Raw genomic sequence first — 57,671 nt, 5'->3', positions numbered from 1 at the left:
AGTAGCGCAAATTTGGTGTCAGTCTAGCGTTAGTTAGCTGAACGATTTAGTGCAAGTGCCTGCATTTGCCACCACCCCAAAAAATTAGGTTTATGATGAAAAAAATAACATTAATTACCTTATTCACCAGTGTATTGAGCAGTGGTTTTGCTAATGCAAAAAACAGTGATATTGAGCACTTAAATGCGGCCTCAGCAAGTTTACCTTTTTCGCAAATTGTAAGGGTCGATAATACCTTGTATATGTCGGGTCAAATTGGGCTTACAAGCAGTGGTAAACTAGCACAAGGTGGTTTTGCAGCAGAGACTAAGCAAACGCTCGAAAATATAAAAAGTACTCTAGAGCAGCATAATTACAGTATGAAAAACATAGTAAAGTGTACGGTTATGCTAACCGACATAAATGACTTTAAAATGTTTAATAAAATATATGCTGAATACTTTACCCCGCCATATCCTGCGCGCAGTGCGTTTGCAGTAAAAGCGTTAGCACTAAATTCAGTTGTAGAGGTTGAATGTATTGGCGCTGTTTAAGCTAAATATATAAAAAGTACTAAACTATAATTAGTTATAAAAGTGGGCAAATGATTACACCGCCCACTTTTAATTAACGCTTACGCTTTGTTGCGCATAGTAATATTACGCCCGCCTAAATAACCAAACACCGCACATAGCGCGCTCGCACCTGCGCAAAACCATAAAGTAGATGCCCAGTTACCAAAATAACTGTGCAGCGCACCTGCAATAATAGGCCCAGTAGCGGCAAGTAAATAACCAATACACTGCGCCATACCAGAAAGTGCCGCAGCTTGATGTGAGTCGTGAGTGCGTAAACTAATAAACGACAAGCCCAATATAAAGCATGCACCCGAGCAAAACCCCATAGTGATTGACCACACAGACGCATAGTCTGGCATATACAACAGTCCAATCGACGACAGGCTTGCCAACACTCCTAAAACAAAGGTGAGTACGCGCTGATCTTTTAGTTTTGCTAATAAGGGAATTAAGATAATACCGGGTAAAGCCGAAGCTACCTGAAATGAGCCTTGCAGTGCACCCGCTTGTTGTGCGCTGTGGCCACTGTCTATTAAAATGCTTGGTAACCAGCCAATAATTATATAAGTAAATAACGAGTTACAGCCAAGTAGCAAGGTAATTTGCCACGCAAGGGCTTGGCGCCACACTTTAACGTCACCGGTGTTTTCAACCAGATCTTTAGTCGGTTTGGTGCGTAGCTTTAATTGCGGTAGCCAAATAAATAAACTTATTAAAGTAATTAACGCGTAACTGGCTAAAGCAATTTGCCAGCCCATTTGTTTATATTCGGCAAGGGGAATAATTAACGCTGAGTAACTACCGCCAAAAATACCCATAGCAAGCACATACGCCGAGGTCATTACAGCCACTTTGTGTGCAAAGTCGCGCTTAATTAAACTCGGTAACAGCACATTACCTATCGCAATGCCGACCCCAATGACAGCGGTGCCTAAATAAAGTACCGGCACAGAATCTATCATGCGCGATGCTAAGCCTAAGCCAATTAAAATAAGGGCAATAAAAAGCGACACTTCTAAGCCTTGCCTTTTAGCTAAACTAGTGGCTAATGGGCTTGCTAAAGCAAATGCAATTAACGGTAAGGTGGTAAGCATACCGGCTTGTGATGCGCTTAAATTAAAACTAAGAATTATTTGGTCCAGCACGGGGGCTAAACCAGTCACTGGCGCACGTAAGTTACTGGCAATAAGTAAAATTCCCAGTACTAATAATGCGTAAGATAAGCGAGATTGAGATTGTTGAGTTAACAAGGTAAACGTCCTAGCAGGTTGGTTATTTAGCAAGAAGCAATAGAGACTAGTATAAAGGCTAAGTCACCACTATAATTTAGTAAAAGAGACATTAAATAACTAAAAACAGACAAAATGCAGCTTCCCCAAGATTGGAATGAAATAAAAAACTTTGAAATCGTGCCGCAGCCGGTTATTGCTAAAATAGAATATGCCCAGCTTAGCCGTGAAATTCCGCTGCATACTCATCCAAAAGGGCAGTTAATTTTAGCCCTGCACGGTTATGTTACCTGTGAAGTGGCAACAAAAATGTGGATGGTGCCTACTCATAGCGCCATTTGGATCCCGGCAAATGTAGAGCACAGTAATAGAGCATCTGATAATGCGCATTTATGCCATTTATTTATTGATGCAAACTTACAAGGTATGCCAAGTACAGCCTGTACATTAACCATTAGCCCATTAATAAAAGAGTTAATGCTTAGTTTGGCAAGTAATCAGCAAAACTATAGCTTAACGGGTAAAACCGCACGGCTTGCACAGGTATTATTTGATCAGCTGGTGGATATGCCAATTCAACCTTTAGACTTTGTACTATCAAAAAACAGTGTTATTAAAAACATGAGCAATCAACTTATTAGCCAGCCTTATAGCCGTAAAACATTGCCACAATGGGCACAGCAATTTGCTTTTACTGAACGTACTTTAGCGCGGTTAATAAAAAAAGAAACCGGTATGACCTTTGGTAAATGGCGCACTCAATTGCATATTATAATTGCACTGCAGGCGTTATCTAATCAGCAAAGTGTGCAGCAGGTATCGGAGCTATTAGGTTATGAGTCGGTGAGTGCGTTTATTACTATGTTTAAAAAAGTAATGAAAAAATCGCCCATGCGTTACATGAGCGATCTGGATGTTTACCAGCTATAAGTTGCTGAGATCATGGCGTTACGTGGCCGCCCTGGAAAGTAGCGGTCGCCGGTAAAGCTAGTGTAATCGGCGCGCTCGGCATAAGCGGTATCGGTTAAGTTAATAATACGCGCTGCAAGCGCTAAGTTATTTGTTATTTGCCACTGCGCTCGTAAACTTAAAATGTCATGCCCGTCATAACTGTGTAAGTTTTCAGAATCGGTATAGTAACGACCAACATGATGCCATTGCAGTGCCACATTGGCGTTATTAAACGCCTGCCAGGTTAAATCTAAATTGGCAATTTTACGCGGGGCGGTATCAACATCATTATCTTTAATATTGATATTATTGAGTATTTGCTCATTAGTATAACTATGCTTGGCATAACTGGCGGCAAAGTTAACTGACCAAGTTGAGGTGAGAGCATGCTCAAGTTCAAGTTCAATCCCGCGGTGGCGCGAGCTGCCATTATTCACGGTAAAAAAGTCGCTGTCGCGGTAAATAGTATGGTGCTTACTCATAGCATAAACCGATAAATTATAACGACTATTTTGATAAACGCCTTTTAAGCCAAACTCAGCATTATTAGCTATTTCGGCACTTAAATTAGTGGTGTTTTGCTGGCGTTGTAACTGATATAACTCGGCGGCTTGTGGCGCTCGGTAGCCACGCGAAAAGTTAGCATAAAGCAGGTTATTAACAGTGTACTGATAGCTAACCCCAAGTTTTGGCGATAAGTTACTAAAATTATTTTTTGTACTTGCAGGGCGGCTATATCGGCAACCACCAAATCCGCACTCTGTACCGTCTTCTTTCGTGCGCCCCGCTAACATGTTATTAGTGTAGTCGTATTGCATGTGCTCATAACGAGCGCCAAGAGTCACTAACCAATCGTTTAGTTGCAGATCAACACTTACAAAAGGTGCATATAAGGTGGCATTTACGTCGTAATCGTAATGCTTACCTTGGGGGACTGTAGCAACTAAAAATGCCGAGCCTTGAGTTGACTTGTTTTGACTTTGTAAAAAGTCGGCGCGGGTGTATTCGCCATCTAGGCCAAAGTTAAGCTTAATATTATCCTCTAGCTGATGTTGATAAAGCGACTGCAGCCCCACACCGGTTTGACTGTTGTACTCTAGTGGCGTACCAGGTAAAAAATGCTTAAAAAAGTCCATACTTTGGTTACGAAAATACACCGTTGTTGAGAGTGTATCGTCATTTATTTGCCAAGTGGCGTTACTCCATACTCGTAACGAACGTGCTTTTCTAAACGCATCCGGATCAAAGTTTTGTTGTGCTATGCTCTCGTCTTTATAGCTTTTAAGGCCAGTAATAAAGCCTGCGGTTTGTTGATCTAAATGGGTATAAGTAAGCCCAGAAGTAAGCGCTAAATCGCTATTATTATACCGGTGACGTAAGTTTACCTTTTGTTGTTTTACGCTTTCATCATCGCGATAGCCGCTGTCGTCAGTAATGCTGGCGTTAATACCTAACCCACTGCTGCCCATATCGTGGCCAGCACGTAATTTATAGCGGTTATAGCCAAACGAGCCATAATCTAGTCCGATTAAGCCGCCATCTTGCGTTGTATCTGGGGTGATCACGTTAATAACCCCATGCACCGCATTTGAGCCATACAGGGCAGAACCAGGGCCTTTAAGTACCTCTATACGCTGCGCCATTTCGCTATGTGCTTCAAACAACTCGTTTATATTACAAAACCCAGCTGCTCTTAGTGCAATACCATCCTCAAGTGTGAGTAAACCACCACAGGCACCTGCGCCGGATAAAACAGGTGAGCGCAGCGCGGGTAAATATTCTTGGCCATTACCACGTTGTATATTTGCGCCAGCGACTCTTTGCATGGCTTCTTCAATATGCGTAGGAGCAATGGCATTTAATTGTGCTTCATTGAGCACGCTAATAATTACGGGTAACTGTGTACTAAGCGCCTCAACACGCGACGCAGTGGTTGTTATGCGCTCAATTGGCTGAGCATCATTTTGCTTGGCAATGGCTATAAGTGGTAGCTGAGAGAGTAACAGCAAAGGGGGGAAGTAATGGCGTTTCATATATTCCTACACATTGATTATATGGCAATAGTGCTATGGTAAGCGTTAGGCAAACGTATTGAAATAACTTGCGTTAAACGGTATTGCGTAAACGATAAAGCCGATAAGTAATTGATAAAATAAAGCACATAACAGCCGGTACTACTAAAGTTGCTACAGAAAACAATTCAAATAGCATAAACCCAATTACACCACCGCATAAAAAACCTAGGGTGATCAGTAAAAACACCATGAATTTTCGGCCATCTACAGCATCGCCTTTTAATGCGCGGCCCATCATTAAACCAAGGTCGGTAAAAATACCGGTTAAATGTGTAGTACGTACTACTGCGCCACTGTAATTGGTTGCCAGCGCATTTTGTAAACCACAAGCGGCAGATGCCAGCACTATGCCATAAACAAAGGAGCTATAAAGTAAGTAGGCACTGGCTAGTAGTAATAACCCTTCAATAAACAATAAAGTATCGTAATGTCGGCCTAACTTTAACGAACCACCGTTGAGTAAAAACCCCGACAACGCAGAGCCAAGCATAAAGCTAATTATGATACTAAACAGTAATAATGCCGCACTGCCATCACTCATTAATTTAATGCCAAATAAAGTAACAGAGCCCGACAAATGAGAAATAGCCTGATGTTCAAATCCTAATAAACCCACGGCGTTCACAATGCCGGCAATAAATGCCAGTGTAAATGCGCCATATTCAACCCAGCGTGGCAGCTTTGTAAACATAGTTAACTTCTCTATACTTGGTTATAGATATATTTAATATCATACACTTAAACTTTCTTCTTCTAAAATAATGATAAAAAATAACCGTAATTAAATATATCTCTATTTTATATGGCTTAAGTTAAATTGATCGTGCAATTTTAGTGCTTCGTATTAGTTATTTTTTAAAGAGAAAATAACTATGTTTAACGCCCAGCAGCAATCGCGCATTATAGAAATGGCATGGGAGGATAGAACCCCGTTTGAAGCAATAGAGCAACTTTATGGCTTAAACTATTCGCAGTTGGTGGTTTTTATGCGCCAAAATATTGCCAGCGGTAGCTTTAAAGTATGGCGAAAACGCCACGCTGGGCGCAAAACCAAACATTTAAAGCTGCGTGATCCCGCCATTATGCGCAGCCATTGTAAAACGCAATATAAGCAGCGTTAAGATTAATTTATACAGAGTTTCATATAATGTTCAGGCTAACTTGTTAATCTTGCGTTATTAACTAAAGCAGAGATTAACTATGTATAAAACCATTTATAGCGCATTAATTATTTTAATATTGAGCTCATTTAACGCACAAGCAAAGCACGACAAAGATGATTATTATGATAAGCACCATAATAAACATAGTAAATACGAGCATGGCTCAAACAAGCAGTACAATAAAAAACACCATAATAAAAAACACTATTCAAATAAGCATGAGTGGAAAAAACACCATAAAAAATATGATCGCCACGATAACTACTTATCTAAATAAGAAGCTAAAAAACTTATTCGTCAAGGGTGGACACCACCGGGTTGGCATAAAAGTTACCACAGAGGTGATATTTTAGAGCGTGATATTTATAAGCGTGCCAAAGTAATAGACAGATACCGAGATAAAGGTACTGTACGCATAGAGGTAGATCGTACTATTATTCATATGGTACACGACACGCGCGAAATACTGTCTATTTTGAGTCGATAAGCAACCAACAGGAATTTAAATGTTTATTACGCTGGCAATAATAACAAGTTTTTTATTATTTATAACGCTATTACCTATGGCGTATAGCCAGCATTACCTGGTGCGTGGTTGCGACTTTATTCGCTTACAAGTGTTTTATATTGCAAGCTTTATAGCATGTGTTGCTGGGTACTTTGCATTTAATAACGCCACAGACTTTTTGTATATTGTTGCAGGCGCTGTATTAATTCTGTTTTTACAGGGAAAGTGGATATACCCATATACTTGGTTGGCAAAAAAAGAAGTGCAAAGCGCCTCAAAACACATTGCGCACAGTGTAAGAATTATGTCGGCAAATGTACTTATGTCGAACCATAACAGTGAGCAATTAATTAGCTTGGTTGATCAGCATCAACCCGACCTGCTTATTACCCTTGAAAGTGACAGCTGGTGGCAAAATAAGTTATCAGTACTTAAAAAAGACTATCCATATTACATAGAGTGCCCTAAAGACAACCGTTACGGCATGCACCTATACAGTAAATTTAAAATATTTGACGCACAAATATGCCAGCTAATAGAAGACGACATACCGTCAATTCATATTTTATTTGCAAGTGCACAAGGGGTTAAAATGCAAGCGCACTTTATTCACCCAGCGCCACCAAGCCCCACCGAAGAAGACTCATCGCGGCCGCGCGACTCAGAACTAATTATGGTAGCAAAAGCACTTAAAAACCCAACACGGCCAACCATAGTTGCCGGCGACTTAAACGACGTAGCTTGGTCGCGCAGTACCCGTTTGTTTATGCAAATTAGTGGCTTACTAGACCCCCGTAAAGGCCGTGGCTTTTACAATACTTTTCATGCAAGTTACTTTTTTATGCGCTGGCCGCTGGATCATTTATTTCACAGCGAAGGGTTTAAAGTAAAGCGTATTAAACGATTAGCTAAATACGGTTCTGATCACTTCGCGCTATTAACCGAGCTAACCTTTGAAAATGCCGACCAACAATCGCTAGAAACTAAATCGGCGCAGCACAAGCAAGAAGAGATTCAACAACTCGCTATGAGCAAAGCAGATAAACGCAAAGTGCCAGTGTTTGAAAAGAGTTAAGCTTTCAGTAATTAATTTATAAAGAGCTTAGGTGCTGCGTTTTAGCACGTGATAAAAATGATGAGTAAAAGTGCGATATAAAATCGTAATAACAAAAATTGATGTTAGATAAATTGAATACAAAAACACCGCGCTGAATTAGCGCGGTGTTTTATTTTACTTTCTAGTAACGAGTGTTTAGTACTCGTACTTTATAGTAAGTTTATGAGCTGTGGATCATGATGCTTTTAACGTTCACAAATTCGCGCATGCCAAAGCCGCCGTGCTCTCGACCGTAGCCACTTTCTTTAACTCCACCAAATGGTAAGTTTGGTTGCGCTAAACCGTAGCCGTTTATGTTGATCATGCCGGTGTCGAAGTGCTTTTTAGCCAGCTCAATGGCTTTTTTCTCGTCTTTTGAGAAAATGCCGCCACCTAAACCATAGCGAGACGAGTTAGCAATTTTCATTGCATCGTTGTTGTCTTTCGCTTTTATAAGCGAGGCAACAGGGCCAAATAATTCGTCGTCGTACGCTGGCATGCCTGGCGCTAAATTATCAAGTAGCGTAGGAGGGTAGTAAAAGCCGGTTTGCTCTGGTATTTCACCACCGGTGACTATGTTTGCTCCTGCTTTAACCGATTGCATTACTTGCTCGTGAATACCGTCGCGTAAATCTTTACGTGCCATTGGGCCTAAATCAGTGCCGTCGGCCATTGGGTCGCCCATTTTCATGGCTTCAAACTGCTGTTTTACTCTCGCTTTAAAGTCATCATACAGAGATTCAACCACTACAAAACGTTTTGCCGAAACACACGTTTCGCCGTTGTTGACCATACGTCCTGCTACACAAGTTTTTACGGCAAGTTCTAAATCGGCGTCATCAAGTACTAAAAAGGCGTCGTTACTGCCAAGCTCTAGTACGGTTTTTTTAACGTATTTACCCGCTTGCTCGGCCACTTTTTTACCTGTGCTATCGCTACCGGTAAAGGTAACGCCGCTAATCGCTTTATGCGCTATGAGTGCTCTGGCTGTTTTGCCATCAATAAGTAGGTTACTAAAGCAGTGCTCAGGAAATCCGGCTTGTTTAAACAAGGTTTCAATTTTTTCGGCCATACCAAATACATTACTGGCATGCTTTAACACTGTGGTGTTACCGGCCATAATATTAGCGGCGCTGTAACGAATTACCTGGTAAAGCGGAAAGTTCCAAGGCTGAATGCCAAGTAGTACACCCGTAGGCTGATAGCTAACAATTGCGCGACCGCCGTCCATGTCACGTTCTTCATCAGCAAGAATTTTAGGGCCGTGCTCGGCACTGTAACGACAAATGCCTGCGCACAGTTCAACTTCTTGCAAACCTTGGGCGTATACTTTACCCATTTCTTCGGTCATAAGCTTGGCGATGGCATCTTTTTGCTCTTCGAATAATGAAGCTAATTTGTTTAAGTGTTTTGCACGTTCGGTCACTGACACTAAGCGCCACTGTAAATAGGTTTGATGAGATTTTTCGATTACCTGCTCAGCTTGCTGTTGCGACAGCAGCGTATAGGTATTAATGATTTGCTCAGTTGTTGGATTGATCGTATTAACTGTGTTGCTCATTGTAATCTCCTCTATGTTTGTCTGTACTGAGAAGTGCAAAGGTAATGCCAGTTAAAGTTCTATTCGAGTTTATTTATAAGTTTATGTTATTAATAAATTTAATGTTTTTTATAATATGAATTTAATATTCTTATAGTTTATTTATCTGTTATATTTTGTAAACAATGCAAGTAGCTGCAAAATTTACAAGAAAATTAAAGTAATTTACGTGTTTTTAGGCTTAGCTTTTTATTATTAGCTTGCTAGTTAGAGCCAGTAAACCCTCATCAAAAAATGGTTAATATAAATGAATGAAATTTCAATCTTGCCGCTAGGCGATAGCTATCAAGAACTTGCTGCAAATTTAAAACTGCAACTTGCAGCGCAATACCCAATTAAGCATATAGCGCGCGATACCGTATTGTTACAACAAGGGCAAAAGCAGCGTTATGGCTATTTAATTCTTGATGGGGTGTTAGGTGCAATACATGATGATGCACAGGGCGGGCAAAGGTGTAAGGAGTTTTACTTTAAAGATGAGTTTGCGCTACTTTATGGAAACTGGCTAACGAATACCGAAGCGTTTTATCAACTAAAAGTAATTAATAGGGTAAGCGTTATTAGCGTCCCATTGAATATATTTAATCAACCCGAATGGCAAATAATTAAGCAACAACTTATTGCGCAGCAGCTTATATTTAAAGAGGCCAAAGAAGCATTTTTATTGCTTAATACACCCGAGCAACGCTACCGTTATTTATTAGCCGAAAAGCCCCATTGGTTGGCGCAGCTAAGTTTAACTCAAGTGGCTATGTATATTGGTATTTCGGCAATTTCATTATCAAGAATTCGTAAACGACTTAACTTAAGTTAAGAGTAATAACGTTAAAGCTAGTTAGACTTGCTGTTTTAAGGAGTCACTATGTTTTTAATTGCTCAGTCGTTAGTTGCTATAGCAACATTACTTGACCTTGCTTCGTTTCAGTTTAAGTCACGTTCGTTAATTTTAACCTGCTTATTTATGTCGGTATTACTGACTGCAGTGCACTTTTTTATGTTGGGGCACAATAGTGCAGGTTGCTTAATGTTAATTGCTGCCTTTAGGTATTTTTACTGCATTTATGCACGTAAAACGTGGGCAATGTATGCTTTTATGCTGCTGTGTTGCGTGGCTGTTTATTTTACTTGGCAAGATTGGTTTAGCGCACTTGCACTTATTGCGACATTAATTCAAACGTTTGCATCGTTTCAAAAGCACGACTTATATATGCGTTTATGTATGGTTGTAGGTACTTTATTTTGGATAAGCCATAACGTTTTTGCAGGCTCTCCGGTCGCTATTGTTATGGAAAGCTTATTTTTAAGCAGTAATTTAGTTGGCTTGTATCGTTTTTATAGCACAAAAAAAATACCTTGTTGAGCTTTACTCAGGTGTAAGTAAAGCTAATTACAGGCTATAACTGTTTAGCTATTTCTTTGAGTAAATAGGTTTCGCGAATAATCGACAGCCCTTGTTTATCGCTGGTGGCAAGTGTTCGCTCGTTATGGGCAATTGCTTCATTTATATCTACCCACTTGGCAATCATGCCATTTTGTTGCTCGTAGTGTTCAAGCTGTGCTTGGCCTAACTTTTGGTCAATATTACATACATAGCAATAAGATTTTATATGAATAATGTCAAAGTCGTCTTTGTACCAAGGGCGGTATTCTTCATACAGGCCGAACTCTTTCTTTATTATTATATTTTGTGCGCCGGTTTCCTCTTGCAACTCTCGTATTAACCCTTGCTCTATACTTTCGTGCTCATCAACACCACCACCAGGTAAACTAAAGTCATCATATCTTTTTGTATACATTAATAAAATATGCTGTTTATGCATGGCAATAGCGCGGGCGGTAATACGTGTGAATTGACTGCCTTGCTCAATATTAATACTTGGATGAATGAGGGTTTTTAATTGGCGCATTTGCTCTCCTGTAATAAAGTTAAATTATATCAGTTATTTATTTTAGGTTTTTGTTAAATAGTATATAAAGTGAGTGTTTTTTAAGTTTAAGTACATCAAGTATGCTTAAAATACTCTTTTATGAAAATTTAACTAAATAGTTAAAGCTTTGTAATTTAAGCGACAAATAGCGCGTCTTTCTTTTAGTGCTAAGGCCAAGTAGAATAATAAAAAAGCATAGGGATTAATCATGTTAAATATACTATTAGTGGACGATGACGTTGAGTTTAGTGACGTAGTTTGTCATATAGTCGAATTCCTCGGCCATAATATAAGCACTGCAACCAGTTTAAAAGAAGCCCATCAGTGGCTAGAAAACAATAGCTTTGATCACATACTGCTCGACTTTATGCTACCCGATGGTAGCGGCTTGCACCTACTCGATCATTTAAAAATGATAGGCCATTCACCTAAAATAACCCTAATATCTGGGCACCCTTCGGTAAAGGGAATTTTAGCCGATATGTGCGAGCCAAATGTTGCGCATTTATTAAAGCCATTACAGCGTGAAGATCTTGAGCGGGTATTAAATGGCCCGAAAAAAACAATTAAAAAAACAAAATCATCAGCTATAACCCGCCATTTTGGTACGCTAATAGGCGAGTCTACAGCAATGCATAAGCTGTACACCATGATAGAGCGAGTATCTAAAACCCACGCCAACGTAATGCTTATGGGCGAAAGTGGGGCGGGTAAAGAAGTGGTTGCTCAGGCAATTCATAATGCCAGCGAATGTGAAGGACCGCTGGTGGCAAGTAACTGTGGTGGTTTTTCAAAAGAGTTAATTAGTAGTGAGCTGTTTGGCCATGAAAAAGGCGCATTTACCGGTGCCATTGCACGTAAAGAAGGCGTGTTTGAACAAGCAAATGACGGCACGTTATTTTTAGACGAAGTAACCGAAATGCCAATTGGTATGCAACCAAACTTACTGCGCGTGCTAGAAACAAAAAAAGTAACACGTGTTGGCGGAAACCGCGAAATACCTACAAATTGCCGAGTTATTTCCGCGACTAACCGCTCACTTACCGATTTAGCGCAAAATAATATTATTCGTGAAGATATTTACTTTAGATTGGCAGTGTTTCCTATTGATATACCGGCACTGCGCGATCGTAAAGAAGACATTCCACTATTAGCAAACGCCTTTTTAGAGCAATTAAATGATGAAAATGGCACCGCATTTAACTGGAATAACGAACAGTTAAAAGAGCTACAAAGTTATGACTGGCCTGGTAACGTGCGCGAACTGCGCCATGCAATACATCGTGCGTTTATTATGAGCGATCCACAAACCAGTGATATTACCTTACCCGATAACTTAGAGTCGCCATTTTCAAAAGTGAATAGCCAAGTTAACGACAAGCAAGTGTCGGCAGGACAAACTATTGAAGAAGTAGAAAAAGAACTTATTCATGCCACGCTCGATAAGGTACAAGGTAATAAAACACTGGCTGCACAAATGCTGGGTATTAGTACTAAAACACTTTATAACCGCCTTAATGCTTATGGTGGCATTGGCGAATATAAATAAAATTTGAGGAAAACAATGAGCAATGACAGTAAAAAACCTCTGAATGAGTTAGTACACGATGCGAGAGCGCCACTTAATCGAATTTCGATGAATGCGGAGCTGATAAAGCTGGTGCTAGAAAACGATATGCCTAAAGAGAAAGCACTCGATGCGCTAAATAAAATTATTGCTAACTGTCAGCAGTGCAGCGAAAGCTTACAAACAATTACAGACTCGCAATAATTTATCTCTTTGAATTAGGATGCTAAATGAGTACGCAAAAAGAACCAAGTAAAGCTAATGTCATTTGGGCAACATTTATTGTTGTGGTGTTATCTATTATTATTGGTAATGCATTTTTGGCAGTAAATACCATACGAGGATTAAGCCAAACGCAAAATAGTTTAGACAATACCAGTATGCTCACTAGCGCTATCGAAAAGTTACATTTGTCAGTTGTGCAGGCCGAGTCGGGTCAGCGAGGTTATTTACTTACAGAAAAAAGTGATTATTTAGTTCCTTATTATGATGCACTTGAGCAGCTTGAGTCACAAACTGAGCATGTAAAATCGTTAAGTTCAGAAATTAATGGCCAGGCAGAGCGCATTGCACTGTTATTGTCGTTAGTGGATCAAAAGGAAATTGAATTAAAAAAGACCGTTAACTTAGCGCAAAATAATAAAGAGCGCAGTGCGCTGTATTTAGTTAACACAGATAAAGGACGAGAGCTGTATAAACAAATTCGCTTAGCGGTAAACGAAATTCAAGACCGAGAAATGTTGTTTAAAGTTAGCCATTTTTCTAAGTTAGCAAAAATAAAAAATGAAGCTAAAATTACTTTTGTCATTACTGCAGTCACTAGTGGCTTGCTAATTATAGGCATGTTTGTACTTACACGGTTAAATTTAAGAAATGCTGCGCAGTATCGTGCAGAGCTTGAAAAACAAAACGAAACCTTAGCCAACAAAGTAACAGAGCGAACTCAAGAGCTAACGCTTTATTCAGATGAGTTGAGCCGCAGTAACCGCGAGCTAGAAGAGTTTGCCTTTGTAGCAAGCCATGACTTGCAAGAGCCGTTGCGTAAAATTCAAGCATTTAGCGATCGTCTCGAAACTATGTTTAAAGACGAGTTAGGTGAAAAAGGCATGGATTATATAGCGCGCATGAAAAATGCAGCGCAGCGTATGTCTAATTTAATTAATGACTTATTAGAATTTTCGCGTATTACCACCCGTGGCAAAAATTTTGTTGATACCGATTTAAATAGTGTATTAAATGATATTTTAAGTGATTTAGAAATTGCTATTAAAGAGTCTAATGCGCAGATTAATGTGGGCGATATGCCAATAATTCAGGCCGACCCAAGCCAGATGCAACAGTTGTTTTTAAACTTAATTTCAAACGCGGTTAAATTTAGGCATCCAGAACAACAACCGATTATTAATATTGAACATATAAAAACGAGTGAGTTTAGTGAAGGGCATAATACCGAGGTTTGGTGGCAAATAATTACCGTTAAAGACAACGGTATTGGTTTTTCGCCAGATTATGCAGATAAAATATTTGTTCCATTTCAGCGTTTACATGGTCGCTCGCAATATAAAGGCACCGGCATAGGTTTATCTGTTTGTCGGCGTATAGTAGAGCGTCATGGCGGTACTATAACAGCACAAAGTAACATGGGTGAGGGTGCAAGCTTCATTATAAAACTACCTGTGGAAAGCGAACTTTTCACATTGCAAGGAGAGGCTTAAATGCCACTTACGAAAGTAAAACCAATCACTATTTTAATGGCTGATGATGATGAAGATGATCGTTTATTAACTCAAGATGCCCTCACCGAAAGCCGTGTACTTAACGAGTTGCATTTTGTTGAAGATGGTGTGGAGCTATTAGAGTACTTGGAGCGAAAAGGTAAATTTGAGCAAAAAGATACATCACCCAGACCAGGTTTAATTTTATTAGACTTAAATATGCCACGTATGGATGGCCGCGAGGCATTGCAAGCTATTAAAGCAAACCCATGCTTAAAGGGTATACCTGTTGTTATTTTAACTACCTCAAAGCAAGAAGAAGATATGGTTAAAGGCTACGACTTAGGTGCTGCGTCGTATATAACTAAGCCAGTTACCTTTGATGGTTTAGTTGAACTAATGAAAGCACTCGGTAAGTACTGGGTTGAGTTTGTAGAGTTACCAAATACTTATAATGATTAAAAACAGCCACTAAAACGGGAGATTGCATGTCTATTAAGGCAACCAAGCTGCTACTTGTTGAAGATGATGAAGATGATTATATTCTTACTAGCGATTATCTTGAGCAGCTCAGTTCCCATACATTTGAGATTGAGTGGGTTAGCGACCCTAAACAAGCAGTTAAAGTACTTAGTGAGAATAAGCATGACATTTGTCTGCTAGATTATCGCTTAGGTGCCTCAGATGGTTTAAGTGTATTAAAACAAGCAATAAAAAACGGCTTTAGTGGCCCAATAATTATGTTAACAGGGCAATCTAATGAGGCGTTAGATTCGGCTGCACTTGATGCCGGCGCTGTAGACTATTTAGTTAAAAGTGAAATGACCACTAGCCGCTTTGCGCGCGCAATACGTTATGCTTTAGCCCGTCGCGATGTTGAAGATGAGCGACTTGAACGATTAAAAGCCGAAGCCGAAAACCGCTCGAAAGATCGCTTTTTAGCGCACTTAAGCCACGAACTACGTACCCCGCTGTCGTCGGTTTTAGGTTACACCGAATTATTAATGCAAAGCGACTTTAGTAAACAAGCCGAAAACGAGCTAGGTGTAATTTATCGCAATGGTAAACACTTATTAAGCTTACTTAATGACGTCCTCGATTTATCAAAAATAGCGGCCGATAAGCTTGAACTTAATTGCAGTGATGTAAATCTTGATAGCTTAATGGCTGACGTATTTACTTTAATGCGAGTGTCGGCGCTTGATAAGGGCTTGTCATTACGCTTTGAATCGCTGCAGCCCTTGCCTTTAATCGTTAATATTGACGCAACTCGCCTTCGACAAATACTTATAAACATTATCAACAATGCTATTAAATTTACCGAGCAAGGCGAAATAACTCTTTGTGCTTGGACTGAGTTTGTTAGCGACCGTGAAATGCTATTTTTTAGTATTGAAGACTCGGGCATGGGCATTGCCCCCGAAAAACAAGCGCTTATATTTAAACCGTTTGAACAAATAGCCGATGTTGAGTCGCGTGCAGTGGGCGGTGCAGGTTTAGGACTTGCTATTTGTACTGAGTTACTTAACAGAATGCAGGGCTCAATAGCCTTAGATTCAGCAATAGGCAAAGGCTCTAAATTTATTATTTCGCTCTATCCGGGCAATATTAAAAATGTAGAGCGTAGCTTATTAAGGCTCGACTTAACCCCTAATATGCAGCAAAAAAATGCACCATGTAAAGTTAATGGTAGGGTATTAGTGGTTGATGATTTACGTGATTTACGCGTTTTAGTTGGCCACATGATCACTTCTGCAGGAGCAAAAGTAGATTATGCTGAGCACGGTAAGCAAGCACTTGAAAAAGTACGTAATGCCCAGCAACAAGGAATAGACTACGACGCTATTTTTATGGATATACATATGCCAATTATGGGCGGAAAAGAAGCCACCATAGAGCTTAGAAAAATTGGCTTTGAAGGCGCAATTATTGCCTTAACGGCAGCAACTATGAAAGGCATACATAATGAGTTATCGGCATTAGGGTTTAATAATGTGATAGCAAAACCAGTCGATTCCAACTTACTGTATCAGTGCTTACAAGATACGCTTAGTAAAAATAATAAAATAGCAGATGTATTAATTCCCCCCGAAGTTACCCATAGTAATACCCGCTTTTTATTAGTAGAAGACGACGCCGATGCGGCGCAAATAACGCAACTTTTACTAGAAAGCTTAGGGGTTGAAACACACATAGCAAGCAGTTATGAGCATTGTTTAGCCATACTTAAAACAGATGCTAACTATGATAAAGTGCTACTAGATATGAACCTGCCCGACGGCAGTGGTTTAGATTTAGCAAACCATATAAAACAACATTATCCAAAATTAAAGCGCGTTATTGTTAGTGGTATGGAGCCTGATCCAGTGAAAATAAAGCAGCTTGAAATTGAGCAAGTGCTGCTTAAACCAATTAATTTAGCTTTGCTAGAAACACTTATTTAACCAACAATATAGAGTTGATTTATGCAGTTAGTAACATTGGGTTGTGAGCAAGTATTACCCTCAAAAGTGGTGTGTGTAGGGCGTAATTACACCGCACATATTGCAGAGTTAAATAATGAACTGCCAGAGCAAATGGTGTTATTTAATAAGCCTAATAGTGCAATTGGTACTAAATTGCTAGCAAAGCATAATAAGGATGTTTTACATTACGAAACCGAGCTTTGCTTTGTGGTAAAAAATAGTCGTTTAGTTGGCGTTGGCTTGGGGCTTGATTTAACCAAACGCGAAGTGCAGGCTAAGTTAAAAAACAAAGGCTTGCCGTGGGAGCGAGCAAAAGCGTTTGACGGCTCTGTGCTATTAACGCCGTTTGTTGAGCTTAACGAGGACATGCAACATTTTAGCTTTGAGCTCAAAATAAACGATCAACCAATACAACAAGGCAATAGCGATTTTATGTTACATAAACCAGCGCAAATTTTAGCTGAAATTAGTGACTTTATGTACTTAGAAGATGGCGACGTGATAATGACCGGCACACCTGCAGGGGTTGGTGAAGTAACGGCGGGCAGTATATTTAGTGTCACGCTGTACGCCAATGGGCAACGTATATTGGCGTATAAATGGCAGGCCGAGTAATAATGCAAAGTTAAAAGTGCACCTATGGAGTAGGTGCACTTAGCTTGCGGTTTTTACTTTTAACTTGGTCTTTTTAATTAATGCGCATTAGCTTAATAAGGCATAGGGTATTGTCTAAAAATACGATTAATAGCGCCGAGAATTTCATCGCTTAAAGTAAGGTTAAACGCGCCTATATTTTCTTTTAATTGCGCCATAGACGTGGCACCAATAATAGTAGAAGTTACGCCATCTACTTTATTACACCAAGCTAGGGCAAGTTCTGCTGGGGTTAAATTATGGGCGTGAGCAAGTTCTACGTATTGCTTTATTGCTTGTTGTGCGTTTGGCGTATCGCGGAAAATACCGTTACGTTGCATAAAGGTCCAACGCGTTCCTTCAGGGCGTGCGCCGTTTAAATATTTACCGGTTAATGAACCCGCAGCTAATGGTGACCAAGGTAAATAAGCAATATCTTCGTGTACACATTGTTCTATTAAGTAAGGCCAATCTTTGGCGTGTACTAGGCTAAATTCGTTTTGAATCGACACCATGCGCGGTAAATTATGCTCTTTAGCTAAGTTTAAAAACTGGTTAACACCCCAAGGTGTATCGTCTGAAAGGCCACAGTGTTTTATTTTTCCGGCTTTTACGCAGTCGTTTAAACCTTCTAATATATCGAGCATATCGGCAGTTTGTTGCTGCGTATCTACCTCGGTAAATTTAAGCATACCTGGCCATTGTTTGGCAAAATGTGGCGTGGCGCGGTTGGGCCAGTGTAGTTGGTATAAATCAATGTAATCGGTTTGCAAGCGTTTAAGCGAATCATCAACCGCGGCAATGACTGTTTGGCGGGTAATATTGCTACCTTCACGTATCCACTCTAAACCGTTTCCGGCAATTTTAGTGGCAAGTACTATGTCGCTACGTTTATCTTGATTGCGCGCTAACCAGTTGCCAATAATTTGCTCTGTTTTGCCGTAGGTGTCGGGAGATGGCGGCACAGCGTACATTTCGGCGGTATCAATAAAGTTAACACCTTGCTCAAGCGCATAAGCTATTTGCTGATCTGCATCGCTTTGCGTGTTTTGTAACCCCCACGTCATACTACCTAAGCAGACCCTTGAGACGTTTACACCACTGCTACCTAGTGGGTTGTATTGCATATAAGCTCCTTATTTACTGGCTTAGTTTTGGGTATATTGCTGTATAGCAGATAAAAGCGGCTCAGTGATTGGCGACTTTTTACCAGTTTGAAAGTCAAACATTACGACTTGCGAAGTGCCCGTAGTGGTAATGGCATTTTGCGCGTGGCTAAACACGTTGTAGTTCATCATAAAGCGATCTGTTTTAATATCGCTAATGGTGACACCTACAGTGAGAGTATCGGGAAAAGTAACCGGGCGTTTATAGCGAATGGTGTTTTCGCTGATCACAGGGCCAATACCTTTGCTGCTAATAGTTTCAAAAAGATTTATTTTATTTAAAAAATCGATGCGAGCTATTTCAAAATAGCGTAAATAAACGACATTATTTACGTGTTGCAGGGCATCCATATCTCCCCATGCCACAGTAATATCAGTATGAATAGGATGTTGATCTTTAAACGTTTGCATACATTTACGCCCTTTAATTTTAAAGTGTTTAGATTATCAATATGGGGTTATTACCTCAAGGTAATTAACCTAGGGTATTTTATGTTTGGTTTAATTAAATAAAAGCTTTATTGTTATATAACACAGCTAGGGAGATATGTATGAAAAGTGTCGTTAATTGGCTTTTAGTCTGTTTAGTTTTTATAGCCGCATTTATTTGTTACGCGATGGGTAATGCATCGGGTGTAATTGCTTTAACAGTTGTGGGCTTTGCGTTGGAAGCAGGGTTTTGGCTGTACTCTTTTAAAAAGCGTAAAAATAATAAACGCTGTTTTTAATAGGGTGCAAGCTTGCTAATTACAGGTGACTCTATAATAATGGCTGTATAAATAAACAGTTGTTATAGTGGTAATGAAAAAGTTTATTCATATAGATATGGACTGCTTTTATGCGGCGGTCGAAATGCGCGACAACCCTAAACTTGCCAATGTACCACTAGCAATTGGTGGTAATAGTCGCCGTGGCGTACTCTCTACTGCAAATTACATTGCTCGGGAATATGGCGTGCGCTCGGCTATGTCTAATTATCATGCTAAGCAGTTATGCCCCGACTTAGTTATAGTGCCTGGGCGTATGGCTGTTTATAAAGACGTGTCGACGCAAATACGTGCCGTGTTTAGTCGCTATACAGATTTAATTGAACCCCTCTCTCTTGACGAAGCCTATTTAGATGTAACCCATAGTGAGCAGTGTAAAGGCAGCGCTACACTTATTGCGCAGCAAATTCGTGCTGATATTTATAATGCCACAGGGCTTACTGCCTCGGCTGGTATTGCGCCAATTAAATTTATTGCCAAAATAGCCAGTGACGAAAACAAACCCAATGGTCAGTTTGTAGTATTGCCCGATCAGGTTGATGCCTTTTTAGCACAGCTACCGCTGGGTAAAATTCCGGGGGTAGGTAAGGTCACGCTTGAAAAGCTTAACTTAAAAGGTTTGTATACAGGCCAAGATGTACGCGAAAAAGGCGTAAATTGGATGCAGCAACATGTAGGTAATTTTGGCGTGTCGTTATATCAAAAGTGCGCTGGTGAACACATAGGCCGGGTGTCTACTGAGCGCGTACGTAAATCGCTAAGCGTTGAGCATACTTATGAGTACAATAAAAATAGTTTACAAGAATGCCTAGAACAACTACCTTCACTGCTTGAGGAGTTAACCACTCGACTAAACAAGCAGCAGCTGCAAAATCAGGTAAATAAACTTAGTGTTAAAGTGAAATTTGCTAATTTTGTAGTGACCTCAGCCGATCAGGCGCATCAGCAATTAAATAGCGATATTTTTAGCGAACTATTAGCTAAAGCGTATCAACGCGGCTTACAGCAACCAGTGCGTTTGTTAGGTATTGGGGTAGGAATAAAGAATCAGCCGCAACATAATTTGCAGCTGAGCATACTCGATATGTAAACCCTGTAGTGACAAGTTGCCAGCGCATGTTAACTTAAGCGGGGAGCTTATCGCAGCTTGCTGGTCTTCAATATTCAAATCAACGATAATAGAGGCTTATGTTTTTAACAGGACCTTTATTTATGGCATACCCTAAAGCAGTAGTGGCTCAGCCAATGAGCGCTAGCCTTGAATGCAACGCGCATGACGCACTCATTATAATTAGTGATGACTTTTCTCAATTAGCTAACAATCCATTACGCGACGCTATTGCAGCGCAAGCAAAAGTAGATTCACGTATCGGTAAGCAAGTAACTTTATTAGTTATTAACAATAAACGTGTAGTACTGGCGCCTACTGGGCCATTAAATAGAGACTACGACGATGTACGCCGTTATTTTGATGCTGCAAAATTAGCAATAAATGAAGCTAAAGCATCGGGCAGTGTTAACCCTGCTATTTACTTGCCTAATATAAATGCCGACAGCCGTTATCAGCATGCGCTAGAAGTTGCTTACTTAGGAACTTGCCAAGCATTGTGGCAGCCATTAGAAGCGCGCGAATATCATGGCGAGGCTATTGAGCCAATTACGCAAATTGGTTTGGTTGATGCCACAGAGCAAACAATTAAAGCAGTGAATGCACTTGCAGCTGGACAATACGCAGCGCGTGATTTATGTGGCACTGAGCCTGAGCGCATGGCGCCGCCACGTTTTGCAGATTACTGTGTTGATTTATTTAAAGGCAGTAATGTTGTAGTTGATGTTATTGATGACCTTGCAGTTATAGATAAAAACTACCCTATGCTTAGCACAGTAGCTCGTGCATCGTACGCTGTTGAGCATCATCACCCGCGTGTAGTTAAATTAGAATATGGACCAGAGGGCGAGGTAACTCGTACACTCATGTTTGTAGGTAAAGGCTTAGTATACGATACCGGCGGCGCTGATTTAAAAGTGGGCGGCCATATGGCGGGCATGAGCCGCGATAAGGGCGGTGCAGCTTCTGTGGCCGGCTTTATGAAAGCAGTGGCCGACTACCAACCTAAGGGCGTTAAAGTAATTGCTTACTTAGCGGTAGTACGTAACTCAATTGGCTCTGATTGTTTTGTACCAGATGAAATTATTACTAGCCGTGAAGGTGTGCGAGTACGTATAGGTAATACAGATGCAGAAGGGCGCTTAGCTATGGGCGACCTGTTAAGTGAAATGAAAGATTTAGCTAAAAACCAAATTAACCCAACGCTATTTACAGTGGCCACTTTAACCGGCCATGCAGCCCGCGCTATGGGTCCTTATGGTGCTTACGTTGAAAATGGACCAGCACGTAGTGCTAATATTTCACGAAAGCTCGCTGATAACGGCGACTTATGGGCCGATGGCGCAGAAGTATCGCGTTCTCGTCGTGAGGATTATGACTTTATCAAGCCGCGTACTTTAGCAGACGATGTACTTTCTAGTAATAACGCAGCATCGGCTGTAACGGCACGAGGACATCAGTTCCCTATGGCGTTTTTAGCAATTGTTGGCGGCTTAGACAAGCATGGTAACGACTCAGCTCAGCCACTACCTTATGTACATATGGACATAGCGGGTAGCGCAGTAGAGGGCGGCGATTGGCAGCATGGCAAGCCAACGGCAGCCTCGGTAAGTAGTTTATTTGCTAGTTACTGTTTGTAATTACCATAAAGTAGTAATTAACAACGCCCTGTAAATACAGGGCTTTTAATTTTTAATCTAATTTAAAACGAGTTACTACACTTGAGAGTTGTAAGCTACTTTGTTTTAACTGCTCGCTGGCACCGGTTAATTGCTTGGTATTATCGAGTGACTCTTTAGTTGAATTAGCTAGATCGTTAATACGCAAGTTCACTTCATCTGCAGCTAAAGTTTGCTGCTCAGTAGCACGCGCTATTTGACTGTTCATTTCGGTGATCACACTAACTAAGCGTTCAATTTCATTTAATGATGTGTTTGCTGATGATGCCTGCTCAACCGTTGATGCTGAAAGAGCTTGGCTCGACTTCACCGCTTCTACCGCTGCTTTTGCACCGTTTTGCAGCTTAGTGATCATAGCTTGAATTTCGTCGGTGCTTTTACCAGTACGGCTTGCTAAAGTACGCACCTCGTCTGCCACAACGGCAAACCCACGGCCGTGTTCACCTGCAAGGGCAGCCTCAATCGCAGCATTAAGGGCAAGTAAATTAGTTTGCTCTGAAATACTTCTAATTACTTCAAGAACTGATCCTATATTATTACTTTCGCTGGCTAAATCGGCGGTAACTCGGCTCACAGTTTCTATATTACTGGAGAGTGTTTCAATCGCCGTTATTGTATTGGCAACGACATTTTTACCTGATGATGCATTACTAGCTGCATCGTTTGCAGCTTGCTCGGCGGCTTCAGCATTGCGACTCACATCATGAATTTGATGGGTCATTTGCTCCATTGCTGCAGCTACCTGAGTGCTACTGTCGTTTTGTAATTCAATAAATGATTGGCTTGTTTTACTTGCTTCGTCAACGGTATGCGCATGTTGATTAACATCGTGCGCGCTTTGCGATACATGCGTTAACGATTCGTGCATCTTCAATATAAACGCGTTGAATGAATGAGAAAGCTCAGATATTTCGTCATTTCCGGTTTCATCTAAGCTGCGGGTTAAATCGCCTTCGCCTTGGGAAATATCTTTCATCATGTCGGCAGCTAAGCGTGTTGGAGTAATAATACTTTTACCAATAAAGTAGCTTAATATAATCAGTGCAATAATCATTACCACGGCATTTATAATTATTAAATTACGTTGCTCAGCAAATGCACCATCAATACTGTCGAGGTACACGCCCGAACCTATAACCCATTGCCATTGGTTAAAGCCCTTCACAAACGCTATTTTATCAACTGGTTTGTCTTTACCTGGTTTAGGCCATTTATAAGGTACAAACCCTGAACCTGCTTGTTGAGTCACTTTTACCATTTCTACAAATAATGCTGTGCCATCGGGGTCTTTGTTATTAGTTAAATCTGTACCATTTAAGTCTGGCTTAAATGGATGCATTATCATTTTTGGGTGGTAGTCATTTATCCAAAAATAGTTGGTATTATCGTACCTAAGGGCACTAATTGTAGCTAAAGCTTGCGACTGCGCTTGTTGTTGGGTGAGGGTATTACTTTGCTCAAGATTATAAAAGTGATCAATAACGCTATAGGCGGTTTCTACTAGGTTTTGAGTTTTAAGATATTGCTCATTTTTAAGCGCTTGATACTGATTACTTAAGCTCGAAATACTTAATATAACCAGTCCCAATACAACGATACCAACTAACAGTGCAAAACGCTGAAAAATAGTAAAACGACGAAGGTTGAGCATATGTTTATTCCTTAATGGGTACAGCACTGCTGTGCTTTTATTAAGTTTATTTATATAACTAAACTTAGCACTTATTAAGGCAAAAAAAAGGCTGATTTATAATCAGCCTTTAGTCTATTTATTCAACATTTAGTTGTTATTTAACATTAAAATGACGATTAAAGAAGTTAGTAATGGTTTGGTGTAGGTGCGTTTGCACTGTTTTACCGCGTAGGCTGTGTTTAGAGCCTGGGTAGGTCATCATTTCAAACGGTTTATTGGTATCTTGTAATTGTTTAAATAATTTAGTGGCATGAGTAAACAACACATTGTCGTCGGCCATGCCGTGGTAAATCATTAATGGACCTTTTAAGCCGTCAATATACGGAAATACCGCACTGTTTTCATAGCCTTTAGCATTAGTGGCCGGGTGGCCTAAATAACGCTCAGTATAATGAGTGTCGTAAAGTGCCCAGTCGGTTACTGGCGCGCCAGAAACACCTGCGTTAAAGTAATCGCCAGCTTTAAACATGGTCATTAGTGCCATGTAACCGCCATAACTGTGGCCGTAAATACCAATACGTTGTGGGTCTACATAATCAAGCGTACGTAAAAATTCCACGCCTTTAATTTGATCAGCAACTTCTACTTCACCTAAATTTTTATAAATAGCATCTTCAAACTTTTTGCCACGGTTGTATGAGCCGCGGTTATCAAGTTGAAAAATCACATAGCCTTGTTGCGCCATATATTGAAAATATAGGTTTTTACTACGCCAGCTATTAGTTACTCGCTGTGCATGTGGGCCACCGTATACGTTTACAATAACAGGGTGTTTTTTAGCGTCACTTATATTGCTTGGTTTAAATAACCTATAATGCATTACTTGGCCGTCTTCGGCTTTAAGTGTGCCGTATTCAGGCGTCGCTAAATCACTTAAGTAAGGCGTAAGCGGGTGCGTGTTATCTAGCTTGTTTTCTTCAAGCCAAGTAATAAACTCGCCATTTATTTTATGCAGAGCTGCAGCGTTTGGCTGATTAACCGCCGAGCTATTATCAATAAAGGTTTTGTTGTCTTTGGCAAGTACGACGTCGTGATATTGGCCTTGCTCGGTAATGCGTTTAATATCGCCTTTTTTAAATAACGAGGCACTGTATAAGTGGCTTTCGAGTGGGGTGTCTTTTCTGCCTGAAAAGTAAACGAGGCCTTTTTTCTCATCAATGCCTTTTAAGCTATCGACCGTCCAATCGCCGTTAGTAATTTGACGTACTAATTGGCCATTGGTGCGATAAAGGTATAAATGTTTAAAACCATCACGCTCAGACGCCCACACAAAATGCTTTTTGTCTTTTAAAAACTCAAGGTCAAAGTGTAAGTTTATCCAGGTATCGCTACTTTCGGTGAGCGCTACTTTTTGGCTTTTAGTTTTGCTGTTATAAAAGCGCAGCTCTAACGTTTGCTGTGAGCGGTTTTGCCATTGATACGAGAGCGTATTACTATCTTTTAACCATTTTGCTCGGGCAAGGTAAATATCTTCATCTTTGCCTAAATCAACCCAATCCACTTGCTGATTGTTTAAGGTAACTACGCCAAGCTGTATTTTAACGTTGTTAGTGCCAGTAAATGGGTAACGTTGATTGAATAGTTTTACTTCGTCGGCGTAAATTTCGTTGCGTAGCGCTTCTTTTACTGGGCTTTCGTCAACGCGAGTAAAGGCAATTTTAGACTCGTCGTCGGCCCACCAATAGCCGGTCATACGGCTCATTTCTTCTTGTGCAACAAATTCGGCCATGCCATTTTTAATAATGCCGCCGCCATCGCTACTTAATTGTATTTCTTTACCAGAATCGAGCGCTAAAGCGTACAGGTTTTGCTCGCGAATAAAAGATACAAAATTACCTTTGGGCGAAAAGCGAGCATCGGTTTCAAATGCCTCGGTATTGGTGAGTTTTTTACTTTTATTTGCTGCTAGTTCGTAGTAATACAAATCGCCGTTAAGTGGGAACAATAACGCTTTACCATCTTTAGACCACTTATATTCAAGAATACCTTGGCCAAAAATACGCTGGCGCTCGCGGCGTGCTTTTTCTTCGTCAGAGAGGTTCTCTGGGCCCGAGAATAACTTAGCCGAATCGACCAGCATACGGTTGGTGTTATCTTTTAAGTTATATTCCCATAAGTCGTAGCGGTTATAGTCGTCACTTTTGCCTTGTAAATAAGTAACGCGATTGCCATCGGGCGAAAACTTTAATTGCACTGGAGATTTACCCGATAAACTCGGGTCGTCAAAAATACGCTCTAGCGAGAGTGGTTTTGCTTGTACGCTAACAGCACTTGCTAGCAGAGGGATGGCCAGTGAAAGATGTTTTATTTTTTTTAGCACAGGGTTGCCTTCGCTTTAATAAATATTGCTTAGAATGGTAAAGCCAAGCGTGTGCAACTGCAACTAAATGCTATAAAGTGGTAATTATTAAAGACAAAGTAGGACACTATGATGACCCACCCCACATTTGAACTAGCCCCAGAGCTTAAGCGCGATTGTATAGAGCTTGCCGATTGGCCGCTGTGTAAAGTATTACTATTGAACGATAGCCAGTACCCCTGGTTTATTTTGGTGCCAAAAAAAGCCGGTTTAAAAGAGATAATTGACTTAAGCGAGGATGAGCAAGTTACTTATTTGCGCGAGTCGGCAAAATTGAGTCATTTATTAATGCGGGTATTTAATCCCGATAAATTAAACGTGGCGGCGCTTGGTAATATGGTGCCGCAATTACATATTCATCATATTGCGCGTTTTACTAGCGATGCCGCTTGGCCTGCGCCAGTATGGGGTAAACACCCGGCAGTGCCATATGAAGACGAGAAAATAGCAAAAATAAAAGCCCACTTTTAATTCTAAAACCTTATAGAGAGAGCCAAGATGAGACATATTAAGTTGTTTGCCAATGCATTATTTATCACTGCGCTATTAACTACAGGCGCAGCGTTTGCAACAGAGCAGTCTATTAATATTACAGCAGTTAAAACTAGCGATGTGCGTAATTTAGTTATTCACGAAAATCAAACGTTGTCTGCGGCACAACCAACGAGCGAGCAGCTTAAACAACTCGCTAATGCTGGAGTAAAGCACGTAATTAATTTACGTGGCGAAAACGAGCAAGACTGGGATGAAGCCCAGTTGGTGGCTTCGTTAGGGATGCAGTATCACGCATTGCCAATTGCTGGCGCGCAAGATGTTAGCGTTGAAAACGCACAAAAGCTGGCTAAAATAATGGCAGAACTAAACGGCGAACCTGTGCTGTTACATTGTGCTAGTAGCAATAGAGTAGGGGCTTTAATGGCTATTTCTGCTCATGCAGAGGGGCTTGATATTGAATCGGCCCTAGCAAAGGGAAAGCATTGGGGAATGAGTAGTTTAGAGCCTGTAGTGCACAGCGTTATTACTGCTAAGTATATTACTAAATAATTAGCGTTTAGCTTAAATAACGACACCGAGCACTTTTAACTCAATAAAAAAGCGTTACAGTTTTGAGCTGTAACGCTTTTTTAGTTTTTATTTACTAGGCTATTTTAGGTAGTAAACAGGCTATAAACTATTTAAGGCCCAACACTGCTTTGCCTTGTTTAAAAGTAACATCAACCGGAATATTAGCTTGGCTTAGCTTTTCTAAATCCTCTGCTAGCTCTGCTTTAATATTACCGTGCGTAGCAATAAGCTGATCTACTTTTTGATAATCGCCATCACCTTGAATGGTTAAAATTAAGCGCGATAATTTAGCCATAGCATGGCTCATTTTTTCCATATTTACACGGTATAAACCGGCTTCATTTTTAGAAAAAGCACCTTCTTGAGCAAAAAAGTTAAAGCGGATCATATTCGCTTTACCATGAGCACTAGATGCACCAAAACGTACTGAGCGGAATATACCAGCCATAAAGGTGGTGTAGTAATCCTCTAGTGTACCTTCAGTAATTTCGCCTTTTTTAAGTAGTTGCTCAATCATGTATAAACCTAAAATATCGGCTTTACCTTCCTCTAGCGCACTGGCGTGTTCTTGTAATGATTGGCGCACAGTTCCCTTACCAGTAAGGGTATTTTTAATGCCTAAGCCATGAGCTACTTCATGGAACATAGTATTAGCAAAAAAAGCATCAAAGGTAATATGCTTACGTTGTTCAGGTACAATAAGCTGTTCTGCAATTGGTACTAAAATTTTGTCAAACTTAGCGCGCATGGCATTTTTAAGTTGTAAACGGCGCGTGCCTTTTTCAAGCTGTACTTGCTCGTCGTTTGGTAAGTTTATTGCAATGGTTTTACTGCCCGCATTTGAGTGCCCTGCATAGTAAACAACGTCGTAGGCATTTAGGTCGGCGTCTGATCCCGGAACTTCTTGTTTGTATTTATCATCAACCGGTAAGCCTTTTTGTAGCTCAGGTAAAAAGGCAGCAAATTTAGCCAGGCGTTCGCTCCATGCTAAATCTTTAATTAATACATAAGACTCATAAGCAGCACGGTAACCAAACAATTGGTCTTCATAAGTTTCAATTGGACCAATAACCACATCTACTGGGTTATTTTTCATATCCATCCACGCAAAATCAGACGCTTGAAAGTCATCGTTTAGTAGCGCGTCTGCACGAAGGTTTAAGTAGTTAGCAAACTCTTTATCGTCTGCTAGTTTACTTGCTTCACGTAGCAAGTTAGCAGCCTCTAAAAGCTCGGTTGCGTACTCTTTAGAGTATGGCACGCTGTAAAGGTTACCTTGCTCATCACGTTTAATAATAGAGTAAAGCCCATTTTTATCTGCAAGATCAGCTTTATTTAACTCTTCTTTAGTTATATCTGCAGGGTAAAACTGTGCACCAGTTGCTTTTTCTTTATAGCTTGATAAAAACACTTTATCGCCGTTTAAACGATCCCATGGACCGTAGTTTATGTCGGCAAATTTACGCACTTTGTCATCAGCTAGTTTAGCTAAAAATGACTCTTTATTTTCACCAAACGCTTGCTGCCAAAATAAATCATCCATAATTATTGAAGCATCTATAAGCTTTGCCACCATGGCTTTTTGGTTATCACTTAAATGTGATAAATCAGTTTGTAAGCTAAAGTCAGTGTAAATGTCTAAACGTTGTTTATCGGTATTTATAAGTGTTGGACCTACTGGCTTTACTTGCTCTGTTTTAACAGCCGTTTTATTACTAGAAGAAGGAGCTTGCTCTGAACAAGCACTAAGAAAAACGATGCCGGAGAGCATAATTGCTTGGCTAATTTTATTTAAATTCATTATTTTGCCTATTTAAAAGTAAGATTTATTATTTGTATGCAGTTCGCTAAGGCGCTTACTATCTTAAAAATACTGCCTTATAGTGACTGCATTAAAGCAAAACACCGTGGTAAATAGCAAGTTTTAGGCGTTAGAGGTGTAATTAACTGATGTTAAATAGTAAATAAAAAATAAATTTATGTAGTTTTGTTAGCTTTAACTATAAGTTAAGTAATACTAAAGCATATAATAACAACAATATAAGGCTTGTTTTAGCTTATAAATAACTAATCATAGGGATGTTATGTCTACTGAAAATGCATTGTTAACAATTTTGATTGATAGAATAAATAACGACACTTTGGTGCTGCCTACTTTACCTGAAGTAGCAATTAAAGTGCGCCAAGCTGCTGATAATAATGACGTAAACTTGATGCAAATGGCCGATGTGATTGCACATGATCCAGCACTAACAGCCCGTATGATTAAAGTAGCTAACAGTGCAATTATGGGGCGCTCAGTTAAGGTATCTAACTTACATCAAGCAGTTACTCGCATAGGCTTACGACAAATTAAAAATATTGCAACGGCTATGGCAATGGAGCAATTGTTTGTATCTAACAGCGAGCTAATTAAAGGTTACATGGGCAAAGCGTGGCAAAAAACGTTAATAGTAGCGAGTCACTCAATTGCATTAATGGAATTTTACTTAAAGAATAATAAGCAAAACTCTTTAAATAGAGATTCGATTACCTTGGCATCATTAATTTATAATATTGGAGTATTACCCATTTTAACCGAAGCCGAACGCCATCCTGAGGTATTTGCTAATCCTAGCTTTTTAGCCCATGCAATTCAAAAGCTCAGTGGTAAAATTGGTGGCTCTATAATGAAAGCGTGGGAGTTTCCTGATGAATTTGTTGATGTGGCGCAAAACTGGGCTGATGCCAGTCATCGCCCTGAGCAGGTAAGCTATATTGATTTTATTAGGATTGGTGCAATTTTAGAGGGCACGCTACAAGTGTCAGATAAGTCGGCCGCGCTACAGGTTTATATTAACAAAGGAATTATTCCTTCTATGCAGCTTTTCACCAGCGATGAGTATCACGCTATGGTTGACGATATAAAAGAGATGTTTTGCTAATAGTAATTAAGTAGTGAGTGTAAAAAAGCACGATTAAATCGTGCTTTTTTTGGCTTAACTTAGCAAGGGGTAGCGCTTAAGCTAAGTCGTCTATATCGCCTAAGCCTTGAGTTAGCTCTTCAAGTAGCTGTTTAATTTCTTCTGAAGCTAAAATAAAGTCAGCATCGAGTTTTACTGCCATGTCTTCTTTTGGAATATCAGCATTTTCTTCTTTTAAGGTATCGCTGTAGCTTAAACGCTTAATAGAACCGTCGTTTTGCAGCATAAACTTAACGCGTTCTTGCCAATCAAGTGCAAGCTTAGTAACACGTTTACCGGTTTCAAGGTGCGATTTAACTTCGTCGCACGATAGGTCGTGGCCTTTAAGCTTAACTTGCGCACCACTGTCATCTGCTTCTTCTAACTCTGCATCTGAGCCTATTGCAAAACCTTCAGGCGTGCTGAAGTTAGTTAACCAGTCGGTTAAAAATACATCTAGGTCGTAATTGGCAAATGCAGGTACTACAGGCAGTGTGCCTAACGATTTACGCAAAAGTGCGAGTAACTCTTCGGCTTTGTTAAAACTGCCGCTATTAACCACAACCCAGCCGTTTTCTTGGTCAATAAATGCAAACTGTAAGCTCGACTTTTTAAATGCTTGTGGTAGCAGTGTATGTAAAATGTTTTCTTTTAATTCGTCTTTTTCTTTCTTTTTAACTGGGCGATTTTCTTCAGCTTCAATTAAATCGACTTTTTCTGCAACTAGCTCATTTATAACCGATGCAGGTAATACTTTTTCTTCGCGCTTAGCGCAAACTAAAATACTTTTTTGTGAAAAATGCGATAAAGTTTCGCCGTGTTTCCCAAACGCTTTTGTCCAGCCAAATGTAGCCAGCTCTTGGCCCGTACATGGACGAAATAAGTCTTGCTCTAATGCTTTGTCAAAATCTTCTTGTGTATACGAAACATCTTGTTTAAAGCGATAACATATAAGGTTACTAAACCACATAGGAATACAGATCCATTTGAAAAATTTGCACAATCATAGCAATAAAATCAGTATCTCGAAATGGCTGATTTTATTGTGGCATATTTAAAAAATAGCAAGTTGTTTTAAGGAGCGCAGTCATAATTGAGTATGTGTAATCTTGCTTGCTGTCGCTGCGCACTTGTTGCGCAATAAGTTGCTACACTTTTATACAGGCCGTTTAAAACTAAGCGCATATGTATTTAGCGTTTAGCTTTTTGCATTACACTATAGTTTAATGGTGGGTTTGATAATGCGCAGGCTAGGCCAAATATAAATCACTCTTAGTTGAATAAATTTCAATTTTGAAAAATTAACACGCCCTAGTGTATTTTACATTAATTCAGTTATAGTGAAGCTCGATATTTTTGAAGTTTTTCGGCTTTAAGTTTGGCTGAACGAGAGGTTGTTTTTATGCTGGCTTTAATGCATCGCCTTAGTAACTGGTTTTCATGATGAACTTTTCTATTTTAGTTTGTGACGATTCAGCAGTAGCCCGCAAACAAGTGATACGTTGCTTAAATGACTGTATAACCGCCGATATACGCCAAGCGATAAATGGAGTAGATGCGTTAGCGTTATTGAAAGAACAACATTTTGATTTAGTTTGCCTCGATTTAACTATGCCGATACTCGATGGTGTGCAGGTGTTGGAGCATATTAAAGCAGAAAAAATGGAGTGTTTTGTATTAGTCATTTCGGCAGATATTCAACAGCAAATGCAGCAGCGCGTAGCACAATTAGGTGTTATAGGGTTTATCGAAAAGCCAGTTGGCAAAATAATACTTAATAATATTTTGCATAAATTTGGCATTTACTAGAAGTTAAGATGAAAAAAAAGACTGTTTTATCTTCTTAATGAGGGTTGACAGTATAGCCTGTGTTAAGGCAGTCTTAAGCTATGAAAACATTTAGTCTTGCAGCGACCATTATTATTACAACCATCATCCTAACTGGATAGTGGCATAGGTCGGTGCAACAAATTTAAAGGCCTGTGTTCACTTAGAACCCAGGCCTTTTTTCGTTTTATGGAATGAGGAAACATAAAAAATGCGCGTTTTAAAATTTGGCGGATCATCGCTTGCCGACTTTGCTTGCTTAGAGATGGTTGCCGTGCTTGCAAAAGCACAATTAAAAGATGAAATGTTATTAGTGCTTTCAGCCCCCGGTGGCATGACAGATTCATTAGTTGCATTAGCCTCAGCGGCTGAGCAGGGTGAAGACTTTAGTCACTTGTGGCAAGCACTGGTAAATCGATGTGACGAGTTAAAAAAAGCAGTAGAGCAAGGCTATGGTGAAATTGAAAACTGGCCAAATTTTACCGAGCTTAAAAATAAACTTGATGGTGTATCACTTATTAAATGCTGCCCTGAGCAAGTACGTGCTTTTATTATTAGCTTTGGTGAGCGCGTTAGTGTGTCGTTAATGCAATGCTTACTCGGTGATTTAAACGCGCAGTACCTTGAAGCGACCAATTGCATAGTATCAACCGGTGGTTACATAGATGCAGAGGCAGACTTAGTTGCCAGTAAAGTGCGCTTTCAAGCCGTATTAAAAGAACAACCAGCAACTATTTATATTATGCCCGGTTTTACTGCCAGTAATGAGCAAGGCGAACTAACCACTTTGGGCCGAAATGGCTCAGATTATTCTGCGGCAATTGCGGCAGCTTGTTTAGAAGCCGATGTTTGCCAAATTTGGACTGATGTAGATGGTGTTTACAGTGCTGATCCGCGTTATATAAAAACCGCCACTAAAGTTGATTTTTTATCTTATAAAGAAGCGATGGAGCTTTCTTACTTTGGTGCAAAAGTATTACACCCTAAAACAATTTTACCCTGCGCTAAAGCGGGTGTACCGTGCGAAATTAAAAACACGCGTAACCCCAATGCACAAGGCTCACTTATTAGTAACGAGAGCGTTTCATCTGAGCCAGTAAAAGCACTATCAAGTTTACAAGATTTAGCAATGCTTACCGTGTCGGGCCCGGGCATGAAAGGTAAAGTAGGGATGGCATCTAAAGTATTTAATGCCCTTGCCCTTGATAATGTGTCGATTGTTTTAATTACCCAGTCATCGTGTGAGTTCAGTATTAGTTTTTGTGTTCATGAGGTCGATTTAGCGCTGGCACTTGAAGCGCTGCAAACCGCATTTAAATTAGAGTCTCAAGCAGGTTTAATTGAACCAATACAAGTAAAGCGTAACTTAGCTATTGTTACTTTGGTGGGCGATAATATGCGTGCGCACAAAGGTTTAGCGGCTAAGTTTTTTGCATCACTTGCTCAAGCACAAGTAAATATTGTAGCTATAGCCCAAGACTCTACCGAAAGTTCTATTTCGGCCGTGATCGATGGTGAACGTTGTAATGGCGCTGTAAAGGTTTGTCATGAGAATTTCTTTACCCATATTCCATCAATTGACGTGTTTTTATTAGGGTGTGGTTTAGTAGGTCAAGAGCTTATTGAGCAATTAGAGCGTCAACAAGCTTGGCTTGAAAAACGCAATATTAAACTTAAGCTTTATGGGGTTGCCAACTCTCGCCAGCTACACTTAGACAGTGAAGGTATTGCCTTTGATGACTGGCAGCAAAAGCTTGGCGCATCAGAGCAAGCTTTTGATTTAAAACTAGTTGAACAATTTGTACAGCAAAATCATTTAATAAACCCAGTATTAGTTGATTGTACTTCGTCAGATGCGTTATCGGCGCAATACGTAGACTTTTTAAATGCCGGTTTCCATGTCGTAGCTGCAAATAAAAAGGCCAATACAAGCTCGTATGCTTACTATCAAGACTTAATTGCAGCAACGCAAAAAAATGGCCGTAAGTTTTTATACGAAACCAATGTAGGAGCCGGTTTACCGGTACTTGATAACTTAAAATCGTTATTTGGTGCAGGAGACGAGTTACTAGAATTTAGTGGTATTTTATCAGGCTCGCTATCGTACATGTTTGGTGCGCTGCAAGATGGCTTGTCACTGTCTGAGGCAACAATTAAAGCTAAAGAAAGTGGCTTTACTGAACCTGATCCGCGTGATGACTTATCGGGGACAGACGTAGCACGAAAACTATTAATTATTGCCCGCGAATCTGGGATGCCACTAGAGCTAAGCGACATTGAAGTAGAGTCGGTATTACCGCACGGTTTTGCACAAGGCGATGATGTAAATACGTTTATGGAAAAGCTCCCTAGCCTAAACGCAGGTTTTAACGACCGAATAGCAAGTGCTGCCGCAGAGGGTAAAGTACTGCGTTACGTAGGCACAATTAAGCAAGGTCACTGTAAGGTAGGTATAGAAGCCGTTGATGCAAAGCATGCACTTTACGATATTCGTGATGGCGAAAACGCATTAGCAATTTTAAGTCAGTATTATCAGCCACGCCCATTTGTTATACGAGGCTATGGCGCAGGCTCGGCAGTAACAGCCGCTGGTGTATTTGCTGATATTTTAAAAACGTTATCGCGCTAGGAGCAAACAATGATTGAAGTATATGCTCCCGCATCTATTGGTAATTTTGCCGTTGGTTTTGACGCATTAGGCGCAGCTCTTGCACCTATTGACGGCAGTTTATTAGGCGATGTAGCCGTTGTTAGTGCCGCATCGAGCGATGAGTTTATTTGCTCTGGCGAATACGCGCATAAGCTACCAAGTGATGCCAGTGAAAACTTAGCGTATCAATGTTTAGTGCATTTTAGAGCGCATGTAGCGCCTAATATGCCAAGTGTAAAGTTGGAGCTGAAAAAGAACTTGCCCATAGGTTCAGGGCTAGGATCAAGTGCGTGTTCGGTGGTTGCAACCTTTGCTGCCCTTGATAAATTTGCCGGTACCAAGCTTAGCCAAGTTGAACTTATTGAATTAATGGCCGACTTTGAAGCAGTTGTTAGTGGTGGTCGTCATTACGATAACATCACGCCATGTTATTTAGGTGGCCTGCAGCTAACTGGCGATTTAATTCCTAATAAATCAATTGCTTTACCAGTTGATGAAAACTGGTATTACGTTGCTGCGTTTCCTGGTTTTTCACTTAATACAGCAAAAGCACGCTCAGTTTTACCAAAAGAATTGAGCATGCACGCAGGTGTAGAATTTGCGCAGCGTTTATCTGCCTTTAGTAGTTTATTGTTAATGCATCGCTTTGATGATGCATTAAGTATTATGCAAGACCATATAGCCGAGCCATACCGTGCGCCACTTATAACAGGTTTTAGTGAAGCAAAAGCGAGTTTGCCAGCGCTAGGCGCCGAAATTGTTAGTATTTCTGGTGCAGGGCCAACATTATTTACTGTGTGTAAAACATTAAAAGCTGCACAGCAGTGCGCGCAGTGGCTTGAAAGTAACTACATAAACGAGCAAGGTTTTTGCCATATTTGTAAATTAGATAACGACGGCACACGTCAATTAACAGTTTTATAGGATAGTAGTTATGCAATTACATAATTTAAAAGATAGTTCGCAACAAGTGTCGTTTGTTGAGGCAGTAAAAACGGGTTTAGGGCGTAATCAAGGGGTATTTTTTCCCGAGTCGTTAACACCACTAACGGATGTTGATGCACTACTTGATATGGATTTTGTAACCCGTAGTAGTAAAATACTCTCGCATTTAATTGGCGATGAATTACCAGCAGATACCGTTGCACATATGGTTAAAAATGCATTTAACTTTCCGGTTAAGCTGGTGGAAGTGGCAGAGAACACTTATTGCTTAGAATTGTTTCATGGGCCTACCTTAGCGTTTAAAGATTTTGGTGCGCGCTTTATGGCAGAGTGTTTAGCGCAGTTTAATCAAGGCGATAAAGTGACTATTTTAACTGCAACGTCGGGCGATACTGGCGCGGCGGTTGCACATGCGTTTTATAATAAGCCTAATATCGACGTGGTAATTTTATACCCTAAAGGCAAAATTTCACTGGCGCAGCAAAAGCTTTTTACTACATTGGGTGGCAACATTCATTGTTATGCGGTTGAAGGCAGCTTTGATGATTGCCAAGAGTTAGTTAAAAATGCCTTTTTAGATGAAGAAGTTAAATCTACACTGGGGCTTAACTCTGCTAACTCTATTAATATTAGTCGCTTAGTGGCACAAGTTTGTTATTACTTTGAGGCAATTGCACAATTACCAAAAGCAAAACGGGCTACTGCGCATATTTCGGTTCCAAGTGGTAACTTTGGTAATGTGTGCGCGGCAATGATAGGTGCTGTTATTGGTTTGCCTGTTGGCAAACTTAGTGCAACTACTAATCAAAACGATACAGTACCGCGCTTTATGCTGGATAAAAACTGGACGCCAAACGCGACACTTGAATCACTTTCAAATGCAATGGATGTAAGCAAGCCAAATAACTGGCCACGAGTGCAATCTATGCTCGACAACAATTGGTTTAGCTACGATAATTTTTATTCAACTAGCGTAAACGAGCAAGATACGCAAACAGTGATGAAAAATATTCAACAAACAGGTTATGTTGCTGAGCCGCATACCGCTATTGCATACCAAGGACTTGTTGAAAATCGCGCTCCTGGCGCTGCCGGAATCTTTTTAGCAACGGCTCATCCAGCTAAATTTAAAGACAGTGTTGAAGGTATTTTAAACATTGAACTAGCTATGCCAAAGCCACTTGCAGATGCATTAGCCAAGCCATGTTTAGCTAATGATATAAATGCTGATTATGATGCCTTACGTACTGAAATACTTAAAAAATTAAGTTGAAAGTAAGATCTAATTAAAGCGGCCTTGGTCGCTTTTTTTATAGGTATATTTTAGTGTGGGTGTTAATACTTTCATTAGCTATGCAAATATAGTAATTAATATATATTTTAATTTTTTATGTAATGATTAAAAAATATCATCTTAAAAAGCCTGTGAAATAAATTCAATCCCTGTTTAAATATCCTCAACTTAAGAGCGTAGGCAAATAGTCGTTTTAAGCGTACAATAAAGCCTCTAAAAAATACCATACACCTTGCCCCAGGAGACCCCAATGTTAGAACGTAGCATGAATATTTCAGATTTTGACCCAGAGTTATTTGACGCAATTGCAAAAGAAACTGCGCGCCAAGAAGATCACATTGAATTAATCGCTTCTGAAAACTACTGTAGCCCACGCGTACTAGAAGCACAGGGTTCACAGTTAACTAATAAATACGCAGAAGGTTATCCGGGCAAACGTTACTATGGCGGTTGTGAGCATGTAGACGTTGTTGAGCAATTAGCGATTGACCGTGCTAACGAACTATTTGGTTCTGACTATGCAAACGTACAACCACATGCTGGTTCGCAAGCAAATGCGGCTGTTTTTTTAGCTTTATTAAACGCCGGTGACACTGTACTTGGTATGAGCTTAGCTCATGGCGGCCATTTAACGCATGGTTCACACGTAAACTTTTCAGGTAAGCTTTATAATGCAATTCAGTATGGCCTAGATGAAACTACAGGCGAAATTGATTACGCACAGGTTGAAGCGCTAGCGCTTGAGCACAAACCAAAAATGATTATTGGTGGCTTCTCAGCATACTCAGGTATTGTTGATTGGGCTAAATTACGTGAAATTGCTGATAAAATTGGCGCTTACTTTTTTGTAGATATGGCGCACGTTGCTGGTTTAATTGCGGCGGGTATTTACCCAAGCCCAGTTCCTCACGCACATGTTGTTACTACAACTACACATAAAACCTTAGCAGGCCCTCGTGGTGGTTTAATTATTTCGGCATGTGGCGACGAAGCTATTTACAAAAAGCTTAACAGTGCTGTTTTCCCTGGTGGCCAAGGCGGTCCTTTATGTCATGTTATTGCTGCTAAAGCTGTGGCATTTAAAGAAGCCCTACAACCAGAATTTAAAGTGTACCAAACACAAGTTGTTAAAAATGCACAAGCTATGGTTGCTGTTATGCAGGAACGTGGCTACAAAATTGTATCTGACAAAACTGAAAACCACTTATTCTTACTTGATTTAATCAATAAAGATATTACCGGTAAAGATGCAGATGCTGCTTTGGGTAACGCTCATATTACAGTTAACAAAAACTCAGTGCCTAACGATCCACGTTCACCGTTTGTAACATCTGGCCTACGTATTGGTTCACCTGCAATCACTCGTCGTGGTTTTAAAGAAGCAGAATCTAAAGAGCTTGCTGGCTGGATCTGTGACGTACTAGATAACATCAATGATGAATCAGTACAGGCGCAAGTAAGAGAAAAAGTAAAAGCAATTTGTGCAAAACTACCTGTTTACGCTTAATAAAAGTAAAACAGTAATTTAGATCACAATCGCTTAGTTTTTTGCTAAGATAAAGGCCGCTTTAAAGCGGCCTTTTTTTGTTTTTTAAAACGGAAGTACCTAGCTATGCATTGCCCATTTTGTACCGCAAAAGATACCAAAGTTATTGACTCTCGCCTGGTTGGCGGTGGTCACCAAGTGCGTCGTCGTCGTGAATGCAATGACTGCCATGAGCGTTTTACTACGTTTGAGGGCGCAGAACTGGTTATGCCACGGGTAATAAAACAAGATGGCAGCCGCGAACCCTTTAACGAAGATAAATTGTTAAATGGTTTAAACCGCGCACTGGAAAAACGCCCCGTAAGTACCGAACAAGTAGAAGAAGTAGTTAATATAATAAAGTCGCAATTACGCGCAACCGGTGAGCGAGAGGTTTCGAGCCATTTAGTGGGAGAGTGCATTATGGAAGCGCTTAAAAAGCTCGATAAAGTAGCTTATGTGCGCTTTGCCTCGGTGTATCGTTCGTTTGAAGATATCCGCGAATTTGGCGAAGAAATTGCCCGCTTAGGGGAGTAAGTATGCAAAGCGACTGTGTTTTTAACCAATATGACGAAATGTATATGGCACGTGCTATAGAATTGGCTAAAAAAGGCCGGTTTACTACCACGCCTAATCCAAACGTAGGTTGTGTATTAGTTAAAAACAATGAAATAGTAGGCGAGGGATTTCATCAGCTTGCCGGACAAGGGCATGCAGAAGTAAATGCACTTGCTATGGCAGGCAGTAAAGCAAAAGGCGCAACAGCTTATGTTACGCTTGAGCCATGTAGCCATTATGGCCGTACACCACCGTGCGCAGAAGGTTTAAAAGCCGCCGGTGTAGTAAAAGTAATTGCCGCCATGGTCGATAGCAATCCACAAGTGGCAGGTAAGGGGCTGAAAATACTTAGCGACGCTGGTATTGAGGTTGCACATGGGTTACTTGAAGCACAGGCTAGGGCGCTTAATTTAGGCTTTTTTAAACGTATGGAGCATGGTCTGCCCTATGTAACGTGTAAAATGGCCGCCAGTATTGATGGTAAAACGGCGCTTAATAATGGCCAAAGTAAGTGGATAACAGGCGCAGCAGCACGCCAAGACGTGCAGTTATATCGTGCACAAAGTTGCGCTATTTTAACCGGTGCCGATACCGTATTAGTAGATGACGCTAAATTAAATGTGCGTAAAAATGAATTACCGCAGGCATTACCTACACAGTTACCGCTTCGCCAACCGGTGCGTGTTATTATTGACTCGCAAAATCGTTTAACCCCAAATCTTGCTTTATTTGCTATTGAAAGTGAAATAATAATTTTTACTACCAAGGTTGATAAATCGCAACATTGGCCGCATTTTGTAAAGCATATAGTAGTAACTGCTAGTAATTCAAAAGTTGATTTAACCGCGGTTTTAAAAAAGCTCGCAAAGCTGCAATTTAACACAGTGTGGCTAGAGGCTGGGGCAACCCTTGCGGGTAAAATGGTTGAACTGGATTTAATAGATGAATTTATTTTTTATCTAGCGCCTAAATTAATTGGGTGTGATGGCAAGAGTTTAGTTAATTTTCCTGAGTTGATCAGTATGCAAAATACGATTGATTTAACTTTTAATGAGTGTACGCGTATAGGTGATGATTTACGTATTAGCGCAGTAAAAAGCTCATTAAAACCACTTGATACAAAAGAGTAATGCTATGTTTACTGGGATAATAGAAGCCACAGGCAAAATTGCTTTATTACAAAAAAAACAAGGCGATTTAGCTATTCGTGTACAAAGCCCTGACCTTGATATGAGTGATGTTAAGTTAGGAGATAGTATTGCCACTAATGGTGTGTGTTTAACTGTTGTTGATAAACATGCCGATGGTTTTAGTGCCGACTTATCGAATGAAACGATAGATTTAACTGGTTTTGCTCATTACACATTAGGGCAAACAGTTAATCTTGAAAAAGCCATGCAACCGGTTTCGCGTTTAGGTGGGCATTTAGTATCTGGCCATGTTGATGGCATTGCTACAATTACCGCCATTACGCCAAATGCACGTGCTACAGAATATTGGCTAACCACAGATGAAAACCTAATGAAATACATACCGTATAAAGGTTCTGTATGTATTGATGGTATTAGCCTAACAGTGAACGCAGTAGAAGGTAATAAATTTAAATTAACGATTGTGCCCCATACTAGCGAGCAAACTACGATAGCTAATTTTAAAGTGGGCACCCAAGTTAATTTGGAAGTCGACCAAATTGCGCGTTATTTAGAGCGGCTTATAAAAGGCGCAGAGCAGCCTACGGGCGCTGATATTTCAATGAGCTTACTCGCAAAAGCGGGCTTTATTAAGTAACGCAACTAACAACTAATAAGAGTGAATTATGAACTTACACAGCGCAGAAGAAATTATCGCAGACATTAAAGCCGGTAAAATGGTTATTTTAATGGACGATGAAGACAGGGAAAATGAAGGCGATTTAATTATTGCCGCCGAGCATATTAGTGCAGAAGCTATTAACTTTATGGCCACGCATGGCCGTGGTTTAATTTGTTTAACTATGACGCAACAGCGATGCGAGCAACTTGATTTACCGCTTATGGTAAAAAATAACGGTGCTGCGTTTTCAACTAATTTTACAATGTCGATAGAAGCTTCAAAAGGCGTTACTACAGGTATTTCGGCAGCAGATAGAGCACGTACAGTACAGGCCGCTATAGCTAAAGGCGCAGTGCCTAGCGATATAGTACAGCCTGGGCATATTTTTCCTATAATGGCACAACCTGGCGGTGTTTTAACGCGTGCAGGGCACACTGAAGCAGGCTGCGACTTAGCCCGTTTAGCAGGGCTTGAGCCTTCATCGGTTATTGTTGAAATACTCAATGCAGATGGCACTATGGCGCGCCGTCCTGACTTAGAAGTGTTTTCTAAACAGCACGATATTAAAATTGGCACCATAGCTGATTTAATTGAATACCGTAACTTAAACGAAACCACGATAGAGCAAGTGGCAAAGTGTAAGTTACCTACCGAGCACGGTGAGTTTGATTTAGTAACCTACAAAGACACCATTGACGGACAGCTACATTACGCATTAGTAAAAGGCGAAATGAAACAACAAGCGCCAACCGTAGTGCGAGTGCATTTACAAAGCACCTTTAACGATATTTTACTCTCAGATAGAAACTCTGAGCGTAGCTGGGGCGTGTCTGACGCAATGGCTTATATAGCTAAGCACAATGGTGTATTAGTTATTTTAGGCAAACAAGAAAGTACCGCAGAGCTTGAGGCAACCGTAAAGGCGTTTGCAGCCGAAGATTCGGGTGAAGATGTAACACCGAATAAATTTACAGGTACGTCTCGTACTGTAGGCGTGGGTTCACAAATTTTAGCCGATTTAGGCATTAAACAAATGCGCTTAATGAGTCGCCCTAAAAAGTATCATGCACTTTCAGGGTTTCATTTAGAAGTTGTTGACTACATAGAGCCGCAGTAATTAGACGCTAGGCTATTATTTTATTTTTATGGTATGATGCGCTGCAATTTTTGCGCAATCGAAATCGCTCAAACTTATTTTTAAGGTTATCAAATGAAAATTATTGAAGGTAGTAAGTACGCTCCGGGCAAAAAATTTGCCATTGTCATTTCTCGCTTTAATGACTTTATTGGTAGTAGCTTATTAGCAGGCGCTATTGATGAATTAAAACGCACAGGTGGTGTATCGGATGACGATATTACCGTAGTTTATGTACCTGGCGCGGTTGAATTACCTTTAGCAGCGAAACGTATTGCGGCAAAAAAACAGTATGATGCAATCATCGCATTAGGCGTAGTGATCAGAGGTGGTACTCCACACTTTGACCTAGTTGCTGGCGAATCAAACAAAGGTCTTGCGCAAGTATCACTTGAGTATGATATACCGGTTGCATTTGGCGTATTAACCACAGAAAGCATTGAACAAGCAATTGAGCGTGCTGGCACCAAAATGGGCAATAAAGGCGGCGAAGCTGCTTTAGGCGCGCTTGAAATGGTTAATGTGTTAGATAAAATTTAAGTTTAAGGAATTTTTGTGAAACCAGCAGCAAGACGTAAAGCACGTATATTAGCACTTCAGGCCATTTATTCTTGGCAATTAAGTGGCAATGCAATTGCCGATATCGAACAACAAATGTTGATCGAAAACGACGTGACTAAAATTGATGTTGAATATTTTAAAGATTTAGCCAGTGGCGTTGCGGTAAATTATAAGCAACTAGACGAGGCTGTATCACCGCATTTAACCCGTCCATTCGATGAGTTAGATATGGTTGAACGCGCAATATTACGTTTAAGCAGCTATGAGCTAAAATTTCGTGAAGATGTTCCATACAAAGTGGCTATCAACGAAAGCATTGAATTAGCTAAAATGTTTGGCGCTGAAGATAGCCATAAATTTGTAAACGGTGTACTTGATAAAGCAGTTAAGCATTTACGTAAGTAATATTTAGTCAGGTTTTTGATAATTATTTTATCAAAACTGGCTGGTATAAATTACCGTTAAAAAGGAGAGCCGGCATAGGTCGGCTTTTTTGTGTATGAAGGAATTTGAATTAATTAATCGTTATTTTAAAGGCCGTGGTATTACTCGCCGCGATGTTAATTTAGGGATTGGAGATGACTGCGCATTAGTTACTGTGCCGCAAAATTGTCAGCTTGCTATAACAACCGATACACTCGTTGCTGGTGTACATTTTTTTGATGACATTGAACCTCGCGCACTCGGGCACAGAGCATTGGCTGTAAATTTAAGTGATTTAGCGGCAATGGGGGCAGAGCCTACATGGGTTTCTATCGCTTTAACACTTCCGAGTATTGATCAGCAATGGATTGAAGAATTGACTGACGGCATGCATGAAATTGCCGAATATTTTAATGTACAAATAATTGGTGGCGACACGACTCAAGGACCTTTGAGTATTACTATTTGTGCAAAAGGTACAGTACCCGAAGGCACTGCATTATGCCGAAATGGCGCAAAAGTAGGTGACTGGATTTTTGTAACTGGGCCGTTAGGAGATGCGGGGCTTGCAATAGAGTCTCGCAAGCAAGGCTTAACGATTGAACCTGAGCATCTAAAACATATTAAAAAGCGCCTTAACTTCCCTACACCTAGAGTGGCTGCAGGGCAGGTATTACGTGGGCTTGCGTCTTCTGCTATTGATATTTCAGATGGTTTACTAGCCGATTTAGGCCATATACTAAATATGTCGCAGGTTAGCGCAACGGTTAATATTGAAAGCATACCCACCTCGGATGCAATGAAAGCTAGCCTTGATTTTGAACAACAATTACCGTTTATACTAAATTACGGCGACGACTATGAACTGCTTTATACCGTGCCTGATAGCAATAAAAGTATGCTTGATGTAAAACTGCGTCAATATGGCGTAGAGGCAATTTGTATTGGCCAAATAAAAAGTGGCGAAGGGCAAATTGACCTGTTACATAAAGGCGAAAAATTTACTTTTAAGCACCAAGGTTTTGAGCACTTTTCTAAGGATTTAAGTTGAACAACAAGCGTTTATTTAACCTAAAGCGTCCACATCAGTTTTTTGGTTTAGGTTTTGGTACTGGGCTTGCACCTATAGCCCCAGGCACATTTGGTACTTTGGCCGCTTTACCTTTTATTTTTATAACCATGCACTACCCGTTGTGGTTACAAATAGTATTTGCTGTAGTGATCAGTGTTTTTGGTATTTGGGCTTGTGGCAAGACCGCAGATGATTTAGGGGTACACGATCACCCTGCGATTGTATGGGATGAAGTGGCAGGTTACTACATCACTATGATTGGTACGGCACTGAGCTGGCAAACATTATTGGTTGGTTTTTTACTGTTTCGTTTTTTTGATATAGTCAAACCAGGCCCTATCCGTGTGCTCGACAAGCGTGCCCATGGTGGATTTGGCATTATGATTGATGACGTACTTGCAGGTATATTTTCACTTATTTGTTTGCAAGCGCTGATAAAAGTAGGTTTACTACCCTTTTAGTTTATTATTTGATTGTTTAGCTAGGTGGCAGCAATATGATGCGATTTTTACTAGTTTTTGTACTACTAACCTGTGCTATGCCAAGTTGGGCCTCAATTACTGATTACGTAGTTAAACAATGGAATATTAAAGATGGACTCCCCTCGCAATCACTCAAAAGTGTTGTGCAAGACCAGCAAGGTTATATGTGGCTGGGAACTCAATTTGGTTTAAGTCGTTTTGACGGCAATACTTTTACCAACTACAACACGCAAAATAGTCTTTTTTTACCAAGTAATGGTATTAATAAATTACTAATAGATGGCCAAGGCTTTTTGTGGATCGGCACCAAAAATGGGTTAGTAGTTATTGACCCTGCAACACTTAGTGCACAAGAGTTTAATATTAAAGGCCCGGTTAGAGATATTTTAGAGGACTCTAAAGGCGGTATTTGGATAGCCGCTAATGGCCTGTATTATGTTGATCGTAGTTTGGTTGATTTACGCGATCAAACTAATGAGCCATCACCCATAGTTAATCCCACTGTTATTACTCAAATAGTTGGCTCTGTGAGCAAAATGGCGCTCGCACCTGAAGGTATTTGGTTAGTAAACGACAGACATTTACTGCGCCTGACAAAAAGCGCTGCCGACTTTTCTAAATTACGCTTAGAGCTTACTGCCAAAGTGTCATTACCCGACAGCTTAGCGCAAACCATAGTGCACGATCTCTCTTTTTTAAATGGTAATTTATATTTAGCCTCTGAGTTGGGTGCTTATTTTTTAGATTTAGATGACGAACTACGTTCTTTCCCACTGCCTAATGTGAATAACTCTGCAGTTTATAAATTTATGAGCGATACCAATGGTGGCTTATGGGTATCTACTTATGGGCGTTTATTATTTCGTGGCAAGTCAGGTGATTGGCAATGGGTTGAGCCAAGTCAGTTAGATCAAAGTATTTGGTTTGCTGACATGTTTCGCGATGATCAAAATAATGTTTGGCTAGCCAGTTTTAGTGAAGGTTTATGGCTGGCACACGAAGGTCGCATTGAGCGTCACTCGGCAATTTCTAAAATGACTGAAACGGTAATGGCGATTAGTAAATCACCCGATGACAAACTGTGGATAGCTAACAGAAGCGGAGTTGGTTACTTTGATACCAATAAAAACTTTATTAATATAATAAACAGTAGCAAGTATGGGCATGCCTCGGTGCATGATTTACAGTTTGATGGCGATCGGCTTTATATTGCTACTGGGCGGGGGTTATTCTTTTATGAAGACGACACACTTTACAGCTTTCCTGGGCGCGCATTAAACGACAATCCAGTATTTGCGATTAGCTCGGCTACCCGAGGCGGATTTTGGATTGGTACCGGCCGAGGATTGTATAGACTCAATTATAGTGGTTTAAGACCCTTTGCTTATAATGCATTTTTAGGCAGTAAGTTTATTACTTTTGTATTAGATGCCCCAAATTTTGGCATTATTGGTACTAGTAAAGGTGCGTATTACTTTACAGACCGAGGAATAGAAAAAATAGGTGACCAAACTACCTTAGAAAGTGCTTATGTAACCAGTATTTTGCATATAGATGGAGTTGGGATATTAGTTGGTTCGTTAAACGATGGCTTGTTCTATCGTAGTGGACAAGGACAATGGCAGCAGTTAGATGCGGCAAATGGCTTACCTTATGGTTCTATTTTTAGCTTAAAGTACGATGAAAAATTAAAAAGAATATGGGTAAGCACCATGAAAGGTGTTTATCGGATGCCGGTAGATCAATTTAAAACGCAGATCCAAAGCTTAAAAGTTGAAGAAGTTATTTCCTCGTTCGACCGCCAACTCGATGGTAAAGCCAGCCAATGTTGTAATGGCTTAGGGCATGACGCGGTTGTTGATATGAACAATTCTATTTGGTATCCCAGTTTACAAGGTGTAGTTGAAATACCTAAAAGCGTTGAGTTGTTTGGCTTGCGTGGTTTAAAACCTAAAATAGAAACATTAACTACACCATTACGTAGTTTAACCACTGCTGCATTAGGTAATAAACCGCGATTAAAAATAGACGAGCGCGATGTTACTTTAAAATACACAGCCATAGATTATTACGCGCCAAATAGTATTGAGTTTAGGTATAAATTAAATGGTTTAGATACTGACTGGCGATACGCGAATACTCGCCGCGAAGCTATTTATACTAACCTCCCAGCCGGTTCTTTTTTGTTTCAGTTAGAAACAAAACGCCAAGGCGAGGATTGGAACATAGCCCAATCTGTTGATTACGCTTTTGTAGTACCTGAGCGTTTTGACGAAACAATTTACTTTAGATTACTGATCACCAGTGGTTTTGTTTTATTGTTTTATTTAGTGTTTTGGGTATTTAGAGCGCAAGAGCGCCGTAAACAAGAAGTGTTAGAAGGGTTGATCACTGATCGTACCTTAGAGCTTCGCCAAGCAAACGATAAGCTTAATAAAGTTAACTCACAGCTTAAGCTAGTGAGCCATTCAGATGAGCTTACAGGGTTACGTAGTCGCCGCTTTTTGTTCGACCAACTACCTAAAGATATTGAACATTTTCAGCGTAACTCACAATCACTGCAAGCGCAGGGCAAGTCGCTAGTATTATTAATTATGAACTTAGACAACTTTAGCCGTATTAACGATGCGTATGGGCCAATTGCCGGAGATAGTTGTTTGCAGCAAATGGCGGTATTACTTAATTCGCGTACTCAGGGCTCAGATTATGTGGCACGTTGGAGCGGCGATGAGTTTTTACTTTTATTACGTGACTTTAAATGTAACTTAATTGACAGCTATGTGTCGGATCTTTGCCAAGGAATTTCCGAACATGCATTTCAATTGCCAAACGGTAAAAGCACTCATATTTCAGCCTCAATTGGTTGGTCGTTCTATCCGCTACCACTATTAGGTGGCCAAGTTATTAGCTGGGAAACCTCGATTAATTTAGCTGATATTGCACTGCATCAAGTTAAAAAACGCGGTGGCGATGGGGTCGCTAACATTACCTTTGATGAGCAGTTAGATGCGTTTGAGTTTGAGCAAAACCCTAATGTTGAACAGCAAATAGGCTTGCTACAAGCCAATGGTTTAGCTGATATTAAAGTATGGATGCGATAAGTAACTAATATTTAGATATTAAAAAAGGAGCCTAGGCTCCTTTTTTAATATGCTTTAAATGAGTAGGAGGTTAATTAATAAACGCTTTGATAGCAGTTAATATTCCTTGCTCGCCTAAGCCCATTTCGTCGTGCATTTCGTCTTGTGTACCGTGCTTAATAAATTCATCAGGGATACCCAAGTTAAGAATGCTAACCTGTGCTTTTTGCGTTGCTAAATACTCATTAACCGCAGAGCCAGCACCGCCAGAAATTGCATTGTCTTCAAGCGTTACTATTACATTGTGGCTGTTTATTAACTCATCGAGTAACGCAGTATCAAGCGGTTTAATAAAGCGCATATTAACTAAAGTCGCATTGAGTTCATCAGCTGCTAGTTGCGCGTTTTCAAGTAATGTACCAAATGACAATATAGCCACTTTAGCACCTTGCTTAACAACATCGGCTTTACCAATTTCAAGTAATTGCATATTAGTTGCAATTTCTGCCGTACCAGCACTACCACGCGGATAACGCACAGCAACAGGGCAATTTGCTTGATAACCAGTATATAACATGTGGCGACACTCATTTGTATCGCTTGGCGCCATAATGACCATATTTGGAATGCAGCGCATAAAGCTTAAATCGTACGCACCTTGATGTGTTTCGCCGTCTGCGCCAACAATACCAGCACGGTCAATAGCGAATAGCACAGGTAAGTTTTGCAGCGCTACATCGTGAATTAGCTGATCGTACGCACGTTGTAAAAAGCTTGAGTAAATTGCGACAACGGGTTTTAAGCCTTCACAAGCAAAACCAGCAGCGAGGGTTACAGCGTGCTGCTCGGCAATCGCAACATCAAAATACTGATCAGGATGCTCTTTTGAAAAACGCACCATGCCAGAGCCTTCGCGCATAGCCGGTGTTATCGCCATAAGCTTGCTGTCTTGCTTTGCTATGTCGCATAACCAGTCGCCAAATACATTAGAAAATGTAGCCGCACCGGGTTTTGATTTAGGTAAACTTGATGTATTAGGATCAAACTTAGGTACGCCGTGATAGCCAATAGGGTCGGCTTCAGCGGGTTTATACCCTTTGCCTTTTTGGGTTTTTATATGCAGTAATTGCGGGCCTTTTAAGTTACGCATATTACGCAGCGTATCTACTAACATGTTTACATCATGGCCATCAATTGGGCCAATATAATTTAGGCCTAATTCTTCAAAGAAGGTACCAGGGATCATCATCCCTTTAATATGCTCTTCCATTTTACTGGCAAGTTGCTTAACTGGTGGCACACCCGAGAGTAGTTTTTTACTACCTTCGCGAATGTTAGTATAAAAGCTACCCGATAAAATACGGGCAAAGTGATTTGTTAACGCGCCAACGTTTTCAGAAATCGACATTTCGTTGTCATTTAAAATGATCAACATATCTGATTTTACATCACCTAAGTGGTTCATGGCTTCAAAAGCCATGCCTGCTGTAATAGCACCATCACCTATAACGGCAACCGTTTTGCGTCCTTTACCTTCTTTTTGCGCAGCAATAGACATGCCCAACGCAGCTGAAATAGAGGTACTAGAATGGCCCACACTAAACGTATCGTATTGGCTTTCTTCGCGAAATGGGAAAGGGTGCAAGCCATCTTTTTTACGAATGGTGTGCATTAAATCGCGACGCCCGGTGAGTATTTTGTGTGGGTAAGCTTGGTGGCCTACATCCCATACAAGGCGATCATCTGGGGTGTTATACACATAATGTAGTGCCACAGTGAGCTCTACGGTACCTAAACCAGACGCTAAATGCCCGCTACTTTGCGATACCGAGTTGAGTAAGTAGTCACGCAACTCATGGCTAAATGCAGGAAGCTTATCTTGTGCTAAGTCTCGCAAGTGGGCTGGTTCGTTAACCAAATTAAGTAATGGATACTTGCTGCTATCAAGTGTCATGGTTTTATATATGTCCTTCGCTAACATCAACTAACTGTGCAAACGCGTTGTTTGAGTTATTTGATGTTCAGTAATAATTTTAGTGCTAAGTTGCAATACGTTTAAGCCGTGTTTAGTGGTCACGTTCAATTAAATAGTTAGCTAGTGACGCTAAAGCACTGGTATCGGCGTCTATATTTGCTAACGCTGCATGGGCTTGTTGTATTAAGTTTTGCGCTTTTTCTTTAGCGCCTAGCATACCTAATAAAGCGGGATATGTCGCTTTATTCGCAGCGATATCTGACCCTTGAGGCTTACCTAAAGTAACGGTATCGCCTTCTACGTCTAAAATATCGTCATGTACTTGAAATGCAAGCCCTATGGCATAGCCAAAAGTGGCTAAATTTTCTAACGTGTTTTGACTAACATTGTTCGAGCACAAAGCCCCCAGTGTAATTGCACAGCTTATTAGCGCACCGGTTTTTAACTTATGAATACGCTCAAGTTCAGCCACGGTTATTACTTTATCAGTAGCTGCAATATCAAGCCCTTGGCCTGCCACCATACCTTGTAACCCAGAGGCATGTGCCAGTTCAGCAATCATTTTAACTTGAGCTTGAGCACTACAGTTAAAATTATGCTTGGCTATTAACTCAAATGCTAAAGCTTGCAGTGCATCACCGGCTAAAATTGCGTGTGCTTCGCCGTACACGATATGACAGGTTGGGCGTCCGCGACGTAATTCATCATCATCCATAGCTGGTAAGTCATCGTGAACTAACGAGTAGCTATGAATACATTCTATAGCTGCAGCAAGTACGTCTAAATCTTGTTTATCTGCGCCGAGCATTTTACCCGTTGCGTAAACCAAAAAAGGACGCAATCTTTTGCCGCCATTCATTAAACTATAATGGGTGGCGGCTTTTATGGTCTCGTCAGTATTAAGCGATTGGTCAAAATAAAGGTTAAGAGTATTGGCTACATCAGTTTGAGCATGTGTAATAAGTTCTTTAATAGTCACGGCTATTCCATATCATTATCAAAGTCGGTTAATACAGACTTCTCATCTTTGCCCATTAAAATAGCCACCTTTTGCTCAGCTTGTTGCAACTTACTAGACGATGCGCCTGCTAAAGCAATGCCACGCTCAAACTGTTTTAATGACTGCTCAAGCGATAAATCACCTTGTTCCATTTCACTAACGATTGTTGTTAATTCTTCTAGTGCTTGCTCGAAACTTAAGTTTTCAGGTTTTTTAGTCGCCATCTTTATTTCAACTTACATAATAAATTTAGAAGTCAATTTTAGGGGGAATGCTAAACTAGGTCAAAGGATGAAATGGTTTTTTCGTTAATAAACGCTTTATGTTTTAAAAAATTGATAATTAGATAGATTACACAAGTTGATCTAGAATAGTGCTTAATCCAGCTTTTTATGTTTATCTATAAAAAATGGCTTAAGCAATTCAGTATCTTGCCGATAAACAATTAATAACAAACGTTTGCATATAAAAGCAAAAACCTTTGGAGGGAATGTGGATTTAGCAACCATTATTGGGATCCTTGGCGCAATTGGCTTAATTGTCATGTCCATGTTTATGAGTAGTAGCGGTGAAATGGCTATGTTTTACAACACGCCCTCTGTTGTAATCGTATTTGGCGGTTCATTATTTATCGTTTTATCAAACTTTACTATGTCACAGTTTTTTGGCATAGGTAAGGTGGTTACCAAAGCGTTTATGTTTAAGCTTGAGTCGCCAGAAGAGTTAATCGAAAAAGCAGTTGAACTTGCAGATTCAGCACGTAAAGGCGGGTTTTTAGCACTTGAAGAGGCAGAAATACCGAATCCATTTATGCGCAAAGGCGTTGACATGCTAGTAGATGGCCACGACGCAGACGTAGTGCGGGCCACACTGCAAAAAGATATTTCATTAACTACAGCACGGCATGAGTCGGGTGCTACTTTATTTAAATCTTTGGGTGATATAGCCCCAGCAATGGGAATGATAGGCACTTTAATAGGCTTAGTTGCGATGTTATCTAATATGGATGATCCTAAAGCAATTGGTCCGGCTATGGCGGTGGCATTGTTAACCACATTATACGGCGCATTTTTAGCTAACGTAGTCGCTATTCCTATTCAAACAAAATTGGAGCTGCGTAAAGACGAAGAGGCAATGAATCAACGTTTAATTTTAGATGCGGTTTTAGGTATTCAAGATGGTCAAAATCCAAAAGTAATAGAAGGTATTTTGAAAAACTATCTTGCTGAATCAAAACGTAAAGTAAACACTGAGGATTAACTATGTCTGATCAAGAGTGCAAGTGCCCACCCCCAGGTTTACCTGCGTGGATGGGGACATTCGCAGATTTAATGTCGCTATTAATGTGCTTTTTTGTGCTCTTGCTTGCGTTTTCTGAAATGGATGTACTTAAATTTAAACAAATTGCCGGTTCGATGAAATTTGCATTTGGTGTACAAAATAAAATAGAAGTTAAAGATATTCCCAAAGGCACATCAGTTATTGCTATGGAGTTTACTCCGGGCAAGCCAGAGCCTACCCCAATTGAAACAATTCAACAGCAAACGGTAGAAATGACCCAGCAAATGTTAGAGTTTCAGGCAGGTGATGAAAGTTCAGCAGGCGGAAGGCAAGAGCAGCGGGGCGATAAACGTGGTGGCGAGTCGCGTAGTACTTCCAAAGAGCAAGCATCGGAGCAAGCAATTTCAGCGGCCGATCAACAGCAAACAAACGACTTAGTTAAAAAAATTGCCCAGCAATTAGAAAAACAAATAATTGATGGTGCCATAGAGCTTGAATCATTAGGGCAGCAAATAATTATTCGTATTCGCGAAAATGGCTCTTTCCCTTCGGGTAGTGCATTTTTACAACCTAAGTTTAAACCCATTATTCAAGAAATTGGCGTGCTATTAAAAGATGTGCCTGGAGAAATTACTGTGTCGGGGCATACCGACGATTTTCAGGTTTCAAACGAGTTATATATTAATAACTGGGATCTTTCATCTAAGCGTGCAGTTGCAGTAGCTAGTGAGCTGCAAAAAGTAGTTGGATTTGATAAAAATAGAATGATGGTAGTAGGGCGTGCTGAAACCCGGCCGTTAGTGCCAAATGACAGCAATGAAGATCGCCGTCGTAATCGTCGCGTTGAAATATCTATTTTACAAGGAAAAGCCAAAGAGTCTGATCCTATCGATGTAAGGTAGCAGTCATTTTATTAAAAACACACTTGGTTTAAGCAAACTAAGTGTAATTGATTTCAGGTGACTTTTAGTTAAAATTAACTAAAAGTCACCACCTCAGCCAAATACCTCAGAGTTGTTAAATAATACGGTTTAATAAAAACATCCCACGCTGTGAATTGATATGCTAAACTACTGTGTATATAAACAGTAAAAGAGCTTGCTTATGAAACTCTATATTGCCGAAAAGCCGTCATTAGGGCGTGCTATTGCCGACGCGTTACCAAAACCGCACAAAAAGCACGATGGCTACATTGAAGTTGCAAATGGTGATTGCGTATCTTGGTGTATTGGTCATTTGCTCGAGCAAGCCGAGCCCGATGACTATGATGAGCGCTTTAAAAAGTGGCAGTTTGAGCACCTACCTATCATTCCTGAGCAGTGGCAATTAAAAGCAAAAACTAAAACTCGCAAGCAACTTACTGTGTTAAAAAAGCTAATCAAACAGGCTACAGCACTAGTGCATGCAGGTGATCCCGACAGAGAAGGGCAATTACTTGTCGATCAAGTTATTGAAGAAGCCAAAATAAGTAAAACTAAAAAGCAGCATATTCAACGCTTATTAATTAGTGATTTAAACTTAGCTGCAGTAAAAAAAGCATTAACGACTATGCGATCTAACCGTGAGTTTATTCCGTTGAGCGTTTCAGCCTTAGCGCGCTCTCGTGCTGATTGGTTGTTTGGTATGAATTTAACCCGCGCTTATACTTTAGCAGGGCAAAAAGCTGGGTTTGGTAACGTACTTTCTGTGGGACGAGTACAAACACCCATACTTGGCTTGGTGGTTAATAGAGATAATGACATAGCAAATTTCGTATCGAAGCCATTTTATGAAGTATTAGCCCACTTAGTCACCCCCGAAAAACAATCATTTAGTGCAAAATGGATACCCAGTAAGGCATGTGAGCCTTATCAAGACGAAGAAGGGCGAGTATTAAATAAAGCATTGGCTGAAAACGTAGCCTCGCGTATCACACAGCAAAATGCTGAGCTAACGGCGCTTGAACAAAAGCAAAAAAAACAAACTGCGCCACTGCCTTATAACTTATCTGCTTTGCAGATAGACGCGGCAAAAGCATTTGCTATGCCAGCGCAAAAGGTGCTGGATATATGCCAAATTCTTTATGAGCGTCATAAGTTAATTACCTACCCGCGTTCAGACAACCACTACTTACCTAATGATCATCACCAAGATGCGTCTGCTATTTTAAAAGCTATAAGCACTAATGGCGGGCAAGGTGTTGAGTTAGTAAAAGCAGCTGATAGTAAAAAACGTAGTAAATGTTTTAACGATTCAAAAGTGGCTGCGCATCACGCCATTGTCCCTACGGCAAAACAGTTAAAGTCGACAAGTTTAGGTAGCGATGAGACAAAGGTTTATCAATTAATATGTCGTCATTATTTAATACAGTTTTATCCCGACTATATTTACAACGAAACTAAAGCAGAGATAACTATTGCTGGCGGGTTATTTAAAGCAAATGCAAAGCAAGATGTAAGCTTGGGTTTTAAGGTGCTAATGGGTAAGTCTGAATTGAAAGATGAAGCCACGCTACCGCTTTTAACAAAAGACATGTTACTTTTTTGCTCGCAAGGGGAGGTTGTTGAAAAATATACCTCTCCGCCAGCGCACTTTAGTGATGCGACTTTACTTGCAGCCATGACAGGCATAAGCCGCTATGTACAAGATCCACAGATAAAAAAAGTACTTAAAGACACCGATGGCTTAGGCACAGAGGCAACGCGAGCGGGGATCATTGAATTATTATTTAAACGCCGTTTTTTAAAACGTGAAGGCAAATTAATTAAAACAACCGAAACCGGGAGTGCACTTATTAGCGTGCTGCCGCAAGGTTTAGTTCGCCCCGATTTAACCGCTAAATGGGAATCGAGCTTAGGTGATATTGCACAGCAAGTAATGAGCTATCAGCAATTTTTACAGCCTTTACTTGCCGACTTAAATAGTTTTGTACAACAAGCTGCAAATTGCGATAGCAATGTATTTGCAAAGCTGCCTAAAACTTCAGCTAAAAAGCGTTTTGTTAAACGTGGCCAAAAAACGCCTTATAAAAAGTCGAGTTATAAAAAAAGCTCTGTTACAGGTTAACTACAGAGCTATTATTTAAATAAAACTATTGATTAAACAAAGTTACCGCTGCGTTACTCATGGCTTTAATGCCAGTTGGTAGTGCGACTTTATAGTCAGGGGCAAACTTACTTGAATGCAGTGAAGGTAATGTTTCGCCCGCTTTTATTGCACTTGCATATTTTGCTTGGTTAACGCCACCGAGCCAAAATAGTGTGATAGGAATATTTTCGTCAGTGCGGCCATATAGGCCAAAGTCTTCACCTGCCATTACAGGGAGGGTTTCAAGCACATTTTCATCACCAATAGCGCTGGCAATACTTTGACGCACAAGGTTGGTTTGTGCCGGGTTATTATATGTAGATGGAATTGACTCATCTTCATGTACTTGCACCTTAGGGTAGAGCGCTTCCTCAAGGCCTGCGCTTTGTGCAATACCGGCGGTAATGCGTTTAATTGCTGCAATTTGTGCATTTCTAATATCAGGGTTATAGCTGCGTAATGTAAGTTGTAACTTTACTTCATCAGAAATTACATTATGTTTTGAGCCACCATGAATAGATCCAACAGTAATAACTGATGGCTCTAATGGTGAAAGCTCACGACTCGTAATAGTTTGCAGTGCAAGCACAGTGCGCGCAGCAATAATAACCGGATCAATAGTGGTATGCGGATAAGCTCCATGTCCGCCTTTACCCTTTATAGTTATATCAACAGAATCGACGCTGGCCATAGTATATTCATTTTTTATCGCAACTTTACCGGCAGGCACACTTGCACTTACATGTAGCGCAATTATGTGATCAGGTTTTGCATATTTACTAAATAAGCCTTCTTTTAGCATGGCTTTAGCGCCACCGCCTACTTCTTCTGCGGGTTGTGCCACCATCATTAGCGTGCCTTGCCATGCATTTTTGTGAGCTATTAGTTGTTCAGCAGTACCAATGAATGAGCTCATATGTATATCGTGACCGCAGCCGTGCATAACACCTACTTTTGCACCGTGCTCGTCTATTACTGTTACTTTAGAAGCATACGCCTTACCTGTTTGTTCTGTAATAGGTAAGGCGTCGGTATCGGTACGTATCATTACTGTGGGGCCATCACCATTTTTGTAAATGCCTACAACGCCAAAACCACCTACATTGCTTGTAACTTCAAAACCAAGCTTGTTTAACTGCGCTGCTATTTTTTTTGCGGTTTGTTGCTCGTGATACGAAAGCTCGGGTGATTGATGCAGATCGAGGTAAAAGCTTTCGATGGCTGGCATGCTGCTATGTAAATTTAAGTCTAATGATTTAGCCGCCAATAGAGGGCTAGCTAATAATAGCGCTGTGCCTAAGTAAGTTAACTTCATGATTTTCCCTTATTGAGATAAATGTATATCCAAGTGATTTAGATATATGACTTGTAATAATTATGTTCAGCACCATATAAAAACCTAAATAAATGAATATGGCAATCAATTCAATGAGCAACATAGTTAGTATCAACGCGCAAAATTTTCAGCAAGTACTCGGCGAAACATCACAACAAAAGTTGGTACTGCTAAACTTCTACTCAGCGCAAAGTCCTGAATGTATTAACCAGGCAGCAATATTAGATAAATTAGCCGCTGAATATAACGACTATATAGTAGTAGCAAATTTAGATTGCGATGCCGAGCAAGCTCTGGCTTCGCAATTAGCACAGCAAGTTGGTTTACAAACACTACCAACACTGGTGTTGTTAAAAGACTCAGCGCCCGTTGATGTATTATCGGGTGCCCAAGCTGAAGCGAAAATTCGTGAAGCATTAGCTAAACATTTACCCGCTCAACAAGACTTACTATTAGAGCAAGCAAAGCAAGCATTATTAAAGTCAGATTTAAATGCCGCGTTTAATTATGCAAAGCAAGCTTATGAAATTGACAACAGCAACGCGCGTATTAAATTAGTACTTGCAGATATATGTATTCAAATTCATAAAGTAGATGAAGCGCAAGCACTAATTAATACAATAGATGTACAAGAGCAAGATGCTTACTTTAATAATATAAAAGCAAAATGCGAAGCTGCGCTTGAAGCAAAAGATTCACCAGAGATTAAAGAAAAGCAACAACAAGTAGAAAAGTACCCAAATGACTTAGAATTAAAAGAAGAGCTAAGTATTTTACTCAATGAAGCCGGCAGAAAAGAAGAAGCATTAGATGTACTATTTACAGTGCTGCAAAAAGATCTGAATTTTAACGAAGCAAAACCAAGTTTTTTAGCTATTATTGCCTCTTTACCCGACGGTGATGCACTTGCAGCAAAGTATCGTCGCAAGTTATATAGTATTTTGTACTAAAACTTAATAACTATTACTTTTAAAAGCACCTTACCTAGGTGCTTTTTACATTTTTAAGTTTATAGCAATATAACAGTAAGCTTGTTTAAGGAATAAAAAGCGCAGTTATCCACAGGGATTTGTGGGTAACCTGTGAGCCTGGCTTGTGTATCTTTGGGGTAAAAATTAAATGCAAAAAAGGCGATAAAAACGCTTGCGTAAAATCTGCGGCTCCCTATAATGCGACCCCACTGAGACGGGAAACGTCAACGCCTAGCGAGACGCGAACTACTCAGAGAGTTAAATAAAACTTCGGTTTTAAATTGTCGAAAGAAAGTTTAAAACAAAGTGTTGACTCGAAAAATAAAGGATGTATTATACGCATCCCTTGAGACGCTAAAGCGACTCAAAACGTTCTTTAACAATATAAAGCAATCATCTGTGTGGGCACTCG

Annotated in this window: 52 protein-coding genes and 1 pseudogene (1 of these 53 running past the window's edge); 38 read left to right on the top strand and 15 right to left on the bottom strand. The window is 40.3% G+C overall.

All coding sequences use genetic code 11. The features are described from left to right. Together H5058_RS11375 and H5058_RS11370 are read left to right on the top strand one after the other, a co-directional pair. On the top strand, positions 1-37 hold the final stretch of the coding sequence (locus H5058_RS11375) for a GFA family protein (protein WP_179807502.1). It extends 326 nt beyond the left edge of the window; the window shows 37 of its 363 coding nt (coding positions 327-363); the start codon falls outside the window, past its left edge; it ends in the stop codon at positions 35-37. 58 nt (positions 38-95) lie between these two features. Next, a complete protein-coding gene (locus H5058_RS11370) occupies positions 96-533 on the top strand; it encodes a Rid family detoxifying hydrolase (protein ID WP_086993227.1) in 438 nt (145 codons plus the stop codon). An 80-nt stretch (positions 534-613) separates the two neighbouring features. On the opposite strand, the gene H5058_RS11365 is transcribed toward H5058_RS11370, so the two are convergent. Next, positions 614-1,807: an MFS transporter gene (locus H5058_RS11365; protein ID WP_011329059.1), complete on the bottom strand. Its 1,194-nt coding sequence runs from the start codon at positions 1,805-1,807 to the stop codon at positions 614-616. Between the two features lie 114 nt (positions 1,808-1,921). On the opposite strand from H5058_RS11365, the gene H5058_RS11360 reads away from it, so the two are divergent. After that, on the top strand, positions 1,922-2,716 hold the full coding sequence (locus tag H5058_RS11360; protein ID WP_182678297.1) for a helix-turn-helix domain-containing protein: 795 nt from the start codon (positions 1,922-1,924) through the stop codon (positions 2,714-2,716). Here H5058_RS11360 and H5058_RS11355 read toward each other — a convergent pair. Together H5058_RS11355 and H5058_RS11350 are read right to left on the bottom strand one after the other, a co-directional pair. Beyond that, complete coding sequence (locus H5058_RS11355; RefSeq protein WP_182678295.1) at positions 2,704-4,770, bottom strand: TonB-dependent receptor; 2,067 nt, start codon at positions 4,768-4,770, stop codon at positions 2,704-2,706. The two genes, H5058_RS11360 and H5058_RS11355, sit on opposite strands and share 13 nt — an antisense overlap. 73 nt (positions 4,771-4,843) lie before the next feature. Beyond that, the gene (locus tag H5058_RS11350; protein WP_011329056.1) at positions 4,844-5,503 is read right to left on the bottom strand and encodes a YoaK family protein; all 660 of its coding nucleotides are present in this window, start codon (positions 5,501-5,503) and stop codon (positions 4,844-4,846) included. Positions 5,504-5,684: 181 nt separating this feature from the next. On the opposite strand from H5058_RS11350, the gene H5058_RS11345 reads away from it, so the two are divergent. The 3 genes and pseudogenes from H5058_RS11345 (at position 5,685) to H5058_RS11335 (ending at position 7,558) form a co-directional block, all read left to right on the top strand. Beyond that, the gene (locus H5058_RS11345) at positions 5,685-5,933 is read left to right on the top strand and encodes a TIGR03643 family protein (RefSeq protein ID WP_011329055.1); all 249 of its coding nucleotides are present in this window, start codon (positions 5,685-5,687) and stop codon (positions 5,931-5,933) included. A 79-nt stretch (positions 5,934-6,012) separates the two neighbouring features. Beyond that, positions 6,013-6,462 (top strand): annotated as a pseudogene (locus tag H5058_RS11340) (hypothetical protein). 19 nt (positions 6,463-6,481) lie between these two features. Beyond that, on the top strand, positions 6,482-7,558 hold the full coding sequence (locus H5058_RS11335; protein ID WP_011329053.1) for an endonuclease/exonuclease/phosphatase family protein: 1,077 nt from the start codon (positions 6,482-6,484) through the stop codon (positions 7,556-7,558). Positions 7,559-7,760: 202 nt separating this feature from the next. Here the strand turns inward: H5058_RS11335 and H5058_RS11330 are convergent, their stop codons facing one another. Continuing rightward, a complete protein-coding gene (locus tag H5058_RS11330) occupies positions 7,761-9,140 on the bottom strand; it encodes an NAD-dependent succinate-semialdehyde dehydrogenase (RefSeq protein ID WP_182678293.1) in 1,380 nt (459 codons plus the stop codon). 286 nt (positions 9,141-9,426) lie between these two features. Between H5058_RS11330 and H5058_RS11325 the strand changes: the two genes are divergently transcribed. Together H5058_RS11325 and H5058_RS11320 are read left to right on the top strand one after the other, a co-directional pair. After that, positions 9,427-9,993 (top strand): Crp/Fnr family transcriptional regulator, encoded by a 567-nt coding sequence (locus tag H5058_RS11325; protein ID WP_182678290.1) that lies wholly within the window; start codon positions 9,427-9,429, stop codon positions 9,991-9,993. A gap of 48 nt (positions 9,994-10,041) precedes the next feature. Beyond that, a complete protein-coding gene (locus tag H5058_RS11320) occupies positions 10,042-10,539 on the top strand; it encodes a YgjV family protein (RefSeq protein ID WP_182678288.1) in 498 nt (165 codons plus the stop codon). Positions 10,540-10,573: 34 nt separating this feature from the next. On the opposite strand, the gene H5058_RS11315 is transcribed toward H5058_RS11320, so the two are convergent. Beyond that, complete coding sequence (locus H5058_RS11315) at positions 10,574-11,086, bottom strand: NUDIX hydrolase (protein ID WP_182678286.1); 513 nt, start codon at positions 11,084-11,086, stop codon at positions 10,574-10,576. Positions 11,087-11,315: 229 nt separating this feature from the next. Here H5058_RS11315 and H5058_RS11310 point away from each other — a divergent pair, with 229 nt between their 5' ends. Genes H5058_RS11310 through H5058_RS11285 form a run of 6 tightly spaced genes read left to right on the top strand, consistent with a single transcriptional unit; the run spans position 11,316 to position 17,469 of the window. Further along, positions 11,316-12,656 (top strand): sigma-54 dependent transcriptional regulator, encoded by a 1,341-nt coding sequence (locus H5058_RS11310; RefSeq protein ID WP_086993216.1) that lies wholly within the window; start codon positions 11,316-11,318, stop codon positions 12,654-12,656. A gap of 15 nt (positions 12,657-12,671) precedes the next feature. Continuing rightward, the gene (locus tag H5058_RS11305; RefSeq protein ID WP_182678284.1) at positions 12,672-12,878 is read left to right on the top strand and encodes a histidine kinase; all 207 of its coding nucleotides are present in this window, start codon (positions 12,672-12,674) and stop codon (positions 12,876-12,878) included. 26 nt (positions 12,879-12,904) lie between these two features. Next, complete coding sequence (locus tag H5058_RS11300; protein ID WP_182678282.1) at positions 12,905-14,389, top strand: ATP-binding protein; 1,485 nt, start codon at positions 12,905-12,907, stop codon at positions 14,387-14,389. Next, the gene (locus H5058_RS11295; protein ID WP_011329045.1) at positions 14,390-14,851 is read left to right on the top strand and encodes a response regulator; all 462 of its coding nucleotides are present in this window, start codon (positions 14,390-14,392) and stop codon (positions 14,849-14,851) included. It begins immediately after the preceding gene. A 26-nt stretch (positions 14,852-14,877) separates the two neighbouring features. Further along, positions 14,878-16,833 carry a hybrid sensor histidine kinase/response regulator gene (locus tag H5058_RS11290; RefSeq protein ID WP_182678280.1) on the top strand — a complete coding sequence of 652 codons (1,956 nt, stop codon included), beginning with the start codon at positions 14,878-14,880 and terminating at the stop codon, positions 16,831-16,833. A gap of 21 nt (positions 16,834-16,854) precedes the next feature. Then, positions 16,855-17,469 carry a fumarylacetoacetate hydrolase family protein gene (locus H5058_RS11285; protein ID WP_182678278.1) on the top strand — a complete coding sequence of 205 codons (615 nt, stop codon included), beginning with the start codon at positions 16,855-16,857 and terminating at the stop codon, positions 17,467-17,469. A gap of 92 nt (positions 17,470-17,561) precedes the next feature. Here the strand turns inward: H5058_RS11285 and H5058_RS11280 are convergent, their stop codons facing one another. Both H5058_RS11280 and H5058_RS11275 read right to left on the bottom strand, forming a co-directional pair. Continuing rightward, the gene (locus tag H5058_RS11280; RefSeq protein ID WP_179807512.1) at positions 17,562-18,614 is read right to left on the bottom strand and encodes an aldo/keto reductase; all 1,053 of its coding nucleotides are present in this window, start codon (positions 18,612-18,614) and stop codon (positions 17,562-17,564) included. Between the two features lie 21 nt (positions 18,615-18,635). After that, on the bottom strand, positions 18,636-19,064 hold the full coding sequence (locus H5058_RS11275; RefSeq protein WP_086993205.1) for a thioesterase family protein: 429 nt from the start codon (positions 19,062-19,064) through the stop codon (positions 18,636-18,638). A gap of 140 nt (positions 19,065-19,204) precedes the next feature. Between H5058_RS11275 and H5058_RS11270 the strand changes: the two genes are divergently transcribed. The 3 genes from H5058_RS11270 to H5058_RS11260 all read left to right on the top strand — a co-directional run bounded on the left by H5058_RS11270 (position 19,205) and on the right by H5058_RS11260 (position 22,168). After that, positions 19,205-19,381, top strand: coding sequence for a hypothetical protein (locus H5058_RS11270; RefSeq protein ID WP_179807513.1), 177 nt, complete (start codon positions 19,205-19,207; stop codon positions 19,379-19,381). Between the two features lie 73 nt (positions 19,382-19,454). Further along, positions 19,455-20,510 carry a DNA polymerase IV gene (gene dinB / locus H5058_RS11265; RefSeq protein WP_179807514.1) on the top strand — a complete coding sequence of 352 codons (1,056 nt, stop codon included), beginning with the start codon at positions 19,455-19,457 and terminating at the stop codon, positions 20,508-20,510. Between the two features lie 122 nt (positions 20,511-20,632). Continuing rightward, entirely contained in the window at positions 20,633-22,168 is a 1,536-nt protein-coding gene (locus tag H5058_RS11260; protein WP_179807515.1) for a leucyl aminopeptidase family protein, read from the top strand. 52 nt (positions 22,169-22,220) lie between these two features. Here the strand turns inward: H5058_RS11260 and H5058_RS11255 are convergent, their stop codons facing one another. Both H5058_RS11255 and H5058_RS11250 read right to left on the bottom strand, forming a co-directional pair. After that, positions 22,221-23,858 (bottom strand): methyl-accepting chemotaxis protein, encoded by a 1,638-nt coding sequence (locus H5058_RS11255; RefSeq protein WP_182678276.1) that lies wholly within the window; start codon positions 23,856-23,858, stop codon positions 22,221-22,223. A 136-nt stretch (positions 23,859-23,994) separates the two neighbouring features. Next, positions 23,995-26,220: a S9 family peptidase gene (locus H5058_RS11250; RefSeq protein ID WP_182678274.1), complete on the bottom strand. Its 2,226-nt coding sequence runs from the start codon at positions 26,218-26,220 to the stop codon at positions 23,995-23,997. 111 nt (positions 26,221-26,331) lie between these two features. Between H5058_RS11250 and H5058_RS11245 the strand changes: the two genes are divergently transcribed. Together H5058_RS11245 and H5058_RS11240 are read left to right on the top strand one after the other, a co-directional pair. Beyond that, positions 26,332-26,730, top strand: a complete 399-nt coding sequence (locus H5058_RS11245) for an HIT domain-containing protein (RefSeq protein WP_041454540.1) — start codon at positions 26,332-26,334, stop codon at positions 26,728-26,730. Between the two features lie 27 nt (positions 26,731-26,757). Next, entirely contained in the window at positions 26,758-27,303 is a 546-nt protein-coding gene (locus tag H5058_RS11240; RefSeq protein ID WP_182678272.1) for a fused DSP-PTPase phosphatase/NAD kinase-like protein, read from the top strand. A gap of 127 nt (positions 27,304-27,430) precedes the next feature. Here the strand turns inward: H5058_RS11240 and H5058_RS11235 are convergent, their stop codons facing one another. Continuing rightward, on the bottom strand, positions 27,431-29,125 hold the full coding sequence (locus tag H5058_RS11235) for a dipeptidyl-peptidase 3 family protein (RefSeq protein WP_011329033.1): 1,695 nt from the start codon (positions 29,123-29,125) through the stop codon (positions 27,431-27,433). A 283-nt stretch (positions 29,126-29,408) separates the two neighbouring features. Here H5058_RS11235 and H5058_RS11230 point away from each other — a divergent pair, with 283 nt between their 5' ends. Then, the gene (locus H5058_RS11230; RefSeq protein WP_182678269.1) at positions 29,409-30,248 is read left to right on the top strand and encodes an HDOD domain-containing protein; all 840 of its coding nucleotides are present in this window, start codon (positions 29,409-29,411) and stop codon (positions 30,246-30,248) included. A gap of 76 nt (positions 30,249-30,324) precedes the next feature. On the opposite strand, the gene rdgC is transcribed toward H5058_RS11230, so the two are convergent. Then, entirely contained in the window at positions 30,325-31,236 is a 912-nt protein-coding gene (rdgC, locus tag H5058_RS11225) for a recombination-associated protein RdgC (RefSeq protein ID WP_011329031.1), read from the bottom strand. Between the two features lie 470 nt (positions 31,237-31,706). Here rdgC and H5058_RS11220 point away from each other — a divergent pair, with 470 nt between their 5' ends. From H5058_RS11220 to H5058_RS11155, 14 genes are all read left to right on the top strand, one after another. Continuing rightward, on the top strand, positions 31,707-32,075 hold the full coding sequence (locus H5058_RS11220) for a response regulator (RefSeq protein ID WP_086993178.1): 369 nt from the start codon (positions 31,707-31,709) through the stop codon (positions 32,073-32,075). Between the two features lie 229 nt (positions 32,076-32,304). Further along, the gene (gene thrA, locus H5058_RS11215; RefSeq protein WP_011329029.1) at positions 32,305-34,722 is read left to right on the top strand and encodes a bifunctional aspartate kinase/homoserine dehydrogenase I; all 2,418 of its coding nucleotides are present in this window, start codon (positions 32,305-32,307) and stop codon (positions 34,720-34,722) included. A 9-nt stretch (positions 34,723-34,731) separates the two neighbouring features. Then, entirely contained in the window at positions 34,732-35,667 is a 936-nt protein-coding gene (gene thrB / locus H5058_RS11210; RefSeq protein WP_011329028.1) for a homoserine kinase, read from the top strand. A gap of 10 nt (positions 35,668-35,677) precedes the next feature. Beyond that, complete coding sequence (gene thrC / locus H5058_RS11205; protein WP_011329027.1) at positions 35,678-36,961, top strand: threonine synthase; 1,284 nt, start codon at positions 35,678-35,680, stop codon at positions 36,959-36,961. A 271-nt stretch (positions 36,962-37,232) separates the two neighbouring features. Further along, positions 37,233-38,489 carry a serine hydroxymethyltransferase gene (gene glyA, locus H5058_RS11200; protein WP_011329026.1) on the top strand — a complete coding sequence of 419 codons (1,257 nt, stop codon included), beginning with the start codon at positions 37,233-37,235 and terminating at the stop codon, positions 38,487-38,489. A gap of 105 nt (positions 38,490-38,594) precedes the next feature. Next, the gene (gene nrdR, locus H5058_RS11195) at positions 38,595-39,044 is read left to right on the top strand and encodes a transcriptional regulator NrdR (protein WP_011329025.1); all 450 of its coding nucleotides are present in this window, start codon (positions 38,595-38,597) and stop codon (positions 39,042-39,044) included. Positions 39,045-39,046: 2 nt separating this feature from the next. Next, positions 39,047-40,195, top strand: a complete 1,149-nt coding sequence (ribD, locus tag H5058_RS11190) for a bifunctional diaminohydroxyphosphoribosylaminopyrimidine deaminase/5-amino-6-(5-phosphoribosylamino)uracil reductase RibD (protein ID WP_182678267.1) — start codon at positions 39,047-39,049, stop codon at positions 40,193-40,195. Positions 40,196-40,199: 4 nt separating this feature from the next. After that, positions 40,200-40,853, top strand: coding sequence for a riboflavin synthase (locus tag H5058_RS11185; RefSeq protein WP_086993175.1), 654 nt, complete (start codon positions 40,200-40,202; stop codon positions 40,851-40,853). Positions 40,854-40,881: 28 nt separating this feature from the next. Next, a complete protein-coding gene (gene ribBA / locus H5058_RS11180) occupies positions 40,882-41,994 on the top strand; it encodes a bifunctional 3,4-dihydroxy-2-butanone-4-phosphate synthase/GTP cyclohydrolase II (RefSeq protein WP_182678264.1) in 1,113 nt (370 codons plus the stop codon). 93 nt (positions 41,995-42,087) lie between these two features. Then, positions 42,088-42,552: a 6,7-dimethyl-8-ribityllumazine synthase gene (gene ribE, locus H5058_RS11175; protein ID WP_011329021.1), complete on the top strand. Its 465-nt coding sequence runs from the start codon at positions 42,088-42,090 to the stop codon at positions 42,550-42,552. A gap of 15 nt (positions 42,553-42,567) precedes the next feature. After that, positions 42,568-42,978: a transcription antitermination factor NusB gene (gene nusB, locus H5058_RS11170; protein ID WP_011329020.1), complete on the top strand. Its 411-nt coding sequence runs from the start codon at positions 42,568-42,570 to the stop codon at positions 42,976-42,978. Between the two features lie 94 nt (positions 42,979-43,072). Then, on the top strand, positions 43,073-44,047 hold the full coding sequence (thiL, locus tag H5058_RS11165) for a thiamine-phosphate kinase (protein ID WP_041454538.1): 975 nt from the start codon (positions 43,073-43,075) through the stop codon (positions 44,045-44,047). After that, complete coding sequence (locus H5058_RS11160) at positions 44,044-44,529, top strand: phosphatidylglycerophosphatase A (RefSeq protein ID WP_089368678.1); 486 nt, start codon at positions 44,044-44,046, stop codon at positions 44,527-44,529. The genes thiL and H5058_RS11160 overlap by 4 nt, the downstream gene beginning before the upstream one ends. A 35-nt stretch (positions 44,530-44,564) precedes the next feature. Then, entirely contained in the window at positions 44,565-47,651 is a 3,087-nt protein-coding gene (locus tag H5058_RS11155; protein ID WP_182678262.1) for a ligand-binding sensor domain-containing diguanylate cyclase, read from the top strand. Between the two features lie 70 nt (positions 47,652-47,721). Here the strand turns inward: H5058_RS11155 and dxs are convergent, their stop codons facing one another. The 3 genes from dxs to H5058_RS11140 form a co-directional block, all read right to left on the bottom strand. After that, the gene (gene dxs, locus H5058_RS11150; RefSeq protein ID WP_179807526.1) at positions 47,722-49,584 is read right to left on the bottom strand and encodes a 1-deoxy-D-xylulose-5-phosphate synthase; all 1,863 of its coding nucleotides are present in this window, start codon (positions 49,582-49,584) and stop codon (positions 47,722-47,724) included. 112 nt (positions 49,585-49,696) lie between these two features. Further along, positions 49,697-50,584: a (2E,6E)-farnesyl diphosphate synthase gene (ispA, locus tag H5058_RS11145; protein WP_011329015.1), complete on the bottom strand. Its 888-nt coding sequence runs from the start codon at positions 50,582-50,584 to the stop codon at positions 49,697-49,699. Positions 50,585-50,586: 2 nt separating this feature from the next. Further along, positions 50,587-50,829, bottom strand: coding sequence for an exodeoxyribonuclease VII small subunit (locus H5058_RS11140; RefSeq protein WP_011329014.1), 243 nt, complete (start codon positions 50,827-50,829; stop codon positions 50,587-50,589). A gap of 268 nt (positions 50,830-51,097) precedes the next feature. Here H5058_RS11140 and pomA point away from each other — a divergent pair, with 268 nt between their 5' ends. The 3 genes from pomA (at position 51,098) to H5058_RS11125 (ending at position 54,931) form a co-directional block, all read left to right on the top strand. Further along, on the top strand, positions 51,098-51,865 hold the full coding sequence (gene pomA, locus H5058_RS11135) for a flagellar motor protein PomA (protein ID WP_041454537.1): 768 nt from the start codon (positions 51,098-51,100) through the stop codon (positions 51,863-51,865). 2 nt (positions 51,866-51,867) lie between these two features. Beyond that, positions 51,868-52,788, top strand: coding sequence for a flagellar motor protein MotB (locus H5058_RS11130; RefSeq protein WP_011329012.1), 921 nt, complete (start codon positions 51,868-51,870; stop codon positions 52,786-52,788). Positions 52,789-52,990: 202 nt separating this feature from the next. After that, on the top strand, positions 52,991-54,931 hold the full coding sequence (locus tag H5058_RS11125) for a DNA topoisomerase III (RefSeq protein ID WP_182678260.1): 1,941 nt from the start codon (positions 52,991-52,993) through the stop codon (positions 54,929-54,931). 25 nt (positions 54,932-54,956) lie between these two features. Here the strand turns inward: H5058_RS11125 and H5058_RS11120 are convergent, their stop codons facing one another. Further along, positions 54,957-56,267 carry a M20 family metallopeptidase gene (locus tag H5058_RS11120; protein ID WP_182678258.1) on the bottom strand — a complete coding sequence of 437 codons (1,311 nt, stop codon included), beginning with the start codon at positions 56,265-56,267 and terminating at the stop codon, positions 54,957-54,959. Positions 56,268-56,380: 113 nt separating this feature from the next. On the opposite strand from H5058_RS11120, the gene H5058_RS11115 reads away from it, so the two are divergent. Then, positions 56,381-57,238, top strand: a complete 858-nt coding sequence (locus H5058_RS11115; protein WP_041454532.1) for a tetratricopeptide repeat protein — start codon at positions 56,381-56,383, stop codon at positions 57,236-57,238. Positions 57,239-57,671 lie beyond the last annotated feature (433 nt).

This window comes from Pseudoalteromonas sp. SR45-4 (genome assembly GCF_014163535.1).
Classification (GTDB): Bacteria; Pseudomonadota; Gammaproteobacteria; order Enterobacterales; family Alteromonadaceae; genus Pseudoalteromonas; species Pseudoalteromonas nigrifaciens.
This window is presented reverse-complemented; position numbering and strand designations above follow the sequence as displayed.

Bases quoted from the DNA above. Each gene is read 5' to 3' on its own strand.
- H5058_RS11370 (WP_086993227.1), top strand. From the start codon at position 96: ATGAAAAAAATAACATTAATTACCTTATTCACCAGTGTATTGAGCAGT.
- H5058_RS11360 (WP_182678297.1), top strand. From the start codon at position 1,922: ATGCAGCTTCCCCAAGATTGGAATGAAATAAAAAACTTTGAAATCGTG.
- H5058_RS11355 (WP_182678295.1), bottom strand. From the start codon at position 4,770: ATGAAACGCCATTACTTCCCCCCTTTGCTGTTACTCTCTCAGCTACCA.
- H5058_RS11350 (WP_011329056.1), bottom strand. From the start codon at position 5,503: ATGTTTACAAAGCTGCCACGCTGGGTTGAATATGGCGCATTTACACTG.
- H5058_RS11345 (WP_011329055.1), top strand. From the start codon at position 5,685: ATGTTTAACGCCCAGCAGCAATCGCGCATTATAGAAATGGCATGGGAG.
- H5058_RS11335 (WP_011329053.1), top strand. From the start codon at position 6,482: ATGTTTATTACGCTGGCAATAATAACAAGTTTTTTATTATTTATAACG.
- H5058_RS11330 (WP_182678293.1), bottom strand. From the start codon at position 9,140: ATGAGCAACACAGTTAATACGATCAATCCAACAACTGAGCAAATCATT.
- H5058_RS11325 (WP_182678290.1), top strand. From the start codon at position 9,427: ATGAATGAAATTTCAATCTTGCCGCTAGGCGATAGCTATCAAGAACTT.
- H5058_RS11320 (WP_182678288.1), top strand. From the start codon at position 10,042: ATGTTTTTAATTGCTCAGTCGTTAGTTGCTATAGCAACATTACTTGAC.
- H5058_RS11315 (WP_182678286.1), bottom strand. From the start codon at position 11,086: ATGCGCCAATTAAAAACCCTCATTCATCCAAGTATTAATATTGAGCAA.
- H5058_RS11310 (WP_086993216.1), top strand. From the start codon at position 11,316: ATGTTAAATATACTATTAGTGGACGATGACGTTGAGTTTAGTGACGTA.
- H5058_RS11305 (WP_182678284.1), top strand. From the start codon at position 12,672: ATGAGCAATGACAGTAAAAAACCTCTGAATGAGTTAGTACACGATGCG.
- H5058_RS11300 (WP_182678282.1), top strand. From the start codon at position 12,905: ATGAGTACGCAAAAAGAACCAAGTAAAGCTAATGTCATTTGGGCAACA.
- H5058_RS11295 (WP_011329045.1), top strand. From the start codon at position 14,390: ATGCCACTTACGAAAGTAAAACCAATCACTATTTTAATGGCTGATGAT.
- H5058_RS11290 (WP_182678280.1), top strand. From the start codon at position 14,878: ATGTCTATTAAGGCAACCAAGCTGCTACTTGTTGAAGATGATGAAGAT.
- H5058_RS11285 (WP_182678278.1), top strand. From the start codon at position 16,855: ATGCAGTTAGTAACATTGGGTTGTGAGCAAGTATTACCCTCAAAAGTG.
- H5058_RS11280 (WP_179807512.1), bottom strand. From the start codon at position 18,614: ATGCAATACAACCCACTAGGTAGCAGTGGTGTAAACGTCTCAAGGGTC.
- H5058_RS11275 (WP_086993205.1), bottom strand. From the start codon at position 19,064: ATGCAAACGTTTAAAGATCAACATCCTATTCATACTGATATTACTGTG.
- H5058_RS11270 (WP_179807513.1), top strand. From the start codon at position 19,205: ATGAAAAGTGTCGTTAATTGGCTTTTAGTCTGTTTAGTTTTTATAGCC.
- dinB (WP_179807514.1), top strand. From the start codon at position 19,455: ATGAAAAAGTTTATTCATATAGATATGGACTGCTTTTATGCGGCGGTC.
- H5058_RS11260 (WP_179807515.1), top strand. From the start codon at position 20,633: ATGGCATACCCTAAAGCAGTAGTGGCTCAGCCAATGAGCGCTAGCCTT.
- H5058_RS11255 (WP_182678276.1), bottom strand. From the start codon at position 23,858: ATGCTCAACCTTCGTCGTTTTACTATTTTTCAGCGTTTTGCACTGTTA.
- H5058_RS11245 (WP_041454540.1), top strand. From the start codon at position 26,332: ATGACCCACCCCACATTTGAACTAGCCCCAGAGCTTAAGCGCGATTGT.
- H5058_RS11240 (WP_182678272.1), top strand. From the start codon at position 26,758: ATGAGACATATTAAGTTGTTTGCCAATGCATTATTTATCACTGCGCTA.
- H5058_RS11235 (WP_011329033.1), bottom strand. From the start codon at position 29,125: ATGAATTTAAATAAAATTAGCCAAGCAATTATGCTCTCCGGCATCGTT.
- H5058_RS11230 (WP_182678269.1), top strand. From the start codon at position 29,409: ATGTCTACTGAAAATGCATTGTTAACAATTTTGATTGATAGAATAAAT.
- rdgC (WP_011329031.1), bottom strand. From the start codon at position 31,236: ATGTGGTTTAGTAACCTTATATGTTATCGCTTTAAACAAGATGTTTCG.
- H5058_RS11220 (WP_086993178.1), top strand. From the start codon at position 31,707: ATGATGAACTTTTCTATTTTAGTTTGTGACGATTCAGCAGTAGCCCGC.
- thrA (WP_011329029.1), top strand. From the start codon at position 32,305: ATGCGCGTTTTAAAATTTGGCGGATCATCGCTTGCCGACTTTGCTTGC.
- thrB (WP_011329028.1), top strand. From the start codon at position 34,732: ATGATTGAAGTATATGCTCCCGCATCTATTGGTAATTTTGCCGTTGGT.
- thrC (WP_011329027.1), top strand. From the start codon at position 35,678: ATGCAATTACATAATTTAAAAGATAGTTCGCAACAAGTGTCGTTTGTT.
- glyA (WP_011329026.1), top strand. From the start codon at position 37,233: ATGTTAGAACGTAGCATGAATATTTCAGATTTTGACCCAGAGTTATTT.
- nrdR (WP_011329025.1), top strand. From the start codon at position 38,595: ATGCATTGCCCATTTTGTACCGCAAAAGATACCAAAGTTATTGACTCT.
- ribD (WP_182678267.1), top strand. From the start codon at position 39,047: ATGCAAAGCGACTGTGTTTTTAACCAATATGACGAAATGTATATGGCA.
- H5058_RS11185 (WP_086993175.1), top strand. From the start codon at position 40,200: ATGTTTACTGGGATAATAGAAGCCACAGGCAAAATTGCTTTATTACAA.
- ribBA (WP_182678264.1), top strand. From the start codon at position 40,882: ATGAACTTACACAGCGCAGAAGAAATTATCGCAGACATTAAAGCCGGT.
- ribE (WP_011329021.1), top strand. From the start codon at position 42,088: ATGAAAATTATTGAAGGTAGTAAGTACGCTCCGGGCAAAAAATTTGCC.
- thiL (WP_041454538.1), top strand. From the start codon at position 43,073: ATGAAGGAATTTGAATTAATTAATCGTTATTTTAAAGGCCGTGGTATT.
- H5058_RS11155 (WP_182678262.1), top strand. From the start codon at position 44,565: ATGATGCGATTTTTACTAGTTTTTGTACTACTAACCTGTGCTATGCCA.
- dxs (WP_179807526.1), bottom strand. From the start codon at position 49,584: ATGACACTTGATAGCAGCAAGTATCCATTACTTAATTTGGTTAACGAA.
- H5058_RS11140 (WP_011329014.1), bottom strand. From the start codon at position 50,829: ATGGCGACTAAAAAACCTGAAAACTTAAGTTTCGAGCAAGCACTAGAA.
- H5058_RS11130 (WP_011329012.1), top strand. From the start codon at position 51,868: ATGTCTGATCAAGAGTGCAAGTGCCCACCCCCAGGTTTACCTGCGTGG.
- H5058_RS11125 (WP_182678260.1), top strand. From the start codon at position 52,991: ATGAAACTCTATATTGCCGAAAAGCCGTCATTAGGGCGTGCTATTGCC.
- H5058_RS11120 (WP_182678258.1), bottom strand. From the start codon at position 56,267: ATGAAGTTAACTTACTTAGGCACAGCGCTATTATTAGCTAGCCCTCTA.
- H5058_RS11115 (WP_041454532.1), top strand. From the start codon at position 56,381: ATGAGCAACATAGTTAGTATCAACGCGCAAAATTTTCAGCAAGTACTC.